Source organism: Streptomyces sp. NPDC048361, assembly GCF_040651795.1.
GTDB lineage: Bacteria > Actinomycetota > Actinomycetes > Streptomycetales > Streptomycetaceae > Streptomyces.
On the sequence record NZ_JBEZKW010000050.1, the window covers coordinates 1 to 57,208 of the forward strand.

At 70.9% G+C, this 57,208-nt stretch carries 48 protein-coding genes (1 of these 48 cut by a window edge); 24 read left to right on the plus strand and 24 right to left on the minus strand.

Going from position 1 to position 57,208, the window contains the following annotated elements; genetic code table 11:
- From AB0D31_RS25475 to AB0D31_RS25510, 8 genes are all read left to right on the plus strand, one after another.
- Positions 1-395 (plus strand): sigma-70 family RNA polymerase sigma factor (locus tag AB0D31_RS25475; RefSeq protein ID WP_362727309.1); only part of this gene is annotated, 395 nt, incomplete at its 5' end.
- A 125-nt stretch (positions 396-520) separates the two neighbouring features.
- Positions 521-940, plus strand: a complete 420-nt coding sequence (locus tag AB0D31_RS25480; protein WP_362727311.1) for an SsgA family sporulation/cell division regulator — start codon at positions 521-523, stop codon at positions 938-940.
- A gap of 256 nt (positions 941-1,196) precedes the next feature.
- Complete coding sequence (locus tag AB0D31_RS25485; protein ID WP_267057888.1) at positions 1,197-1,370, plus strand: CsbD family protein; 174 nt, start codon at positions 1,197-1,199, stop codon at positions 1,368-1,370.
- Positions 1,371-1,500: 130 nt separating this feature from the next.
- Entirely contained in the window at positions 1,501-1,857 is a 357-nt protein-coding gene (locus tag AB0D31_RS25490) for a PRC-barrel domain containing protein (protein ID WP_362727313.1), read from the plus strand.
- A 41-nt stretch (positions 1,858-1,898) separates the two neighbouring features.
- Positions 1,899-2,369 carry a DNA starvation/stationary phase protection protein gene (locus AB0D31_RS25495; RefSeq protein ID WP_362727315.1) on the plus strand — a complete coding sequence of 157 codons (471 nt, stop codon included), beginning with the start codon at positions 1,899-1,901 and terminating at the stop codon, positions 2,367-2,369.
- A gap of 169 nt (positions 2,370-2,538) precedes the next feature.
- Positions 2,539-3,765 (plus strand): PP2C family protein-serine/threonine phosphatase, encoded by a 1,227-nt coding sequence (locus AB0D31_RS25500; RefSeq protein ID WP_362727316.1) that lies wholly within the window; start codon positions 2,539-2,541, stop codon positions 3,763-3,765.
- A gap of 112 nt (positions 3,766-3,877) precedes the next feature.
- Entirely contained in the window at positions 3,878-4,522 is a 645-nt protein-coding gene (locus AB0D31_RS25505) for an NAD(P)H-dependent oxidoreductase (RefSeq protein WP_362727318.1), read from the plus strand.
- Between the two features lie 198 nt (positions 4,523-4,720).
- Positions 4,721-5,293: a DUF4142 domain-containing protein gene (locus AB0D31_RS25510; protein ID WP_362727320.1), complete on the plus strand. Its 573-nt coding sequence runs from the start codon at positions 4,721-4,723 to the stop codon at positions 5,291-5,293.
- 74 nt (positions 5,294-5,367) lie between these two features.
- Here the strand turns inward: AB0D31_RS25510 and AB0D31_RS25515 are convergent, their stop codons facing one another.
- Both AB0D31_RS25515 and AB0D31_RS25520 read right to left on the minus strand, forming a co-directional pair.
- Positions 5,368-7,104: an MFS transporter gene (locus AB0D31_RS25515; protein ID WP_362727322.1), complete on the minus strand. Its 1,737-nt coding sequence runs from the start codon at positions 7,102-7,104 to the stop codon at positions 5,368-5,370.
- Between the two features lie 238 nt (positions 7,105-7,342).
- Positions 7,343-9,361, minus strand: coding sequence for a GtrA family protein (locus AB0D31_RS25520; RefSeq protein ID WP_362727324.1), 2,019 nt, complete (start codon positions 9,359-9,361; stop codon positions 7,343-7,345).
- Positions 9,362-9,465: 104 nt separating this feature from the next.
- Here AB0D31_RS25520 and AB0D31_RS25525 point away from each other — a divergent pair, with 104 nt between their 5' ends.
- Together AB0D31_RS25525 and AB0D31_RS25530 are read left to right on the plus strand one after the other, a co-directional pair.
- Positions 9,466-10,437 (plus strand): glycosyltransferase family 2 protein, encoded by a 972-nt coding sequence (locus AB0D31_RS25525; RefSeq protein WP_362727325.1) that lies wholly within the window; start codon positions 9,466-9,468, stop codon positions 10,435-10,437.
- 102 nt (positions 10,438-10,539) lie between these two features.
- Positions 10,540-11,226, plus strand: a complete 687-nt coding sequence (locus tag AB0D31_RS25530) for a DUF402 domain-containing protein (RefSeq protein ID WP_362727327.1) — start codon at positions 10,540-10,542, stop codon at positions 11,224-11,226.
- Here AB0D31_RS25530 and AB0D31_RS25535 read toward each other — a convergent pair.
- Positions 11,140-11,976, minus strand: a complete 837-nt coding sequence (locus AB0D31_RS25535) for an NAD(P)H-binding protein (RefSeq protein WP_362727329.1) — start codon at positions 11,974-11,976, stop codon at positions 11,140-11,142. The genes AB0D31_RS25530 and AB0D31_RS25535 overlap by 87 nt on opposite strands.
- 88 nt (positions 11,977-12,064) lie before the next feature.
- Between AB0D31_RS25535 and AB0D31_RS25540 the strand changes: the two genes are divergently transcribed.
- Positions 12,065-12,481, plus strand: a complete 417-nt coding sequence (locus AB0D31_RS25540; RefSeq protein WP_362727331.1) for a helix-turn-helix domain-containing protein — start codon at positions 12,065-12,067, stop codon at positions 12,479-12,481.
- Positions 12,482-12,617: 136 nt separating this feature from the next.
- On the plus strand, positions 12,618-12,809 hold the full coding sequence (locus AB0D31_RS25545) for a hypothetical protein (protein WP_362727333.1): 192 nt from the start codon (positions 12,618-12,620) through the stop codon (positions 12,807-12,809).
- Between the two features lie 252 nt (positions 12,810-13,061).
- Here the strand turns inward: AB0D31_RS25545 and AB0D31_RS25550 are convergent, their stop codons facing one another.
- The 8 genes from AB0D31_RS25550 to AB0D31_RS25585 form a co-directional block, all read right to left on the minus strand.
- Positions 13,062-14,426, minus strand: a complete 1,365-nt coding sequence (locus tag AB0D31_RS25550) for a GH1 family beta-glucosidase (RefSeq protein WP_362727335.1) — start codon at positions 14,424-14,426, stop codon at positions 13,062-13,064.
- A 32-nt stretch (positions 14,427-14,458) separates the two neighbouring features.
- Entirely contained in the window at positions 14,459-15,352 is an 894-nt protein-coding gene (locus AB0D31_RS25555; protein ID WP_362727337.1) for a carbohydrate ABC transporter permease, read from the minus strand.
- Positions 15,345-16,337: a sugar ABC transporter permease gene (locus AB0D31_RS25560; RefSeq protein ID WP_362727339.1), complete on the minus strand. Its 993-nt coding sequence runs from the start codon at positions 16,335-16,337 to the stop codon at positions 15,345-15,347. The genes AB0D31_RS25555 and AB0D31_RS25560 overlap by 8 nt, the downstream gene beginning before the upstream one ends.
- A 14-nt stretch (positions 16,338-16,351) precedes the next feature.
- Positions 16,352-17,668: a sugar ABC transporter substrate-binding protein gene (locus AB0D31_RS25565; protein ID WP_362727341.1), complete on the minus strand. Its 1,317-nt coding sequence runs from the start codon at positions 17,666-17,668 to the stop codon at positions 16,352-16,354.
- A 330-nt stretch (positions 17,669-17,998) separates the two neighbouring features.
- A complete protein-coding gene (locus AB0D31_RS25570; RefSeq protein ID WP_362727343.1) occupies positions 17,999-19,039 on the minus strand; it encodes a LacI family DNA-binding transcriptional regulator in 1,041 nt (346 codons plus the stop codon).
- Between the two features lie 98 nt (positions 19,040-19,137).
- On the minus strand, positions 19,138-21,573 hold the full coding sequence (locus AB0D31_RS25575; RefSeq protein ID WP_362727345.1) for a glycoside hydrolase family 3 C-terminal domain-containing protein: 2,436 nt from the start codon (positions 21,571-21,573) through the stop codon (positions 19,138-19,140).
- Positions 21,574-21,663: 90 nt separating this feature from the next.
- Entirely contained in the window at positions 21,664-23,424 is a 1,761-nt protein-coding gene (locus tag AB0D31_RS25580; protein WP_362727346.1) for a discoidin domain-containing protein, read from the minus strand.
- Positions 23,425-23,658: 234 nt separating this feature from the next.
- Positions 23,659-24,765: a DUF1996 domain-containing protein gene (locus AB0D31_RS25585; protein WP_362727348.1), complete on the minus strand. Its 1,107-nt coding sequence runs from the start codon at positions 24,763-24,765 to the stop codon at positions 23,659-23,661.
- A 536-nt stretch (positions 24,766-25,301) separates the two neighbouring features.
- Between AB0D31_RS25585 and AB0D31_RS25590 the strand changes: the two genes are divergently transcribed.
- A complete protein-coding gene (locus AB0D31_RS25590; protein ID WP_362727350.1) occupies positions 25,302-27,146 on the plus strand; it encodes a coagulation factor 5/8 type domain-containing protein in 1,845 nt (614 codons plus the stop codon).
- Positions 27,147-27,249: 103 nt separating this feature from the next.
- Here the strand turns inward: AB0D31_RS25590 and AB0D31_RS25595 are convergent, their stop codons facing one another.
- The 4 genes from AB0D31_RS25595 to AB0D31_RS25610 form a co-directional block, all read right to left on the minus strand.
- On the minus strand, positions 27,250-27,513 hold the full coding sequence (locus AB0D31_RS25595; protein WP_362727352.1) for a hypothetical protein: 264 nt from the start codon (positions 27,511-27,513) through the stop codon (positions 27,250-27,252).
- 83 nt (positions 27,514-27,596) lie between these two features.
- A complete protein-coding gene (locus tag AB0D31_RS25600) occupies positions 27,597-27,818 on the minus strand; it encodes a PLDc N-terminal domain-containing protein (RefSeq protein ID WP_362727354.1) in 222 nt (73 codons plus the stop codon).
- Between the two features lie 56 nt (positions 27,819-27,874).
- Entirely contained in the window at positions 27,875-28,504 is a 630-nt protein-coding gene (locus AB0D31_RS25605) for a DUF3887 domain-containing protein (RefSeq protein WP_362727356.1), read from the minus strand.
- A gap of 221 nt (positions 28,505-28,725) precedes the next feature.
- The gene (locus AB0D31_RS25610) at positions 28,726-29,214 is read right to left on the minus strand and encodes a DUF5709 domain-containing protein (protein ID WP_362727358.1); all 489 of its coding nucleotides are present in this window, start codon (positions 29,212-29,214) and stop codon (positions 28,726-28,728) included.
- A 332-nt stretch (positions 29,215-29,546) separates the two neighbouring features.
- Here AB0D31_RS25610 and AB0D31_RS25615 point away from each other — a divergent pair, with 332 nt between their 5' ends.
- The 7 genes from AB0D31_RS25615 (at position 29,547) to AB0D31_RS25645 (ending at position 41,672) form a co-directional block, all read left to right on the plus strand.
- Positions 29,547-30,104: a PadR family transcriptional regulator gene (locus AB0D31_RS25615; protein WP_362727360.1), complete on the plus strand. Its 558-nt coding sequence runs from the start codon at positions 29,547-29,549 to the stop codon at positions 30,102-30,104.
- A gap of 210 nt (positions 30,105-30,314) precedes the next feature.
- Entirely contained in the window at positions 30,315-32,039 is a 1,725-nt protein-coding gene (locus AB0D31_RS25620) for an acyl-CoA dehydrogenase family protein (protein WP_362727393.1), read from the plus strand.
- Positions 32,040-32,770: 731 nt separating this feature from the next.
- Positions 32,771-34,210, plus strand: a complete 1,440-nt coding sequence (locus AB0D31_RS25625) for an MFS transporter (RefSeq protein ID WP_362727362.1) — start codon at positions 32,771-32,773, stop codon at positions 34,208-34,210.
- Positions 34,207-36,102 (plus strand): alpha/beta fold hydrolase, encoded by a 1,896-nt coding sequence (locus AB0D31_RS25630; protein ID WP_362727363.1) that lies wholly within the window; start codon positions 34,207-34,209, stop codon positions 36,100-36,102. Before AB0D31_RS25625 ends, AB0D31_RS25630 begins: the two co-directional genes overlap by 4 nt.
- 214 nt (positions 36,103-36,316) lie before the next feature.
- Entirely contained in the window at positions 36,317-38,254 is a 1,938-nt protein-coding gene (locus AB0D31_RS25635) for a RiPP maturation radical SAM C-methyltransferase (protein WP_362727365.1), read from the plus strand.
- Between the two features lie 99 nt (positions 38,255-38,353).
- Positions 38,354-39,103, plus strand: a complete 750-nt coding sequence (locus tag AB0D31_RS25640; protein WP_362727367.1) for a DUF5825 family protein — start codon at positions 38,354-38,356, stop codon at positions 39,101-39,103.
- A 160-nt stretch (positions 39,104-39,263) separates the two neighbouring features.
- On the plus strand, positions 39,264-41,672 hold the full coding sequence (locus AB0D31_RS25645; protein WP_362727369.1) for an Orn/Lys/Arg decarboxylase N-terminal domain-containing protein: 2,409 nt from the start codon (positions 39,264-39,266) through the stop codon (positions 41,670-41,672).
- Between the two features lie 113 nt (positions 41,673-41,785).
- Here the strand turns inward: AB0D31_RS25645 and AB0D31_RS25650 are convergent, their stop codons facing one another.
- Positions 41,786-42,520 carry an SDR family oxidoreductase gene (locus AB0D31_RS25650; RefSeq protein WP_362727371.1) on the minus strand — a complete coding sequence of 245 codons (735 nt, stop codon included), beginning with the start codon at positions 42,518-42,520 and terminating at the stop codon, positions 41,786-41,788.
- A gap of 128 nt (positions 42,521-42,648) precedes the next feature.
- Between AB0D31_RS25650 and AB0D31_RS25655 the strand changes: the two genes are divergently transcribed.
- On the plus strand, positions 42,649-43,224 hold the full coding sequence (locus AB0D31_RS25655) for a helix-turn-helix domain-containing protein (protein ID WP_362727372.1): 576 nt from the start codon (positions 42,649-42,651) through the stop codon (positions 43,222-43,224).
- A gap of 87 nt (positions 43,225-43,311) precedes the next feature.
- Here AB0D31_RS25655 and AB0D31_RS25660 read toward each other — a convergent pair whose 3' ends face one another.
- The 4 genes from AB0D31_RS25660 to AB0D31_RS25675 all read right to left on the minus strand — a co-directional run bounded on the left by AB0D31_RS25660 (position 43,312) and on the right by AB0D31_RS25675 (position 45,378).
- Positions 43,312-43,686 (minus strand): hypothetical protein, encoded by a 375-nt coding sequence (locus AB0D31_RS25660; protein ID WP_362727374.1) that lies wholly within the window; start codon positions 43,684-43,686, stop codon positions 43,312-43,314.
- A 74-nt stretch (positions 43,687-43,760) separates the two neighbouring features.
- A complete protein-coding gene (locus AB0D31_RS25665; protein WP_362727376.1) occupies positions 43,761-44,150 on the minus strand; it encodes a roadblock/LC7 domain-containing protein in 390 nt (129 codons plus the stop codon).
- A 38-nt stretch (positions 44,151-44,188) separates the two neighbouring features.
- Complete coding sequence (locus AB0D31_RS25670) at positions 44,189-44,947, minus strand: transcriptional regulator (RefSeq protein WP_362727395.1); 759 nt, start codon at positions 44,945-44,947, stop codon at positions 44,189-44,191.
- A 41-nt stretch (positions 44,948-44,988) separates the two neighbouring features.
- Positions 44,989-45,378: a hypothetical protein gene (locus tag AB0D31_RS25675; RefSeq protein ID WP_362727377.1), complete on the minus strand. Its 390-nt coding sequence runs from the start codon at positions 45,376-45,378 to the stop codon at positions 44,989-44,991.
- Between the two features lie 526 nt (positions 45,379-45,904).
- Between AB0D31_RS25675 and AB0D31_RS25680 the strand changes: the two genes are divergently transcribed.
- Entirely contained in the window at positions 45,905-46,756 is an 852-nt protein-coding gene (locus AB0D31_RS25680; protein WP_362727379.1) for a hypothetical protein, read from the plus strand.
- Positions 46,757-46,782: 26 nt separating this feature from the next.
- Here AB0D31_RS25680 and AB0D31_RS25685 read toward each other — a convergent pair whose 3' ends face one another.
- The gene (locus tag AB0D31_RS25685; protein ID WP_362727381.1) at positions 46,783-47,742 is read right to left on the minus strand and encodes an SDR family NAD(P)-dependent oxidoreductase; all 960 of its coding nucleotides are present in this window, start codon (positions 47,740-47,742) and stop codon (positions 46,783-46,785) included.
- Between the two features lie 298 nt (positions 47,743-48,040).
- Complete coding sequence (locus AB0D31_RS25690; RefSeq protein WP_362727382.1) at positions 48,041-48,850, minus strand: LysR family transcriptional regulator; 810 nt, start codon at positions 48,848-48,850, stop codon at positions 48,041-48,043.
- 68 nt (positions 48,851-48,918) lie between these two features.
- Between AB0D31_RS25690 and AB0D31_RS25695 the strand changes: the two genes are divergently transcribed.
- Both AB0D31_RS25695 and AB0D31_RS25700 read left to right on the plus strand, forming a co-directional pair.
- Positions 48,919-49,809: an NAD(P)H-binding protein gene (locus tag AB0D31_RS25695; RefSeq protein ID WP_362727384.1), complete on the plus strand. Its 891-nt coding sequence runs from the start codon at positions 48,919-48,921 to the stop codon at positions 49,807-49,809.
- A 379-nt stretch (positions 49,810-50,188) separates the two neighbouring features.
- A complete protein-coding gene (locus AB0D31_RS25700) occupies positions 50,189-52,045 on the plus strand; it encodes a serine/threonine-protein kinase (RefSeq protein ID WP_362727386.1) in 1,857 nt (618 codons plus the stop codon).
- Positions 52,046-52,113: 68 nt separating this feature from the next.
- On the opposite strand, the gene AB0D31_RS25705 is transcribed toward AB0D31_RS25700, so the two are convergent.
- Together AB0D31_RS25705 and AB0D31_RS25710 are read right to left on the minus strand one after the other, a co-directional pair.
- The gene (locus tag AB0D31_RS25705) at positions 52,114-55,104 is read right to left on the minus strand and encodes an AAA family ATPase (RefSeq protein ID WP_362727388.1); all 2,991 of its coding nucleotides are present in this window, start codon (positions 55,102-55,104) and stop codon (positions 52,114-52,116) included.
- Between the two features lie 272 nt (positions 55,105-55,376).
- On the minus strand, positions 55,377-57,208 hold the 3' portion of the coding sequence (locus AB0D31_RS25710) for a M4 family metallopeptidase (protein ID WP_362727389.1). The gene runs 340 nt beyond the window's last position; only the last 1,832 of its 2,172 coding nucleotides appear in the window; its start codon lies off the right edge, out of view — the gene reads right to left on this strand; it ends in the stop codon at positions 55,377-55,379.

Genomic DNA, 57,208 nt, shown 5'->3' on the forward strand with positions numbered 1-57,208 from the left:
GGGAACTCGCCGCGCACCTCGACATGGACGAGGAAGAGATCGTCGAGGGCCTCGTCGCCTCCAACGGCTACACCGCCGGCTCGCTCGACATGTCCGCGGACACCGAGGACGCGGGCGGCGCCGCCGGAAACCGGAGCCGCACGCTCGTCGACTTCCTCGGCGAGGACGACCCGGGCATGGAGAAGGTCGAGAACCTCCAGTCCCTCGCACCCCTGATGGGGGACCTGAGCGAGCGCGAGCGCTCCATCGTGAGCATGCGGTTCGGCCTCGAAATGACGCAGTCCGAGATCGGAGCGGAGCTCGGCGTCTCCCAGATGCAGGTCTCACGCCTGCTGTCGCGCATCCTCACCAAGCTCCGCGCCGGCATGACAGAGACCGACACCGTACGCGCCTGACGCGCCGGCGGCTTTCGACCGCCCGCGGCACATGCGGCGGGACCCCGATGCGGGCCGGGGTCCCGCCGCCGCTCGCTGCACTCCCGACGGACGACGCCTGCCCGAGCCGATGCTGGAGGCGATCCTTGGATTCCCTGCGCGAGACCGTGTTCATGAACTTGGAGGCCGGTGGGGCGGAGCGCGTCCCGGTGGTCACCCAGCTCACCTACGAGGCCGACGACCCGTTCGCGGTCGGCCTCCGCTTCGAGCTGCAGGAAGACATCGCCGTCGTGTGGACGATCGAGCGGGACCTGCTGGCGCAGGGGCTGCACCGAGCGATGGGCGACGGAGACGTCCGGGTGGCCCCCCGGACCGTCGACGGACGCCGCGAGGCACGTATCGAGCTCGCGGGCTGCGGGCTCGACGGCGCCTGGGGGTGCGCGGTCTTCTCCGCGTGGGAACCCGCCGTGCGCCATTTCCTGGAGAAGACGTACGAGATCGTCCCGCCCGGCCGGGAACAGGTCGACGTGGACGCGTTCCTCACCGAGATCCTCACCGCCGGCTGATCCGTAGCCCCTTGCCGTCCGACCGCACCGGCCCGTGCCCGGCTGATCCGTGCGCCATCCATCAGTGTCCGGCCCGCACCGGCCCGTGCCCGGCTGATCCGTACGGACCCGGCTCGTCCCGTTTGAAATCGTCCGGAGCGGCCAGGCGTATGGATGTCGACGCACTCGGCCCCTACGTATACGTGGTCGACGCGCTCGGCCCCTACGTAATCGATCCATAGGGATCCACGGGATCCACGGTGGAGGCGCATCACATATGTCTGCCGACAAGAAAGCCAAGGCGAAGACCGAGCAGGCCAAGGGCAAGGCCAAGGAAGCGCTCGGCCGTATGACCGGCAACGAGCGGCTCACCGCCGAGGGCCGCATCGACCAGGTCAAGGGTGAGACCCGCGAGGAGAAGGAGAAGGCCAACGAGGCCTTCAGGCGCTGACCGCAGGCGCACGTGGGGAGCGCGCGCCAATGCGGTTCCGGCACGGACGGCGTTCACACTGCCCACCGCGCACGGTCCGACGACGCGGCTGAAGCCCGCCGCGACAACGAACGGAAGGGACGTCCCGCACATGAACAGCGATCTCGATCTCTGGGGTTTCAAGGACACCAGCGGCCATCTCGCCGGGGTGGATCTGCGCGGCTGGAAGGTGGAGGCGGCCGACGGGTCGATCGGCAAGGTCGACACCCACTCCGACGAGGTGGGCTCGGCGCACCTCGTGGTGGACACCGGGCCGTGGATCTTCGGCAAGCGTGTCCTGCTGCCCGCCGGCACCGTCACCCGCCTCGACCCGGACGACAACAGGATCCACGTCGCGCTCACCCGGGAGCAGGTCAAGGACTCGCCGGAGTTCGAACCGGCCACCCACCTCGACGACCCCACGTACCGCGACATCATCGGCCGGTACTACGGCGGTCCCCTCCCGTAAACCCGTCTCGTCCTATCTGGAAACCGAATGGGAGTGAAGCAGTGTCTGTCGTGAAGAGTTCGCTGTCCGATGCACAGCTGAAGGTCGTCGGTTCGGCCCTTCAGGGCGCGCTGGTCGATCTGGTCGATCTGTCGCTCGCGGCCAAGCAGGTGCACTGGAACGTGGTCGGTCCGCGTTTTCGGTCGGTGCATCTTCAGCTGGACGATGTGGTGACGACGGCCCGGCAGTATTCGGACACGGTGGCGGAGCGTGCCGCGGCGCTGGGCGTGAACCCGGACGGGCGTGCGGCGACGGTGGCCGGGGACAGCGCGGTGCGTACGGTGCCGGAGGGCTGGATCAAGGACTCCGATGCGGTGGAGATCCTGGTCGTGGCGCTCGGCAAGGTCGTGGAGCGGATGCGGGAGCGTATCGCGGCGACCGACGAGCCCGACCCGGTCAGCCAGGACCTGCTGATCGCGCTGACGGCCGAGCTGGAGAAGCACGCCTGGATGTTCCAGGCCGAGAACAGCTGACACCACCCACGTCACACGGAGCGGGGCGGCCCAGGGAGGCCGCCCCGCTCCGTGCGCTCGCGACCGGCCGAACACAAGGGGCGGGACCCTGTGCGGGATGACCGGCCGAACACAGCGGGCGGGACCCTGTGCGGGATGTGAGACTGCCTCACAAAGGAGGTGGTCGGCGATGACCTCGGAGGACACGTGGGACTCCGGCTGCGGTGAGCGGCTGCTGGAGGATCTGCTCGCCCAGGCACACAGCGCGACCCCGATGGACCTCCCTGTCCTGGTCAACCGATGCGCCGAGGCGTTCGGCCTCGGCGAGGTCGTCATCTATCTGACTGACCTTCAGCAACGCCGACTGGTCCCGCTCACCGAGGGGCTGGCGACCCTGGACATCGACGCCTCCGTCGCCGGCTGGTGCTACCGGACCGTCTCCCTGCGCATCGAGGACGTGGAGACCGGCGTCCTGTGCCTCTGGCTCCCCGTGGTGGACGGGGCCGAACGCCTCGGTGTGCTCGGCGTACGGACCCGCTCCGTGGACGCCGTACGCCTGCGCCGCTGCCGCATGCTGACCGGGATCGTTGCGATGGCCATCACCTCCAAGCGCGCCTACAGCGACAGCTTCGCCCGCAAGGCGCGGACCGAGCGCATGCAACTGCCCGCCGAGATGCTCCGCGCCTTCCTCCCGCCGCGCACCATCGGCAACGCGCACGTCGTCTCCACCGCCGTCCTTGAGCCGGCGTACGAGATCGGCGGGGACGCCTTCGACCACTCCCTCACCCAGTCCACGCTGCACGCGGCGATCCTCGACGCCATGGGCCACGACCTCGCCTCGGGCCTGACCACTTCGGTCGCCCTCGCAGGCTGCCGCAACGCACGACGGGCCGGGGCAGGCCTTCTCGAACTCGTCGAGACCATCGACCAGGCGCTCGCCCAGTGGCTGCCAGACAAGTACTGCACCGGCATCCTCACCCAACTCGACCTCTCTTCGGGGCTGTTCAGCTGGTGCAACTGCGGCCATCCGCCGCCCGTCCTGATCCGCGACGGCCGCGTCGTGGCCGGCGCGCTCGAACGTGTCCCGCAGCCGCCCATGGGCCTGCCCGCCAGGTTCAGCGACGACCCGCGTGCCGTCCACGAGGTGGCGCTGGAGCCCGGCGACCGCGTCCTGCTCTACACCGACGGCGTCACGGAGGCCCGTACGTCCGGGGGCGGCGAGTTCGGCATGGACCGCTTCACGGATTCCATCATCTTGGCCATCGCCTCCGGGGAACTGGCCGCCGAGTCGTTGCGCCGCCTCATCCACGCCATCCTCGATACCGAGGACAGCGACCTGCGCGACGACGCCACCATGCTCCTCATCGAATGGTGGCCGCCCACCAAACCCGGCCAGGGCGCCGCGCGCCGGGCCTGAGCACGCCCGGCCGGTCGGACGGCTCCGTCCGGTGGGTGGCGGCCCACCCCGCAAAGGGAGTCCGATTTGTTCCGGGGTGATAGGGCGACGTGCGGCGGGGCAGTAGGGAGGCATGGATACGAATCAGACGCACGCCGATGCCTCCGCCAATGTCCCGCTGAGCGCCGTCGCGCTCGTGTGCACCTTGTCCCCCTCCCCGGCCGAGTCCAGCTCCCAGCTGCTGGCCGAGCAGACGATGAAGTCGCTCGCCGAGCACGGCGTCACCGGCAAGGTCATCCGCGTCGTGGACCACGACGTGAAGCCGGGCGTGGAGACCGACATGGGCAACGGCGACGCGTGGCCCGAGATCCGCGACAGCATCCTCGGCGCGGACATCCTCGTGATCTCCACACCGATCTGGCTGGGCCACCCCTCCAGCGTCGCCCAGAAGGTCATGGAGCGCCTCGACGCGGAGATCTCGGAGACCGACGACCAGGGCCGGCCGCTCGTCTACGGCAAGGTCGCCGCGGTGTGCGTGGTGGGCAACGAGGACGGAGCACACAAGGTCAGCGCCGACATCTTCCAGGGACTCAACGACATCGGTTTCACGCTGGCACCCGGCGCGGTCACCTACTGGGTCGGCGAAGCCATGCAGGGCACCGACTACCGTGACCTCGCGAGCACCCCCAAGACCACGGCGAGCACCACCGCCACCCTCGCCGCGAACGCGAGCCACCTGGCGCGGCGCCTCAAGGCGGCCCCGTATCCGGCCTCTTGACCCATCGGCGGCCCCCGTTCCGCCCCGCGGCCCCGCCCGGCGCCCGCCGCGTCCGTCACGCTGAGTGATCTGGACGGGCGGGCGCCCGTGCGCCGACCTACGATGATCCGCGTTGAGCAAAGTCCGGACGGACACCCCCACGCGCCGTCCGAACGCCTACGTGGCCCTCATCAGGTCCACGGACACGTGGAGGTCCCCATGCGATTCACCCACACCTGCGCAACCGCCGCCGCCGTCACCGCGCTGGCCCTCACCGGCGCCGCGCCCGCTTTCGGCGCCGCCAGCCCCTCTGCCAGCCCTTCCGACACCACGGACGTGGTGTTCCTGAAGGCGATCCACCAGTCCAACCTGGCCGAGATCGCCGCGGGCAAGGACGCGCGTACCCATGCCAACGGTGCCTGTGTGAAGCAGGTCGCCGACATCATCGTGCGTGATCACACCACGCTGGACAGCAAGGGCGCCGACCTTGCCAAGAGCAAGAGCATCACGCTGCCGAAGGAGGCGACCGCGGCCCAGCAGAAGAGCCTGTCCGCGCTGAAGCCCATGAACGGGACCAAGGCGTACGACGTCGCCTGGCTGAAGGTCCAGAGCAGTGGGCATCAGCAGGCGCTCGCACTGATCGACAAGGAGCTGAAGTCCGGCACCGACAGTCAGATCAAGGCCGCCGCCAAGGAGGCACGGCCGATCGTGGCCGGCCACCTGAAGATGGTCGAGGGCGGCGTCTGCCACACCCCGGCCTCGTCCTCGCCGAGCGCCTCGCCCCAGCGGTGACATGACGCCGCCGCCCCTCAACTCCGCCGTTTCGTACGGGAGTTGAGGGGCGGCGGCGTTGTCGCGCGGCCTCGCTACTGGACCGGGACCGGCAGCATCAGGTCCACGGTCACCGCGCCGTCACCGCCGTGGTGGGTGGCCGCCGACGCCAGCGGCGCGTGGCCCGCGGCGTTCGCGGCCAGGACGTACGGGCCACCCTGGGGGACCGGCACCGCGTAGCGTCCGCTCTCGTCGGTGTGGGCGGAGCCGGCCTGGCGGCCGTGGCGGTCGATGAGGGTGACCTTGGCACGGGCGACCGGCGCGCCGGACGCGCCGACGACCTGTCCGTGAAAGGCGGCGAGCGCCTCGGTGACCCGCTCCAGGACCGCGTCCTCCTCGCTGCTGGCCCGCAACTGCGGCAGGGCGGCCGGACGGCCCTTGGGCAGGAACGCGGCGAGCAGCAGACCGCCGGCGACGGCGCCCGTGGCGATCAGGAACGAGACGCGGAAGCCGTGCATGGTGGGCAGCGCGACCGAGCCGAAGTTCTGCGACGTGTTGGCGAGCACCATGCCGATGACGGCGCTGGACACCGATGTGCCGATGGAGCGCATCAGCGTGTTGAGGCCGTTGGCCGCGCCCGTCTCGGACGGATCGACCGCGCCGATGATCAGCGCCGGAAGCGAGGAGTAGGCGAGGCCGATACCCGCGCCGACGATCACCGAGATGACGATGGTCTGCCAGGCCGCGCTCATCAGGCCGAGGCCCGCCCCGTACCCGATGGCGATGATCAGCATGCCGAGGATGAGGGTCGTCTTCGGGCCGTACTTGGCCGAGAGGCGGGCGTAGAGCGGCGCGGTCAGCATCATCGTCAGGCCGAGCGGCGCCACGCACAGGCCGGCGACGACCATCGACTGGCCGAGGCCGTAACCGGTGGCCGAGGGGAGCTGGAGCAGCTGGGGCAGGACGAGCGAGATGGCGTAGAAGGCGACGCCGACCATCGTCGAGGCGAGGTTGGTGAGCAGGACCTCACGCCGGGCGCTGGTGCGCAGGTTCACCAGCGGCGCCTTGAGCCGCAGCTCCATCACGCCCCACAGGACGAGGACGACGACGGCCGCGCCGAGCAGGCCGAGCGTGGTGGTGGAGCCCCAGCCCCAGTCGCTGCCCTTGGTGATGGGGAGCAGCAGCAGGACCAGGCCTGCGGAGAGGCCGATGGCCCCCAGCACGTCGAAGGTCCCGGCCGCCTTGACCTCGCTCTCCGGTACGAAGACGAGGGTGAGCGCGATGGCCACCACGCCGAGGCCGGCCGAGCCGAAGAACAGCGCGTGCCAGTCGGTGTGCTGGGCGACCAGGGCGGCGAGCGGAAGCGCGAGCCCGCCGCCGACGCCTATGGAGGAACTCATCAGCGCCATCGCCGAGCCGAGCTTCTCGCGCGGCAGCTGGTCGCGCATCAGGCCGATGCCGAGCGGAATGGCGCCCATGGCGAAGCCCTGAAGGGCGCGGCCGCCGATCATCACGAGGAGCTGGCTGGTGAAGCCGGCGACGAGCGAGCCGACCACCATGATGGCGAGGCTGGCCAGGAGCATGCGGCGCTTGCCGTACAGGTCGCCGAGCCGGCCCATGATCGGGGTGGCGACGGCGCCGGCGAGCAGGGTCGAGGTCATGACCCAGGTGGCGTTCGCGGGCGAGGTGCTGAGCAGGACCGGCAGGTCCTTGATGACCGGAACGAGCAGCGTCTGCATCACGGCGACCGTGATGCCGGCGAAGGCGAGTACGGGGACGACACCGCGGGTGCCGCGTGACGCGGCCTGCTGGTGAGGTGTCGGCTGGGACATTGCGGGGCCTCCGGAGGCGTCGAGTGGTCGGCGGCGGCACCCGCTGGGGGGTACGTGCGGGATAAACCCGTTTCCCCAGGCGACTATTCCGTAGGCGTCCGATAAGTACGGTACGGGCGCCAATCTTGACCCGGATGGGGAATGCTTGACCTTCCCATTGCCTTCGGGGTGGATGTCGCGGTGGCTGGGGGCGGCGTGTGCGAGGGCGTGGCGGCTGGGGGTGAGGGTGTGTGAGGGGTCAGCCGGCCACGGTGACGTCCTCATGCGGACCCGAGTCGTCCGTGTCGCTCGACAGAACCGGCGCGGACGTGGCGAGGTGCTCGGGCGGGGCCGGCGCCGGCTCGGTGTGGGCGTCGACGGGCCCGGCGGCCCGGCCGGCCTCGGCGCGGCGGCGCGCCAGGTGGCCGATCAGCACCGCCGCCACGCCCACGGTCCCGGCGAGCGCGGGCCAGTACACGTAACGGAAGTTGGACTGCGGCGCCGTGGGCAGGTAGGCGAGGATGTACAGGGCCGAACTGGCCCCGAGCAGACGGAGTTCCCGGGAGTAGGGGCCGGCCCAGCGGCGGCGGAGCGCGAACACCAGGGAGAGGGCGAACCAGAACCAGCCCTGGAAGAGCATCGGCACGTCGTGCACGAAGCCCGTCACATAGTTGCGCAGGGTGAACTTCAGGGACTGGTTGACCGGCGCGCTCTTCAGGGCGTCCAGCTTGGTCGCGGAGCCGTCGTAGAACGGCAGGTTGCCCTGGAACAGCAGCTTCGAGAACACGCGAGCCCGGTACGCGATGTAGCCCTTCCAGTGCCCCGGCATCTGCTGGGTCCACATGTGGGTCAGAACGTCGGCGTTCTGGCCGAGTTCGGTGACGCCGCGCGACGGGTCCCGCGGGTAACAGTTGAAGTACACGTCGGCCGGGATCCGCCGCCTCGCGCAGACGGCCGCCGCGGTGACCAGGCGGCTCCGGAAGTCGGCGCTCGCGCCGGCCTGCTCGGCCGCGGGGCCGATCTCCGCCGGGGTCAGCACATGGGTGAGGTCGTCCAGCGGGATCTGCGCGTACTGGCGGGTCGCCACCGGGTCGGTGGCCTGCGACACGCCGATGCTGCACACCGCCGTGGTCACGAGAAGGATCCCCGAGGCGGCCAGCCAGCGCCGGCGGCCCGGGGCGGCCCATACCGCGAGCACCAGGAGAACGAAGACGGGGACCACGGCGGGCAGGCCGTTCTTGCGAACCAGGACGGCGTAGGCGAGGAACAGCACCCCCAGGACGAGCAGCGCCCAGCGCGGCCTGGTCCGGCCGGGCGGCAGTTCACGCGCGGTGAGCGCCACGGCGACCGCCGCGAGCAGGGCGTACGCCATGTGGACGTCCTTCCACACCACGCCGGTGAAGGTCAGGATCTGCGGCGTGAGCCCGACCGCGAGCATCACCAGGGAGAGCCCGCGGCTGCCGGTCCTCCTCCACACCAGCCGGGCGAGGACCCAGAGCGATGCCCACAGGACGGCGCTCTGCAGCGCCGCCATGGCCGAAATGGCGCCGGTCGTGTGGATGAGGATCCGCCACAGCAATGCCATCACCGGCGGATGCCAGTCGGTCACCGGCCGTTGGCCCAGGGCCTGTTGCAGCTGGTCGCTACTGTCCTGGCTCAGATACCCCGGGTGGAAGACGGTGGTGACCGCCAGAGCGCAGAGCGCGGCGATGGCGCCGAGGCACCACGGCCAGAGCGTCCCGCGGCGCCAGGCGCCCTCCAGGTCCTGGGTCCATCTGCTGACGGTTGCGGGCACGGGGGTGGGGTCCTTTCCGGCGGGTGTGAAGACCAGGGTGCGGTAGGCGACGAAACGGAGCACCGTAGCGGCCGCCCAGCCGATGAGCCGGGCCGCGTTGTCGCTCAACGGCGAGCCGAGACCGCGGAGTTCACGCGAGACGAACACGGGAACGGCGGTCACCGCCATGCCCGCGAGGTTGACGGCAACGAACCACGCGACCTCGCGACGGTCGACGGCGCCGCGCCGGGTCCGATAGGTCCAATGGCGATTGCCGAACCAACTCACCACCATCGCGAGCAGGGTGGCCACCACGGAAGCGAGAACGGGTGTCGTCCGCATGATGCCGCCGCCGGCGGAGGACGAGCCGACGATCAGCAGATTGAAACTCGCCGTCTCCACCACGAATGCGACCGCGCCGACGACACCAAAGGCCGCGACCTCTCGCCAGATCTTCCGCACCCATTCGGATACGACTCGCCTCAAATCCGTGAGTTGCAGCATGACTAGAACGTAAAGGTAAGGAAGCTCAATGAACAAGCTGAGGTACCATCTGGTCACTCAGCGCCCCGAACCACTGGATTTTTTCACATAATGAGGGTCCCCTGATGCATCCGGCGATTGTGTGTGTCATTCCCTGTTACAACGAGGAAGCCGCGATCGGAAAGGTCGTCGGCGACCTTCGGGCCACCCTTCCCGAGGCGGTCATCTTCGTATATGACAATGCGTCCACGGACAATACCGTCGCCGAGGCCCTGAAGGCCGGCGCCCTCGTGCGGCACGAGCCGCGCAAGGGAAAGGGCAATGTGATCCGCCGAGCCTTCGCCGACATCGAGGCCGACGCGCTGCTCATCATCGACGGGGACGACACCTACGACGCCTCACGCGCACGCGAGATGGTGGACCTGCTCTTCGAAGGCCCCTACGACCAAGTGGTCGGCGCCCGCCGGGAGATCGTCGAGACCGCCTACCGGGCCGGTCACGCGGTCGGCAACCGGCTGCTCACCGGCACGGTGCGCTCCCTGTTCGGCAACGACGTGAGCGACATGCTCAGCGGCTATCGCGTTTTCTCGCGCCGCTACGTCAAGTCCTTCCCCGCCCTGTCCAGGGAGTTCGAGACCGAGACCGAGATGACGGTTCACGCACTCAGTCTGCGTCTTCCCACCGCTGAGATGGAGGTCGACTTCAAGGACCGCCCGGCCGGAAGCGTCAGCAAACTGCGCACCTATCGCGACGGCTGGCGCATTCTGAAACTCATCCTCGGCCTCGCCCGCCGCCAGCGTCCCTCACAATTCCACGCCGCCATCGCCGCGTTGCTGACCCTGGTCTCCCTGATCCTGGGCCTTCCGCTGGTCACCGAATTTGTCCGGACGGGCGCCGTGCCGCGTCTTCCGACGGCCGTGCTCGCGGCCGCGATCATGATCATCGCGGTTCTTGTGCTGATGGTCGGATACATCCTGGAGTCCTTCATGCACATGCGTCAGGAGCAGGCCCGGCTTGCCCATCTGAGATATCCGGCCCCGTACCGCGGCGCGGACTTCGTACCGGAATTGCTGCGGGACTCGGCCGGAGGTTCCTGAACACGCCTGGCTGGGCGGCGCATTCGGATGCGTAGGTGCGCAGGCTGCAATGCGGCCCCCCCTTTTCGGCCGGGCGGGGCACAGCGCCTAGGGTGGTTCGGCATGGAGCCACGTTTTCGCCGCGGTGACGTCATCGCCAGAAGAGAAATCCTCGACGGACGCGAGTGGATGGTCTATCCCCTGCGTGTCGTCGCCGACGACGGGGTGCTGCTCGCCGCCTATCTCGCGACGGGCACACCGATCACCTTCGGCGGCGGCACGTTCAGGTGGGGCCTCCACCCCTGGGTCCACTTCGAGCACACCTGGCAGTCGGACGGCGTGCTCCAGTTGCAACGGGCCGGCGACGGGTACTCCGTGTGGGCCCGGTTCTCGGGCGGTGAACTCCAGGACTGGTACGTCAACTTCCAGGCACCCCTGCGCCGTACGGCCGACGGCTTCGACACGCTCGACCAGGAACTCGACCTCGTGATCACCCCCGACGGCTCCTCCTACATTTGGAAGGACGTCGACCACTTCGAGGACCGGGTACGCTCCGGCGGCTTCGGGCCGGACGAGGCGGAAGCCGTGCGAGCGGCGGCCGCCGAGGTCGTGGAGCTGATCGAGAACGGTGAGCGGTGGTGGGAACAGTGGCGTGACTGGCGCCCGGGGCCCGGATCCTTCGAGGTCCCCGGCCCCCTCGCCCTCGCCGCGGAGCCGTCCGCTTCAGCCGCACCGGCGCAGGACGGGACGTATCGCGGCCGCGGTGTCCGACGCGACGGTGAGCGGGTCGGTGAGAGGCCTGCCGAGTAGCCGGACGAGGCCGGGGCCGGTGTCACCGAGGTAGCCGTGGCGAACACCGGTCGCGATCGAGGTGAGCATCGGCGGCTGGAACGGCAGCAGGGAGTCGTCGGCGAGGAGCCGGGCCCGGTAGGCGCCGAGCGAGATCGTGTGGTGCGCGACGCCGAGGCGTTCGGCGACATCGGTGGCGGTGATCGGCTCGCCGACCAGCTCGTAGGTCCGGCCGGCGTGCGCGGTCGGGTCGCCGGCGACGACAGCCGCGGCCGCCGCCAGGTCCGCCCGCGCCACCGCGGAAAGGGCCCCGTCGCCGAACGGCGATTCCAGGGTGTCGGCGGACCCGTCGGCGCTCCAGGTCAGGAGAGCCCCGAACAGCTCGGCGTACAGCCCGTTGCGCAGGAGCGTCCAGCCCAGTCCACTTGCTTTGATCATCCGCTCCGTGGCCCGATGGGCGAGCGCGAAGCCGAGGTGGTCGCCGCCGCCGGTCAGGCTCGTATAGACCACGTGGCGCACACCGTCGCGTACCGCGGCGTCGAGAACGGCGCGGTGACGCGCGACGACGCGATCGTCCTCGGCGTAGCCGGCCGAGACGAGGACCAGCGTCGCAACACCGGTGAGGTCCAGGCTCTCGGGGTCCTCGAAGTCGAGGTGGCGCTGTCCGGTCGCCGGTGTGCGACTTCCGCCCAGGGCAGGCACTTTGCGCTCGGCCAGTTCCTGGAGTGCGAGGGAGGCGAGCTGTCCCTGAGCGCCGGTCACCATGATCATTGCGGTTCTTTCCCCTGCCGTGGTTCTCTTCGGTAACTACGGTAAGGATCTTCAACCGGCCGCTGTCGGCTCACAAGGAGGCAGTCTCATGTCAGTGACGCACACCGGGGTAACCGCCGCCGGCCTCGAACCGTGCGGACAGCCGGACCATCCCGACTGCGGAATCCGGGACGTCCTCGACCGGATCGGCGACAAGTGGTCGGTTCTCGTCATCGTCGAACTCGCGGGCGGTGCGCTGCGGTTCCGAGAGCTTCAGCGCGCCGTCCACGGGATCTCGCAACGCATGCTGACCCTCACGGTGCGCCGCCTTGAGCGGGACGGCCTGGTTCTTCGCACCGTGTACCCGACCGTGCCGGCCCAGGTCGACTACCGGCTCACCGAGACCGGCACGAGCCTGACCCACCTCGTGAAGGCTCTCGCCGACTGGTCGCTCGACCACCGGGCCGGCATCGCCGACGCCCGTCGGTCCTACGACAGCGCCCACCCCGACCACGACATCCGCTGACCGGCGCCCCGCCCGGGATCCTCCGGACCGGCTCGACCCCCTTTCGGGGGAATGTACGCGGGGGCGCGCGTCAGAGGCCGCACGCCGGGCAACCGGCGTACTGCGGGGACGTGTTGGCGGACGAAGGGGAGACCAAGTGCTCAGTGATCAGGACTGTTCCGTGTGCGCGGGGCTGCGCCGAGAGGCCGAGGCGAATCGCGCCGACGTCGGTGACCTGCTCCTGCGGGTCCAGATCCATGAACTCGGAGCCCACCGGGACCAGCACATCCGACGCCGCGCCGGGTCGGACCGCGCCCCGCTGGCGTACGACGGCTCCCTCGCGCGCTGAGCCCCACGCCCCAGGCGTCGTCGGGGGCCGGGCCGGTTAGGGCAGCAGTTCGGCCCGGGCCGTCAAGTTCCTTGCCCTGTACGTCTGTTGAGGTGTCCCAGGGTGGATCACTGGACGTACTCGCGGACCTCGTCGCTCCGCTCCTGGCGCGACCGCGTCCGGTCCCGGCCGGGCGTGCGCCACGCCCGGATGGGCCCGCGCGGTGGGCAGACGCGCCACCCGCCCGCCGCCGCGCCCCGCGAAAGCGCAGGCTCAAGCGGCCCGGCCGGCCCGTTCGCGATGTGTGCGGATGAGCTCCGCGTACCGGTGTCCGCTGCCCTTGATGGTGCGGGCCTGGGTGGCATAGTCGACGTGGACGAGACCGAAGCGCTTGTCATAGCCGTACGCCCACTCGAAGTTGTCGAGCAGGGACCACGCGAAGTAGCCGGCGAGCGGGGCACCCTTGCGGGCGGCGGAGGCGCAGGCGGCGAGGTGGCGCTCCAGATAGTCCTGCCGCTCGGGGTCGTCGACGGAACCGTCGGCACGAACCGAGTCGGGGTAGGCGGAGCCGTTCTCGGTGACGTAGATCTTCCGGGCGCCGTACTCGTCGGTGAGGCGGAGCAGCAGGCTCTCGATGCCGCTCGCGTCGATCTCCCAGTCCATGCCGGTGCGCGGCACGCCGTCGCGGCGCACCGAACGGGCGTACGGCGCGGGGCCGTTGGGGTCGTCGGTGACGTACGCGGGGAAGTAGTAGTTCAGTCCGAGCCAGTCCAGAGGCGCGGCGATCGTCGCCAAGTCGCCGGTGCGCTCGGGGAGTTCGACGTCGTACACCTCGCGCATGTCGGCGGGGAAGCCGCGGCCGTGGACGGGGTCGAGCCACCAGCGGTTGGTGTGGCCGTCCACCCGGAGGGCTGCGGCCAGGTCCTCGGGCCGGTCGGAGGCCGCGTGGACGGGGGAGAGGTTGTTGACGATGCCGATCTGGGCGCCCGGGGCCGCCGCGCGGACGGCCTGGACCGCCAGGCCGTGCGCCAGAAGCAGGTGGTAGGAGGAGCGGACCGCTGCGGTCAGATCGGTCAGCCCTGGCGCCATGCGGCCCTCCAGGTGGCCGATCCAGGCCGAGCAGAGGGGTTCGTTGAGGGTGGCCCAGTGCGCGACCCGGTCGCCGAGGCGCTCGGCCACGGCCGAGGCGTACGCGGCGAAGTGCTCGGCGGTCGCGCGCTCGGGCCAGCCACCGCGGTCCTGCAAGGTCTGCGGCAGGTCCCAGTGGTACAGCGTCACGGAAGGGGTGATGCCCGCGGCGAGCAGACCGTCGATCAGCCGGTCGTAGAAGTCGAGGCCCTTCGGGTTGACCGGGCCGTCGCCGCCGGGCATGACGCGCGGCCAGGCGATCGACAACCGGTAGGCATCCACGCCCAGTTGACGCATCAGCTCCACGTCCTGCGGCCAGCGGTGGTAGTGGTCGCAGGCGACGTCCCCGTGGTCGTCGTTGTCGGTCTTCCCGGGGGTGTGCGAGAAGGTGTCCCAGATGGACGGGGTGCGGCCGTCCTCGTCGACGGCCCCCTCGATCTGGTACGCCGAGGTGGCCGTGCCCCACAGGAAGTCGTGCGGAAGTGCGGCGAAGTCGATCGGTGCGGACACGGAAGTCCCTTTCACGGTACGGGAGTTGACGGTCACTTGACGGCGCCCGCCGTGAGACCGGTGACGAGGTAGCGCTGAAGCAGCAGGAATCCGGCGACCACGGGCACGCTGACGACGAGTGAGGCGGCCATGATCTGGTTCCAGTACACGTCGTTGAGGGTGGAGTAGCCCTGGAGACCCACGGCGAGGGTGCGGGTGGCGTCATTGGTCATGACGGACGCGAAGAGCACCTCGCCCCATGCGGTCATGAAGGCGTAGACGGCGACCGCGACGATGCCGGGGATGGCGGCCGGCACCACCACCCGGAACAGCGCGCCGAGCGGACCGCAGCCGTCCACGAGCGCCGCCTCGTCCAGATCGCGCGGCACCGAGTCGAAGTACCCGATCAGCATCCAGATGGAGAACGGCAGCGAGAAGGTGAGATACGTCAGGATCAGCCCGCCGCGCGAGCCGAACAGCGCGATGCCGGTGGCGTTCCCGATGTTGACATACAGCAGGAACAGGGGCAGCAGGAAGAGGATGCCCGGGAACATCTGCGTGGACAGCACGGTGACCGTGAAGACCCGCTTGCCGCGGAAGGAGTAGCGGCTGACGGCGTACGCCGCGAAGACCGCGATGGCGACCGAGCAGACCGTCGCGGTGCCCGCCACGACCAGCGAGTTCATGAAGTAGTGCGCCAGCGGCACGGTCGACCAGATGTCGATGTACGGGCGGATCGTGAGGCTGCTCGGCAGCCAGCGGAACTTGCCCGACACGTCCTGGAGGGGCTTGAGGGAGCTGGACACCATGACGTACACGGGCAGCAGGACGAAGCCGGTGATCAGGGTGAGGAAGATCCGCCGTGACCACAGGAACGAGCGCGGCGGTGCCATCGGCGACGGGGGAGTGCGGTGGTGCGCCCGCGGCGCCGCGACGGTGCTAGGCATCGGCCGTCTTCCTTCCTCGGGAGGTCACCAGCAGATAGACACCCGTCACGACCAGCAGGAAGAGCAGCAGCAGGACGCTCATCGCGGAGCCGGTGCCGAAGTTCCAGGTGACGAACGACGCCTGGTAGATGTGGATGGAGATGAGGTCGGCGGCCTCCGGAGCGGACTTGCCGAACAGGACGTACGGCGTGTTGAAGTCGTTGAACGTCCACAGGAAGAGGACCAGGACGAGCACCTGGTTGACCGGGCGCAGCGACGGCAGGGTGATGCGGCGGATCTGCTGCCACAGTCCCGCGCCGTCCAGGGCCGCCGCCTCGTACAGCTCCCGCGGGATGTTCTGGAGTCCGGCCATCACGATGAGGAACGCGAACGGCCAGCCCTTCCACACCGATACGGTCAGCAGGGCGTAGAAGCTGTTGTCGCCGAGCAGCCAGAACGACGGCTTGTCGGTGAGGTGCAGCTGGTCGTGCAGGACGTGGTTCACCAGGCCGTTGTCGTGCTGGAACATGAACGCCCAGGTGATGACGGCCGCGTACACCGGCAGCGCGTACGGCACGAGGAAGATCGCCCGCAGCAGGCCCCGGCCGCGAAAGGTGTCCTGCATGTAGACGGCGGCGGCGGTACCGATCAGCCAGCACAGGCCGACGGAGAGCAGGGTGAAGGAGACGGTGACGAGGAACGAGTGCAGCAGTGCCTCGCCGACCGGCCCGTTGAAGTCCATCGACAGCTTGTAGTTGCCGAGGCCGGACCAGGGGGCGGTGCCCCAGTCGCGGATGTAGAACTGGGTGAGCTCCTTGAAGCTCATGGCGATACCGATGACCATCGGCACCAGGTGGACGAGGAGTTCGAGGAGCAGAGCGGGCAGCAGGAGCAGATACGGCAGTGCGATGCGCCGGATCCGCCCGGGGCGGCGCGGGCCGCGCGCCGCCCCGGGGGAGTTCTCGGGCGCCGCGCGGGTGCCGGCTTCGGGGGCTGTGGTCGTCATGACGGTGTCCGGGCTCACTTCGCGGGCATCTGCTGCTCGGCCTTCCGCAGCCGGGCCTTCACCGAGTCGGTGGTCACCGCGCGGCCGGCCGCCGCCTCGGCGAACAGGTCCTTGACCGCGGTGCCGACGGCCGTCTCGAACTGCGACTCGTCGGGCACCTGGGGCAGCGCCTGCGCGCTGGAGGCGAGGGTCTGACGGAGCACCGCCGTGCCCTGGGCGTTGAACGCCGGGTCCGACTGGGCGGTCTTGACCGGCGGGATGGAGCCGTACGCGGTGTTGAGGATCTTCTGCTCGGCGTCGCTCGTCATGAACTTCACGAATTGGGCCGCGCCGTCGAGGTTGTGGGTGTTCTTGAAAACCGCCATGTTGATGCCGGCCACCATGGAGTTGGTCTGCGCACCGGCCCCCGGCGCCCCGGACTGTACAGGTGCGGCGGCCACGCCCCACTCGGAGTCCTTCATGCCGAGCGACTTGAAGGTGGCCGACGCGGTCTGCCAGAGCACCATGCCGGTCTTGCCCTTGGCGAAGTCGCTGAGCGACTGGTTCTGCGCGTACTCGGCGTTGCTCACGCCGACGATCTTGTCCTTCGCCATCAGGTCGACGTACTGCTTGACCGCCGCGACCGTGCCATCGCTGGTGAAGCTGGGCTTGCCGTCCGCGGTGAAGAAGTCCGCGCCGTGCTGCTTGGCGAGGACGAAGACCTGGTGGATGTTGTTGGACAGGTTCGACCCCTCGGCGCCGAGCCCGTTCTCGCCCTTGGCCTCGATCTTCTTCCCGTCGGCGACGAGTTCGTCCCAGGTGGTGGGCGGCTTGGCTATGCCGGCGTCGGCGAAGACCTGCTTGTTGTAGTAGAGCGCGTACGACATCGAGTACAGCGGCACCGCGGCCGGGTCCTTGCCCTGGGCGCCGGTCGAGCCGAGCGCCGAGTCGACGAAGCGGTCCTTGCCGCCGATCTTGGCGAAGTTCGCGGCGTCCCACGGCAGTAGGGCGCCGGTCGCCTGGAGCGAGGCGCTCCAGGTGTTGCCGATGTTCATCACGTCCGGGCCCTGGCCCGACGTGGTCGCGGTCAGGATCCGGTTCAGCAGATCCGACCAGGGCACGACCTCCAGCTTCACCTTGATGCCCGACTGCTTCTCGAACTTGTCGAGCTCGGGCTTCAGGACCTTCTCGTCGACCGAGATGCTTGCGCCCTGGTTGGAGGCCCAGTAAGTGAGCGTCTTGGGCGAGTCGTTGGACCCGCCGCCGGTGGACGAACCGCCGCCGCAGGCCGTGGCCGCGAGGGCGAGAGAGAGGGTGGCGGCGCCTGCGGCCGCGGCTCTGATGGTGCGCATGGCCTGGTGGTCCCTTTCCGGGAGTCGAAAGCCGTGGGCCCCTTGGGGAGCCGACGCTGCGTTCGACTCCTGAAGGCCCATAGGGCTTAATTTAAGACGTGAGTTAAGCGGCGTCGTGAGTGAGGCGTCAAGAGGTAAAGCAGGGTGTCTCATCCAACGAACTCGTCGGCCGGGCACCGAACAGCCGGACGGGGTGAGGGTGTTCATCCCACCCGGCACGAGCACCGCCAGGGGCGCGGGAAACTGCGCGGCCGGCCCCGCACGGTCCGCACCCGAAAGCACAGCGGCTGGGGCTTCGCCCCAGAGGGGGTCGGGGGTGCGGGAACCCCGCTAAGCCGTGGCCCGTACGACCAGTTCGGGGTCGAAGACCACGGACGTGGGATCGACCCGCTCCCCCCGGATGTGCTCGTCGAGCAGCCGCGCCATCTCCGCCGCCATCGCCTCCACCGGCTGCCGCACCGTCGTCAGCGGAGGACGGCACGTCATGGCGATGGCGGAGTCGTCGAAGCCGATCACCGCGATGTCGTCGGGCACCCGCCGCCCCCGCTCGCGCAGCAACTGGCAGGCACCCTGGGCCATGAGGTCGTTCGCCGCGAACACGCCGTCCACATCGGGGAGTTCGTCGAGCAGCCGCGCCATGGCGGAGACCCCGCTGTCCAGAGTGAAACCGCCCTCGGCGACCGGCACATAGGGATGGCCGTTGCGGGCCATGGTGTCACGGAAGCCCGCGAGCCGCTCCTGGCTCGCGGCCACGGCGAGCGGCCCCGCCACGGTGGCGGGCCGGCGGCAGCCGCGCGCCAGGAGCCGTTCCGCCGCGAGCCGCCCGCCGTCGCGGTGGTCCAGATCCACATAGCTCAGCGGAACGGGCCGCGGCGGGCGGGCGAACAGTACGGCCGGCAGCTTCGCAGCGGCCAGCAGCGTGGGCAGGGGATCGTCGGCATGGGTGGAGACGACGAGCGCGCCGTCGGCGCGGCCCTGGCGAAGGTAAGTGAGCACCTCGTGGCGGTCGTCCGCCGACTCGGCGAACATCAGCACCGGGTGCATCGAGCGCGGGCGCAGAAAGCCCACCACACCGGCGACCACCCGGCCGAAGAAGGGGTCGGCGAAGACCCGCGCGGCGAACGCCTCCTGGCTCTCGTCCGGCCCGCTGCCCGCACCGGAGACCACCAGCGCGATGGTCTCGGCGCGCCGAGTCACCAGCGACCGTGCGGCCCGGTTGGGCGCGTAGCCCGTCCGGTCGATCGCGCGCTGCACCATCTCCTGGATCGCCGGGTCCACGTTGCGGACGCCGTTCACGACACGGGAAACAGTCGCGCGGGAGACGCCGGCCTCGCGGGCGACATCCTCCAGCGTGGGGGCCTGCCTGCTCATGCCCGCACCCTAACGGCACCCCGGGGACACCGTATAGAGCGCTCTCCCCAGCGCGCTTCTCCCTCCTCGCACGCCGCGTCGCAGCGAGGGTGACCTGCTCAGTCATTCCCCCGCACCTCCAGGTCGCGCCACAGCGGCACATCCCCCGCCGAACGGCCCGCAAGCACCCGGCACGGCCCCGACTCCACACGCCACTCTCCGCCTTCCTCGTCCCAGTGCCGCAGCAGCCGGGCGGGCACCTCCACCCGTGCCGTCACCGTTTCCCCCGGGCGGGCACACACCGCGGCATGCCCCGCGAACCACCGCTCGGGGTGCTCCACCGCGGCGCCGGGCCGGGCCAGATACACCTGGACGACCTCACGGCCCGTACGCGTACCGGTGTTGCGCACCCGCACGCGCACGGTGAAGGCGTCACCCGCGCGCACCTCGTCCGGCCCCGTCAACTCCTCGTACGACCACGTCGTATAGCCAAGCCCGTGTCCGAACCAGTAGGCCGGCGTCCGTGCCGACCGGAGCCAGCCGCGGTGCCCGACGTGGACGCCCTCGGTGTAGGTGAGCCGCCCGTCGACGGGGCGCAGGTCGGTGACGGGGGCGTCCGTCAGCACCGCGGGCCATGTGGTGGGAAGGCGCCCGCCGGGCTCCGCGCGGCCGAACAGCACGTCGGCCAGCGCCGTGCCGCCCTCCTGCCCCGGGAACCAGGACAACAGCACTGCCCCCACCTCGTTCCGCCAGGGCATCTCCACCGGTCCGCCGCTGTTGACGACGACTACCGTGCGGGCGTTGGCCGCGGCCACCTCCCGTACCAGGGCGTCCTGTTCGGGCCCGAGCGTCAGGCTGGTGCGGTCGCGGCCCTCGCACTCGTCGTACTCCGTCGTGCCGACGACCACGACCGCCACATCCGCCCGGCCCGCGGCCCGGCCGGCCGCGGCGACGGCCGCCACCGCCTCCGGGGCGGGCGGCGCGGCGCTCACCACGACCGCGCGCCCGGAACCCGGCGCCAGCTCGCGGCGCGCGACGAGCACCGGAGTGCTGCCCGCCGCCAGATGCACCCCGGCCGTGTGCAGCGGAGGGGTGACGTGGACGAGGGCCGGATCGTCGGTCTCCTGGGGGAAGTCGCCGGCCAGGACGTCCCTGCCGTCCAGCCGCAGGCTCATGCGGCCGAACCCGGCGATGCCCAGCGTCCACCGGCCCGTCTCGGGCGGATGCAGCCGGGCACTGATCTCCACAGTGTGTGCACCCGGCGGCACCGGCGGCTCCAACTGCCGAGCGCTGGAGCGCAGTTCGCGATGAAGCTCGCGCCCTCCGGCGTCGAGGACGCGCAGCACGATGCCGGGAAACGCGGAGTCCGGGGCGGTGCACCACGTGCCGTCCAGCGGGGGCGGCGGCCCGGCCGGCGCGGGGCCGGGAACGTGCACGACCTTCGCACGGCCGCGCAGCCGGGCCTGGATGCCGTCCAGGAATCCGACCTCGGTATGCGGGAACACCCCGGCGCTGCCACCGCCCTGCGTGCGGGTCCGCACGGCGTGCGCGCCGATGACCGCGACGCTCACCAGTCCGTCGGGGTCCAGCGGCAGGACGCCCCCGTTGGCGAGCAGGACGGTGCCCGCGGCGACGGCACGGCGCAGCAGCGCCCGCGTCCGCCCCGGGCGCAGGCCCGCCCGCGCGCGGGGGCGGGGCGGGCCCAGCGCGCCGAGCCAGTGCGACTGTCGCAGCAGATGACGTACCTTCTCGTCCACGGCCTCCGGGGCGACCTCCCCCGCCTCGACCGCACGCACCAGCGCCTCGCCCCACACCCCCTCCGGACCCGGCATCACCAGGTCCAGGCCGCCACGTGCGGCCGGCCGTGTCGCGCGCACTGCCCCCCAGTCGGAGACGACGACGCCGTCGAAGCCCCATTCGCCCCGCAGGACTCCGTCAAGCAGCGGACTCGCCGTGGCAGTCGTCCCGTTGACCGAGTTGTAGCCGGCCATGACGAACCGGGCACCCGCCGCCACGGCCGCCTCGAACGGTGCTAGATACACCTCACGCAGGGCGCGCTCGCCGACCCGTACGTCGACGCTGAGCCGGTCGGTCTCGGAGTCGTTGGCCACGAAGTGCTTGGCCGTGGCCGCCACCCCGTGCGCCTGGATGCCGCGCACCAGGGCGGCACCGATGCGGCCGGTCAGTTCCGGGTCCTCCGAGAAGCACTCGAAATGCCGGCCGCCCAGCGGACTGCGATGCAGGTTGAGGTTGGGCGCGAGGACCACATGCACGCCCTTGCGCCGCGCCTCCAGGGCGAGGAGGGCGCCGAGCCGCTCGACCAGCGGCTCGTCCCAGGTGGCGGCGAGCGCCGTGGCCGACGGCAGCAGGACGGCGGTGTGCCGCTCGTCCCACGACGGCCCGCGCACACCGGCCGGCCCGTCCGACATCACCCACGACCGCAGCTCGACCGCAGGCTCCGCCGCGGTGCTCCACGTGTCGGCCCCGGTCAGCAGCGCGACCTTGGCCCGCAGCGTGAGCTTGTCCAGCAACCGGTCGAGCTCGTCGTCGCTCATCCCTGCCCCGCTCATCCCGGCTCCGTTCATCGCCACCCCGTTCATCCCCGCCCCTGGGCTTTCACCCTGCATCGAATTCCTGATGGCCCGTCAGTTGTAAACGCCGAACGAGTACAGCGAGTAGCCGTAACCGGTGCCGCGCGCCGTCCCGTTGACCCGTACGTAACGACCCGTACCGCTGGCGTCGAAGTCGTCCACACCGCCGTCGCCGTTACTCACCGTGCTCACCGTCCGCCAGTTCTGGCCGTCGTCCGAGGTCTGGATGGTGTACGCCTTCGCGTAGGAGGCCTCCCACACCAGTTGCACATGCCGGAACGACATCCGGGTGCCGAGGTCGACCTGGAGCCACTGCGGGTCGCTCCAGTCGCTCGCCCAGCGGGTGGTGGGGTTGCCGTCCACCGCGTTCGCCGCCGTGCACGGGCAGTCGCCGTAACTCGCCTGGAAGGAGGAGGCGGTGGCGGGCTTGCCGCGGGCGATGTCCGTCCCGTTCACCACCGGCGGAACGACCTTGATCGAGCGGGTCTCCACGCCCACGTTGCCGTGCCCGTCGGTCGCCTTGACGTAGACCTTCCAGGCGCCCGTCCGGTCGGGCGCGGTGAACTTCAGCCGGCCGCCACCCAGGTTGGTGAACGGCAGGGACACCAACTGCTTGCTTCCGTCGAGGTAGTTGCTGTTGTCGAGCACCTCGTAGGTGATCGGATCACCATTGGGGTCGGTGGCCCGTACGTCCAGGACCGTGTCACGGCCGGCCTGCACGCTCGCGGTGCCGCCCTCGACGTCCAGGGCGGAGATGACGGGCGGGGTGTTGTCGTGCGAGGTGTCCTTGCCATAGGCCCGCTTCACCGCGTAGTACGACAGCCGCTTCTGGCCGGCGGGCAGCAGGTTGAACCAGATGCCACCGAAGTCGTACTCCGTGCCGTAGTGGAACATCGTCGCGCCCAGCGCCACCCCCTTGTGCCCCGTGACGCAGCCCCACGCCTTGGTGTAACCGTCGGCCTTGGCCTGGTCGGAGGGCTCCTGGGGCACCCCGTTGGCGTCGTCGGGCACCTCCCACTCCCCGGCGGGCCCGGTCTCCGTGATGATGTAGGGCTTGGTGTAACCACCCTGCTGCCAGGCCGACTTGACGTCACAGACGGCGTTGTAGGAGTTGACCGCGTACAGGTCCAGGTCGGGGGCGTTCTTCTTGTAGTAGGGCCAGGCGCCGACCCAGGCGTCGGTCGAGGTGACCGGATGGTTCGGGTCGATGCTGTGGATCTTCTTGGTGATGTCGTTGACGAGCGTGGTGTACGCGTCGCGCTGCCGCTCCAGCTCGTCGCCGCTGTAGCAGTTCTGCAGGCCGAGCACCGACTCGTTGCCCACGTCCCACATCAGGACGCCGGGGTTGTCCTTGTAGGTCTGCACCCACTTGGGGAACTCGTCGAGCACCTGGTTCTTGTACGTCGTGTCGGTGAGGTAGTTGACACAGCCGCCCGCCCCGGGGCCGCCTCCGGGCTGGAGCCAGAATCCGGCGATGACCTTGATGCCGTGGGCCGCGGCCGAGTCGAAGAGCGGCTTGCTGGAGGCGTCGGTGCCCCAGGTGCGGATGGTGTTGACGCCCATCGACTGAAGATCGGGCATGTACTTGTCGGCATCGGCGACGGAGGGCCCCCAGGTCAGGCCCTTGACCTGGTACGGCTGCCCGTCCACGGACAGCTGCCAGTTGCCCTGGGTGCCGGTCACCTTGACGACGCTCCCTGCGGCGTGCGCCGTGGCCGCGGGCAGGGCGGCGAGAACGCCGACGGTCAGAGCGCCGGCGGCCAGCGGCGCGAGCAGGCGACGTCGGCGGGATCGGATACGCGGTGGTGGGGTCACGGTGTCCTCTTCTGCGGGGAGTTCGGTGGGGGAGTTCAGTGGGAAAGTTCGGTGGGGTCCGAGGGGGAGTTCCGAGGGTCAGTCCTGCGGGTGAGTCCCGAGGGTGAGTGCGATGGGGCGATCCGCGAGAGAGCGCGATCGCCGTTGTGCGGGGAGTACGGTCGGCCCGGCCGCGGCGGGACGGTGAGCGGCCGGGCCGACCGGAACAGGGAGGGCGGTGGTGGTGCCGCGCCCTCAGGGAAGCTCGTAGTTCGCGTCCAGTGCCGCGCCCGCCTCCGGGTGCGTCTGGTCGTAACCACGGGCGTCACACTGCAGTCCGCCGACGACACAGTGGTCGACCAGCGCCTTCAGGGTGGCGTCGTCCCAGGCGTTGAAGAAGTCGTAGTGGAAGGAGTAGCTCGGCCCACTCGCGAGCTTCGCCTGGGAGAGGTCCCCGTTGACCGGGAACGCCATCTTGAACTCGATCATCGGCACGGCCACCGGGTGGTCGGCCGGGCAGACGTTGTCGTTGGTGCCGGGCTTGACCACCGGGTACGCCATGTGTGCCTTGTGGTCGGGGGTGTCGAGGTACTTGCCGTCCCAGCAACTGGGCGCCTGGAAACGGATGTTGAGCTGGACGTCGGCCCGGTTGGGGCAGTTGGTGGGGAAGGCGACGTTGAAGTAGCTGTCACCGCACTCCCAGCCCTCGACGAAACCGGGGTGGTGGCGGAACTCGTCGGCCGTCTGCATGGGGCTGCCCACCACGAACCGCAGTCCCTTGGGGAAGGGCCGGACGCTCGTGTAGTCGGTCACGCCGGCCTTGTAGTAGATGGTCTGGGGGCCGACCGGGAGGATCTTCTGGGCGCCGTTGAACAGCGACGGCATCCAGTAACCCGACTTGTCGCCGGGCGCCTTGCAGGTGGTGCCGCCTGCGGCCAGGGAGGCCGTTGTGCTGTTGGCGTTGGTGGTGGTGTTGCCCAAGAACGTGTGGTCGTGGGACTTGCCCGGCTGCTGCGGAAAGACGATGGGGTCGTCCGGCGCGGTATGCGTCACCGAACAGTTGGCCTGGAACTCGTGGAAGTAGCGGTGGGGCGGGTCCTGGGTCGACGGCGAGACCCCGGTGACCGGCGGGTTCGCCGGGATGTAGCCGTCGCCGTCGGGGTCGTCCGCCGATGTGGCGGTGGACGCGGCCATCGCCATGTCCATCGTGTGGGCGGTGTGGCCGGTCGCGAGCGACGCCGTGGCCGCGCCACTCGACGCGGGCGTGCCGGCGCTCATGGCGACGCCGCCGAGCCCGAGCGTGGTCAGCAGCATGGCGCCTGCGACCAGGGTGCCGGAGAGGAGACTGGATCTCCGTGGCATGAAGTCCTCCTGGCGATAAAGGGGTTGGGGAGGGAGGCGGAGGTGTGAGGGGAGGGGCGGCCGGCCCACCGGTGGTGCGCGGTATACGGCCCCGGGACCGGGGCCGGACCTGTGGGCCGCGGAATCGGGATCGGGATCGGGGCCGGACCTGCGTGCCCCTGGGAGTCGAGGCCGGTTGTGCGTGCCCCGGAAGCCGGGACCGGCCGGACTCTTAACCGTGATCGGAGTCTGGGAGAGCGCTCTCCCAGTTCTGGAGTCTCGGGGCGCCGACGCGGGAGTGTCAAGGGGCGTGACGGGAGAAGCCGGGACGGCCACCGGGTCGGCACGGCGGCCACAACGGAACGTCCAGAAGCGGCAGTTGGCTCGGTGAAGCGCTTGGCACCGCGCTCACCAGGCATGTGACGACCTGTGAACGCAAACCCCGGGGATTTCTGCCGGGACCCTTGACGTTGAGTTCACCGGGATGAAGCATTCCCCGGCGAGAGAGCGCTCCCCCGCCCCCCATCGTTCACCTCTTGAACCAGGAGAGTCTCCCCATGCCCCCTGTTCCGCCCGACGCCCCGACCGGACGCCCCTCCTCCATGGCCCGCCGCACCGTGCTCGGCGCGGTCGCCGCCGCAGCGGCCTCGGCCCCCCTCGTGACGGGTCTGGCGACGCCCGCCGCGGCGTCGTCCTCCTCCGCGTCCTCCGCCTCCGGGCCTTCCGCCTCCGGGTCCGCCGCCAGTCCCCGCGTGCTCCCGGGCGGCGGTGACCTGGGCCCCAACGTCGTGGTCTTCGACCCTTCCACGCCGGGTATCCAGGGCACGCTGGATCAGATCTTCCGGCAGCAGGAGTCGGCCCAGTTCGGCACCGGCCGCTACGCGTTCCTGTTCAAGCCCGGTACGTACAGCGGCCTCAACGCGCAGATCGGCTTCTACACCTCCATCGCCGGTCTCGGCCTGTCTCCGGACGACACCACCATCAACGGCGACGTCACCGTCGACGCCGGCTGGGCCAATGGCAACGCGACGCAGAACTTCTGGCGCTCCGCGGAGAATCTGGCGCTCGTCCCGGTCAACGGCACCGACCGCTGGGCCGTCGCGCAGGCCGCGCCGTTCCGCCGCATGCATGTACGTGGCGGCCTCAACCTCGCCCCGTCCGGCTACGGTTGGGCCAGCGGCGGCTACATCGCCGACAGCCGCATCGACGGCCAGGTCGGACCGTACTCACAGCAGCAGTGGTACACGCGCGACAGCGTGATCGGCGGCTGGGTCAACGCGGTGTGGAACATGGTGTTCTCCGGCGTCCAGGGCGCTCCCGCCCAGAGCTTCCCCAACCCGCCGTACACGACGCTCGACACGACGCCGGTCTCGCGCGAGAAGCCCTTCCTGTATCTCAATGGCAGTGAATACCGCGTGTTCCTGCCCGAGAAGCGCACCAACGCACGCGGGGTCACCTGGGGGAGCGGCACCCCTCGCGGCACCTCACTCTCGCTGTCGCAGTTCTATGTGGCCAAGCCGGGTGTGAGCGCGGCCACCCTCAACCAGGCGCTCGCGCAGGGACTCCATCTGCTGCTGACGCCGGGCATCTACCACGTCGACCAGCCGATCCAGATCAACCGGGCCAACACCGTGGTCCTGGGCCTTGGTTACGCGACGCTCGTGCCGGACAACGGGGCCACCGTCATGCGGGTCGCCGACGTGGACGGCGTACGGCTCGCGGGCTTCCTCATCGACGCCGGGCCGGTCAACTCAGCGACCTTGCTGGAGGTCGGCCCGGCCGGCGCATCGCGCGACCACTCGGCCAACCCGACCACCGTTCAGGACGTATTCGTACGCATCGGAGGCGCGGGCGCCGGCAAGGCGACCACCAGCATGGTCATCAACAGCCGCAACACCATCGTCGACCACACCTGGGTCTGGCGCGCCGACCACGGCACGGGTGTCGGCTGGGACACCAACCGCGCCGACTACGGTGTCGTCGTCAACGGCGACGACGTGCTCTGCACCGGCCTGTTCGTGGAGCACTTCAACAAGTACGACGTGCAGTGGTTCGGCCAGCGGGGCCGCACCGTGTTCTTCCAGAACGAGAAGGCGTACGACGCCCCGAACCAGGCGGCTGTGCAGGACGGCAACGTCAAGGGCTACGCCGCGTACAAGGTCGGCTCCAACGTCACCACGCACGAGGCGTGGGGCCTTGGCAGCTACTGCAACTACACAGCCGATACGAGCATCGTCCAGCATCACGGCTTCGCCGCGCCGAACACCGCGGGCGTGAAGTTCCACGGCGTACTTGTGGTCTCCCTCGGCGGCAACGGCCAGTACGAACACGTCATCAACGAGACGGGCTCCCCGACATCGGGAACGTCGACAACCCCGTCCTCGGTGGTGTCCTACCCCTGACCACCACCCCACCGGCCGTCTTCCGCCTGTTGTTTGGGGGCGGGAGAGCCGGTGGGTCCGTTGGTCATGGCGGCGCACGGGTGCCTCCCCACGCACCCTCGCGTCATGAACGGCCGTCGGGCTGCTTCGGGTTGTTCCTGTGGCGAAAGCGTACGGCGGCCATGCCCGAGCCGACTGCCAGGAGGACGGGGAGCGTGGCCACCCACGCCTTGGTCGCGGAGGCGCCGGTGAGCGTCATTGTCACGCCTCCCAGGGTGTAGATGGCCAGGAACGCAAGGACGAGATTGGCGACGGGATGACCGCGGGTGCGATCTTCGAACTTCTCCAGGCGCCCCATGGCATTCCCCCTGGGAGTCGTGGGCGGCATGGGTGCCCCTTGGCGGGGCAGCCATTTCTCTTCGTCTACCCGCCGGCGACACCTGTACCGCTGGAGGTGTGCGCCGGGTCGCGTCAGTGGTCCTCGGTCCGGCCCAACCGCAGGTAGGCCACGAGGCCGAACACGTTCCCGCACGCGCAGATCGCCAGCCACACCTGGGGCGGATACCGGCGCGTGTGCGGATGGCGCGCGATGTCGATCATGCAGATCACGGCCGGGAGGACGGCGATCAGGGGGACGATGGCGGCCCACGGTGTGGGTGGTGCCGCCGGTGCAGTGAGGAAGTCGACCGACATGGTGGCCCCTTGCGGATGTCGTACGAAATGTCCCGCGGGATGTCCCACGAGATGCCCTACGGGATTTCCTTCGGGATGATCACGAGGCCGGCGACCTTCTCGTCGGTGTCGAAGGAGACCCGTGCCTTCAGGTCTCCGGCCTCGTACCGCAGCGGAATGTCGACGACCGTGTAATCGCCGATGCGGCGGACGAACGGGTCGCCGTCGCCGAAGCCCTCGAACGCTCCGACCGTCCCTGCGACGGTCGCCAGGGCGTCGACCCGCACCTCGTCGGTGAAAGCGGCAAGGACCTCCGCGTTGAACGTGGGCCGCGCCGCATCCATCCGGCCCTCCAGGACATCCGTGACGATCTGGAGAGCGCGCTCCGCCGCGTCTGGCATGCGCACTGTCTTGTCCATGGGTTCTCCGGTTCGGGGGTCGATGGGCTTGCCGAAACGCTGGAATGCCGCCTGACGGGTGACTCCGAGCAGATCTCCGAGCTCCTGCCAGGTGTGCCCCGCGTCCCGGGACTGCTGCACGCAGAGCTTCAGGACCTGCTCCGCCAGGGCGTCGGCGTCCTGGGCGCGCCGGACCAGGTCGAGATAGGACAGGGAAGCCAGTGGACTGCTCGTCGAGGCGGCCAGAGCCGCGGCCTGTTCGGCGAGCCGGGCGCTCAGGACGTTGAGGGACGGAGGGGAATCTGTCACCTGTAAAGGATGCCTTTACGTGGGCGCGACGTCAAGGATGTATTTACAGCGTCTTGCCCCGCTCCGCGGTGCTGCGGCGGGGCGGGGCAAGACAGGGCAGGGGAGGGGCGGGGGTGAAGGGAGGGGGATAACGGGGACGTTGGGGGGTCGGCGTGCTCTGGGCCCCCTACGGACTCGGCGCCTGTGCCTCCGTGCCGGCGGCTCGCGGCTCGCGACGCCGCTCAGCGCGCGGCGCCCCCCTCCGGCGGCAGCTCGTCCTCGGGCACGATGTGGACCGCCGCTTCCTCGGCTCCCGCCGCCCCCGCGTCAATGCCCTCGTCGGACGCGACGAGTTGCTTCGTGGTGTCGGCGCGGACTCCCTCGTCCGGCGCCACCAGGCGCCCGGCGCGCTCCGCGCCCGCCTCCGGGTCGAGCCGCTCGCCGTCGCCGCCAGGTAGGTCCCCGATCTCGTCGCCGACGGGGATTTCGGGCTCCGGAACCTCCTGGCTCAACCGTTCGTCGAGGGACTCGCCCTCGTGCTGCTCGGCTGCCGTGACGCCGGTCTTCGTGACACCCAAGGGCTTCTCGGGCGGTGAGTAACCCTCGTCGAGCATGTCGTCATAGGTGCGCTCGCCGACCGCGTCCTGCAGATCGAGCGGAGCGGCGTCCTGCTGCTCCTCGTTGCCGTCGGTCGGCTGATAGACGTCGTCCGCCATGCCGTCGTCGCTCATGACTCACCTCGTAGTTCGGGGATCTGTGGCTCTGTGGGATGTTCCGTATGGGTCGGCGGTTTCGTTCGGTTCGGCTTGCCAGGTTGCCCGGTCGCCGGTTGCCCCGGTCGCCGGGTTGCCCGGCCGGGCGCCCGGTCACCGAAAGGTGGCAGCCCTTTTTGGGCCGCTTTCGGATCTTTCCGCTCTGGTCCCTGCCAGTGCCCATGGCGGGCCGTCCCAAACGGCAACTGTGCGATCTTCCGGGCCGCCCTCCCGCGTCCGGCCGGGTGAGCCGTGTCTCACCTGGCCAGTGCGGCTTGTCTATGCAACTCGTTGCATAGAAGGATTCGAGCATGGCGCTTGAGCACGCGATTCTCGTCTCGCTGTTGGAGAAGCCGGGCTCCGGCTATGAGCTGGCCCGGCGGTTCGACCGATCCATCGGCTACTTCTGGGCCGCGACCCACCAGCAGATCTACCGCGTCCTCAAGCGCATGGAAGGCGACGGCTGGATCGACGCCCGCGAGGTGGCGCAGGACAACCGGCCGGACAAGAAGGAGTACTCCGTCGCCTCGGTCGGCCGCGACGCCCTGGCACGGTGGCTGCACGAACCGATCGAACCCGAGAGTGTCCGGCACGAGCTCGCCGTGAAGATCCGCGGCGCCGCCTTCGACGACCCGGCCGCCCTCCTGCGCGAGGTGGAGCGGCACCGCCGGGCGCATGCCGACCGGCTCGCATGCTATCTCGCGGGGGAGCGGCGCGACTTCATCGAGGCCGAAGCTCCCGAACCCCCGGACACAGGGCGGGAGTTGCAGCACGTCGTGCTGCGCGGCGGCATCGCGTACGAGCGGATGACGCTCACCTGGCTCGACGATGTGATCGCCACCCTGCACCGGCTCGGCACCGACCGCTGAACGGGCTGAACGGGCTGGACCAGCTGAGCCGACCCCGGCCGGCCGCGGCCGCGGCCCGCCCGCCCGCCCCGGCGCCGTACGCCTGCGAATCGCCCTGCACGCCAGGACGGCCGTACACCTCCGAACCGCCCTCCGGCGGACGCCGCCGCACCCCTCTGTTCCACCCTGCCCACCGACACCCAACTCCCCTGTCTGGAAAGGCGAATGACCGTGGCCGACCCGCTGCTGTTCAACCCGCGCACCTACGACCCGACACACTTCGACCCCGAAACCCGCAGGCTGCTGCGCGCGACCATCGACTGGTTCGAGGAGCGCGGCAAGCGCCGGCTGATCGAGGACTACCGCACTCGCGCCTGGCTCGCGGACTTCCTCGCGTTCTCGGCCAAGGAAGGTTTGTTCGCCACCTTCCTCACCCCGGCGTCGGCCGCCGGGCCGGACCAGGACGACAAGCGCTGGGACACCGCTCGCATCGCCGCGCTCAACGAGATCTTCGGGTTCTACGGACTCGACTACTGGTACGCCTGGCAGGTCACCATTCTCGGTCTCGGCCCGGTCTGGCAGAGCGACAACACCGCCGCCCGCGCCCGCGCCGCCGAACTCCTCGACCAGGGCGAGGTGTTCGCCTTCGGGCTCTCCGAGAAGAGCCACGGCGCCGACATCTACTCCACCGACATGCTCCTCGAACCCGACGGCGACGGCGGCTTCCTGGCCACCGGCTCCAAGTACTACATCGGCAACGGCAACGCCGCGGGACTCGTCTCCGTCTTCGGCCGCCGCACCGACGTCGAGGGCCCCGATGGCTACGTCTTCTTCGCCGCCGACAGCCGCCACGCGGCGTACCACCTGGTGAAGAACGTCGTGGACTCCTCGAAGTACGTCAGCGAGTTCCGGCTCGCCGACTACCCGGTGGGCCCCGGCGACATCCTGCACACCGGCCGGGCGGCCTTCGACGCCGCCCTCAACACCGTCAACGTGGGCAAGTTCAACCTCTGCACCGCCTCGATCGGCATCTGTGAACACGCGATGTACGAGGCCGTCACGCACGCCCACAACCGGGTCCTCTACGGCCGCCCCGTCACCGCTTTCCCCCATGTGCGGCGCGAGTTGACCGACGCGTATGTGCGGCTCGTCGGGATGAAGCTCTTCAGCGACCGCGCCGTGGACTACTTCCGCTCGGCCGGTCCGGACGACCGTCGCTACCTCCTCTTCAACCCGATGACGAAGATGAAGGTGACCACGGAGGGCGAGAAGGTCATCGACCTGATGTGGGACGTGATCGCCGCCAAGGGCTTCGAGAAGGACAACTACTTCGCCCAGGCGGCCGTCGAGATCCGCGGTCTGCCCAAGCTGGAGGGCACGGTCCACGTCAACCTGGCGCTCATCTTGAAGTTCATGGGCAACCACCTGCTCGGTCCGGTCGAGTACGCACCCGTACCGAGCCGCATCGACGCCGCCGACGACGCGTTCCTCTTCCGGCAGGGGCCCGCCAGGGGCCTGGGCGCGATCCGCTTCCATGACTGGCGTACCGCCTTCGACGCCTTCGCCGAAGTGCCCAACGTCGCCCGCTTCCGGGAGCAGGCGGACGCCCTGTGCGCGTTCGTCACCACCGCGGCCCCCGACGAGGAGCAGAGCCGCGACCTCGACCTGCTCCTCGCCGTCGGCCAGCTCTTCGCGCTGGTCGTGCACGGTCAACTGATTCTGGAACAGGCACAGTTGACGGGTCTTGAGCAGGACGTGCTCGACGAGCTCTTCGCCGTGCTCGTACGGGACTTCTCCGCCCATGCCGTCGAGCTCCATGGCAAGGACTCCGCCACCGACGCGCAGCAGAGCTGGGCGCTGGGCGCGGTCCGGCGCCCCGTGGTCGACGAGGAGCGCTCGGCTCGGGTGTGGCAGCGCGTCGAGGCGCTGGCGGGCGCCTACGAGATGGCGCCGTAACCCCATCATGGGCACCGGGCGGCCGTCTCTCACCGCCCCGGTCGACGCGCCACATGTGAGCCCCTGGCCGACGCGCCACATGTGAGCCCCTGGCCGACGCGCCACACGTGAGCCCCGGCGGACGCGCCACATGTGAGCCCCGGTCGACGCGTCACAGGTGGGTCCCCGGTCGTCCCGACGACCGGGGACCCACCTGTTTCCAGCCAATCACCGCGCTGGATGGAACCCTTCCGTAGGAGCGAGAGTTGGAGGGTGCCGGAAAGCGCCGCCGGTCCTCGCGTGGCCCGGCCTGCGGGCCGCCGGGCCGCGGCAAGGCCGTGTGCCGGCGGCGGGGGTGCTTCGCCGGTGGGAATGTGCATATGCCAGGCGGAGTGCACGAACAGATGTGTGGGGGGCGGGAGTTCACCCTAGCGAAGCGGCGGACGTGGGCGAGTCGGGGACGTCCGGCGCCGGGCGACGGCGCCGCCTCGTCCCCGTCCCCTCCGACGCGGACGAACCGTCGCACGGGGTGAGTTCCGGACCGTGAAATCGGTTTCTTTGCCCGACGCTTACGGAGTTCGATTCCGGCCTCGGAGACATACCTCTTGTGGCTCCGGCGAACGCCTGGTTAGGCTCCCGCTCGTTTCGATTCCTGCACATTTTCTTCGCAACCTGACCAACTGTGGGGTGGCTGTGCGTGAAACGGATTCCCCTGAGCTTCCGGGGACATCTGCGGCGCCGGCGGGGCACTGATGAGCCCCGGCATCGCCACCGAGGGGCGTGCGGCGCGCCGCCGCGTGTCACGTGACGTCCGCCTGTTCTGGTGGGCGAGCGCCTCCGACGCGCTCGGCACCCAGGCGTCCGGAGTCGTGCTGCCCTTGCTGCTCCTCGGCCTCGGCCACTCCGCCGCGGTGGTGGGGCTCGTCGCGGGGGTGTCGACCGCGGCCGGGCTGCTCCTCGCCCCCTTGGCGGCGGTCCCGGCCGACCGGGGTGCGCGCAAGCCGGTGATGTTCTGGTCCGCGACGGTTTCCGCGCTCGCCATGGCCGGCGTCGCCGCGTCGGCCGCCGCGGGCAGCCCGCCGCTCACCCTGCTGCTCGGCGCGGTCCTGGTGGAACGCTTCTCGACCGCCGTGTACGAGGCCGCCGCCGCCGGCACCGTCACCATGATCGCCCCGCCCGCCGACTGCCCCCGCGTGGTGGCCGGCCTCTCGGCGGGCGAACAGGGCGCCCTCATCCTGGGCCCCGCACTGGGCGGTGCGCTCTACCAAGTGGGCCGTGCCCTGCCCTTCCTCGCGGACGCCGTGACCTATGCCGTCGCCGCGGGATGTGTACGGGCCCTGGGGTCGGACCTGCGGCCGGACACCCGCGCCGCATCCCAGGCGAAGGGGCCGGCCCCCGACGGCGCACACCGGGGGGACGCAGCACCCGGCCCCATGCCGATCGCTCTCGACGGCCCGCCGGCCGTCGGCCAAACCGCTCCCCCGCCGATTGCTCTCGACGGTCCGCAGGCCGTCGGGGAAAGCGCCTCGGGCGTCCCGGCCGCGCGCCCCGCCGATGCCACCCGTAGCCCTCGGCCCGGCCACGTGACCCGCATCCGCGACGAACTGGGCGCCGGGCTCGCCCTGGTCCGCACCTCACCCACGCTCCGTCTCGTCGTCACCTGGACCGCCACCGTCAACGGTGTGATCGTCGCCCTCTACTACGGCGCCGTCTTCACGCTCCAGAAGAGCGGCCACGGCGGCTGGCCGATGGGCCTGGTCCTCGCGCTCTCGGGGGCGGCCGGACTCGCCGGGTCGCTGGCCGCGCCGCGCCTCGCCGGCCGGATCGACGCCGCACGGCTCCTGGTGACGGTGACCTGGCTCCTCGTCCCGCTCGCGGCCGGTCTCGCGACCGCCGACGGACCCTGGACTTACGGGGCGCTGTTCGGGGTGTTCTGCCTGCTGATGCCGCTGGTCGCCGTCGTACTCCAGTCACGCGCCCTGCAGGAGACCCCGCCGGGTCTGCAGGCCCGTACGGGCGCGGTCCTCGCCAGTGCCGTCGGGGGATCCGCGGCGCTCGCGCCGGTCCTGGCCGGTGCCGTCGTGACCCGCGCCGGCACGGCCGCGCCCGCCGTGGTCTGCGCCGGTGTCCTGGCCGCGCTCGCCTGGCGGACGACGGCCGTGCGGGCCAGGCTGACGGGGGCGACGGCATGACCGGGCGCTACGAGGTCTACCGCGCCGCCCTCCCCGAGGTGTGCGACGCCGATCCCAGCCGGATGGTGTTCACGGCCGACGCCGAGGGCCGGTGCGAGGTGTTCACGTGGGACGCCGCCGCGCTGCGGGCCCGCCAGGTCACCGACCGCCCGCACGGCACACTGCACGGCGCGATCGACCACGACGGGAACGTGTGGTGGTTCGACGAGGACGACCATGGCACCGGACGCTGGCGGTTCCAGCCGTTCGCGGGCGGACCCGACCTGCCAGGCCTCCTCGGCGTGCCCGAAGGGGAACCGCGCGGTCTCGCCGTCAGTGCCGACGCGGTGGTCGCCATGGGTCTGGGAACCGACCGGTCGACCACTGTGCACATCGGTCCGCGCGGCGCGACGGCCCGCGAAGTGACGCGCGTCGACGGCCATGCCACCCTGTCCGGGATCACCCGTGACGGACACCTGGTGGCGCTCAGCGCCGCGGCGGGCTCCGCGCGGGCCGTGACCGTACTGGCCGCCGACGGCACCCCGCACGCGGTCCTCGCCGGTGACGGCGCGGGCGGCCGCCTGTGGTCCCTGGGCTTCGCACCCGTCGCCGACCGGGTCGAACTCCTCCTCGTCCGCGAGTGCAACAACCGCTACGCGCTGGCCAGTTGGAGCCCCGTGGTCGGAACCGTCACCCACGCCTGGTGCACCTTCGACACCGAGATCACCGCACGCTGGCACCCCGAAGGACACTCGATCCTCGTCCGACAGGACCGGTACGGCCGCAGCATCCTGCACCGCGTACACCTCGCCGAGCGCACCGTCGAACCCGTACCGACACCGCGCGGAACCCTGCTCGACGCCGCTCCCCGCACCGGGGACGACGTGCACTACCTCTGGACGGACACGGCGACCCCACCCCGCATGATCTCCACCGCCGGCACCGCGTTACCGCCCGCCCCCGGCGCCGGCGCACAAGTGCCGGGCGAGCACCGGGACTTATGGACGCCGGGCCCCGACGGGCCGGTGCACTCGCTGCTCAGCCTGCCCGACGGGCAGAGCCGCCCGGTCCCCGCGGTGTTCCTCGTGCACGGCGGCCCCGCCGACCACGACCGGGACGCCTACGACGGCGTGGTCCACTCCCTCGTCGCCTCCGGCTTCGCCGTCGTCCGCGTCAACTACCGCGGCTCCACCGGCTACGGCCCGCGCTGGCGGCGCGCGTTCGGCGAAGGCGTCGGCCTCACCCAGGTGGCCGACCTCGCCGCGGTCCGCGCCGATCTCGTCGAGCGGGGGGTCGTCCGCGCCGACGCGGTCGGCCTGTGGGGCACCTCCTGGGGCGGCTATCTGGTCCTGCTCGCCCTCGGTGTGCAGCCCACGCTGTGGCAGGCGGGCGTGGCCGTCAAACCCGTGGCCGACTGCGCGGCCACCCACCGCACCACCACCCCCGCCCTGCGCGCCCTGGACGAGCGGCTGTTCGGCGGCACCCCCGACGAGGTGCCCGAACGGTACGAGCGGAGCTCACCCCTCCACTACGCCGCCGCCGTCCGGGCCCCCCTGCTGGTCGTCGCCGCGAGCCGGGACGTCAAGTGCCCGCCCGGCCAGGTGCGCGACTACCTCACCGCCCTGCACCACGCGGACGTTCGGCACGAGTCGATGTGGCTGGACACCGGCCACGACGGCTACGAGGGCGACGACCACGTGGCCGTTTTGCGCCGTGCCGTGGTCTTCCTCGACCGCGAACTGCGCCGCCGGCGGCGGCACCGCGCCGCCGCCCCCCAGACTCCCCGCTCCGACCGGGCCGGGGATACCGGACGGGTGCGCTTGCCGGCGTCCGCCGGACAAGGCACCACCCACACAGAGAGGAGTTCCTGTCATGCAGAAGGACATCATCCAGAACGACCCGCTCGCGGGTGACGAGGAGAACCGCAAGCCGGGCATCGGCATTACGGTCACGGTTCCGTTCCGCAACGCCGAGGACGGCGACGAGGACTGATCCTCGGCCGGCCCGGCGGTCCGCCGCCGGGCCGGCACAGCGTCGGCCCCTGGCCCACGATCCTTGGCCCCGCCCCTTGCCCCCGGCCCCTTGGCCCCCGTCCCGTCACGTCTCCGCACCCACCGAGGAGCCGACATGCGTGTCCTGCTGGTCAATATGCCCTGGTCCCCGATCGACCTTCCCTCGCTCGCCCTCGGAATCCTCAAACGAAGCGTGGACGAACGCGTGCCCGGCGCCCGCGCCGAAGTCCTGCACGCCAATCTCGAATTCACCGACTGGATCACCGAGCGCACCGAATTCACCGCCGAGGACTACGAGTACTACGCGCTCTCCTCCTATTTCATGGGCTGCGGCGACTGGGTGTTCTCCTCGGCGCTCTACTCCGACCCCACCTGGCGCGACGAGGAATTCGCGACCGCGATGAAGGGCAAACTGCGCAAGTCCCGGCTGCACATGTCGCAGGAACTGCACCGCCAGGCACCGGAGTTCGTCGAGATGATCGCCCGGCAGATCGTGGAGTACGCACCCGACATCGTCGGCTTCACCTCCACCTTCCAGCAGAACACCGCCGCCCTCGCCGCCGCCAAACACGTCAAACGCCTCGCCCCGCACATCGTGACCGTCATGGGCGGCGCCAACTGCGACGGCGAACAGGGCGAGGCCGTCCACCGCAACTTCCCGTTCGTGGACCACGTCATCCGCGGCGAGGGCGAGGCTGCTTTCCCGCAGCTCCTGACCGCCATCGCCGAAGGCGCCGGCGGCGACGAACTGGCCACCGTACCGGGCCTGTGCCATCGCGACGGCGACGGCAAGAGCATCGTCAACCCCATGGCGACGAACCCGCTGCCGCCCGCCACCATCCTCGCCCCCGACTACAGCGGCTACTTCGAGCGCCTCGCCGCCTCCGTCGCCCGCAACTGGGCCGAGCCCAAACTCGTCGTCGAGGGAGCGCGCGGCTGCTGGTGGGGCGAGAAGCACCATTGCACGTTCTGCGGCCTCAACGGCTCGTTCATGCAGTTCCGCTCCAAGAGCCCCGACACCTTCTTCGAAGAGATCATGGAACTGGCCCGCAAACACCGGGTGCTCGACATGTACCTCGTCGACAACATCCTCGACATGGGCTACCTCACCACCGTGCTGCCCCGCATCATGGAGAGCGGCTACGACCTCAGGATGCACATCGAGATCAAGGCCAACATGCGCCGCAGCCAGCTGCGTACGCTCGCCGAGGCCGGACTCATCTACGTACAGCCCGGCATCGAGAGCCTCAACAACCGGGTGCTCGACCTGATGGACAAGGGCGTCAGCGGCTGCCAGAACGTACGGATGCTCCGCGACGGCGCCGAGACCGGCCTCTCCGTCGCCTGGAACTACCTGCACGGCTTCCCGGGCGAGACCGCCGAGGACTACGACCCCGTCATCGCGCAGATACCCGCCCTCGAACACCTCGACCCGCCCGTCGACCTGTCCGCACGGATCGCGATCGAGCGGTTCAGCCCCTACTTCAACCGGCCCGAACTCGGCTTCGACGGCCTGCGCCCCGAAGAGCACTACCGCTTCACCTACGACCTGCCCGAGGCCGAGCTCTACGACCTCGCGTACGTCTTCGAGGCGCCGCAGCGCGGCATCACCGAGCCCACCGTCAACGCGCTCAACAAGGTGCTCGGTGCCTGGAAGAAGCACCACTCCGACGCCCGGCTCACCCATACCGACCTCGGCGACCGCATCGTCCTGGTGAGCCGGCGGCGGGCCTTCGCCTGGCGCGCGATGGAGCTGACCGACCCGTTCGAACTGGCCGTCTTCCGCCTTCTCGACCAGCCCCACGCGACGGCGGCGCTCACCCGCAAGGCGGCGGCCCGCGCCAAGGGCGCCGCGCGCGAGGAGCACGAGGTGCAGGGGCTGCTCGACACCTGGGTCGAACTCGGCCTGGTCTTCACCGACGGCGGCCAGTACGTGCACATCGCGCCGTCCGCCGTCAACGAGGACCTGCTGCGCCTGGACTTCATGCGCCACGCGCAGGCCGCGCTCGACGCCGCGGGACAGCCCGCCCGGCCCGAGCCCGTCAGTGTCTGACCCCCGAGTGTCTGACCCCCGCGTGTCTGACCCCCGCGTGTCTGATCCCCGCCTGTCTGATCCCCGCGTGTCGGACACCCGAGCAGGAGGAACAGCCCGATGAGCAGCGCCCTCACCACCGCCACCGAGGCCCTCACGGTCTCCGCCTGGCGCGACTACGACCCCGAAGCATGCGCCCTGCCCGGCATGTTCCTCGGCGACATCGAACTGACCGGCCCCATGGGCGAGGAGAGCGACCGGCTGTGGGAGATCGGGGCGCGCCACGTCCGGCTGCGCGAGCCCGTCGATCTCACCGGCCTCTGCGACATCACGGACGCCACGGGGGCCACCGAGTCCACCGGGGCCATCGAGTCCCCCGGGTCCGCCGGTCTCGCCGCCCCTGGCGCCGCCGACCGCGCCGTACGCACCCTCAGCCTGGTGCGGGACCTCACGGCGCGGGCCGTCCTCGTCGAGTGGAAGCTGCGCCTGGACCCGGCGGCGCCCGCCGACACCTGGCGCGCCCTCAGCCACCTCCAGCCGCCCGGAGCCCTGCTCGGCCCGGCCGATGCGGCCGGCGACCTGCGCCGGTGGCGCGAGGGCCACTACCTCTGCAAGTGCCTGTGGAGGCAGGGCCCCGGCTTCGTCCAGATCCGCGACCGCCGCTGGGGCGAGCTGCGCCGCTTCACCGCCGATGAGCCCGAGTACCAGCAGGTCATCGAGGCCCTGGCCTATGGCGCCCCCGCCGCATCGGTGCCGGCCGCCGTGCTCGCGGACTTCCTGGAGGAGCGCCTGGTGCTTCAGGTCGGCGACCTCGCCTGGTGGCTGCCGTACCGGGTGAACCGCTGGATCCAGGAGGCGATGGCGATCTGACGGCAGACGGCCGTCCGAGCCGGCCCTCCCGGCACCGTCACCCGGAGCGCGGCGCATGACCCGTACCGGTGGTTTGCGCCCGCTTCAGGAGCACCTCCACGCCACCCGCGGGATGCTGGCTGCCTATCGGTCGGGATCGCGGAGCGGCGTGGAGATGGTCATGGCGAACGGTACTGTCCTGCTGGCCCTGCGGGAGGACCCTCTCGGCGGCGGCGCCGACACGGAACAACTCCTCCGTATCGGCAAGGAGTTGGAGAACCGGGGACTGGACGTCCGGTGGGCGCGGACCGCCGAGGGCGCCTGCGCCGCACTGCGCACCGAAGCTGGCCTGACCGCCGCCATGGTGGCGTGGGACCTGCCGTCGGAGCGCGGCCGCCCCACCGCGGCCGGCGCCCCCACCGCGACCGGCTCCGACGCAGGTGCCGAGGGCGCGGAGGCGGATGCGGGTGCGGGTGCGGGGGGCGCTGCCGTACTGCGGCAGATCTCCCGCCGGTTCAAGGACCTGCCGGTCTTCGTCGTCATGGCCGAGGACGCCGATCAGGGCCTGGACCGGCTGCCGCTGTGGGTGGCCGAAAGCGTCGTCGGTTACGTCTGGCCGCTGGAAGACACCCCCTCGTTCATCGCAGGCCGCGTGGCCCATGCCGCGCACACGTACGGGGACGCCGTGCTGCCCCCGTTCTTCAAGGCGCTCCGGCGGTTCGACGACGCCCACGAATACTCCTGGCACACCCCCGCGCACTCGGGCGGCGTCGCGTTCTTGAAGTCACCGGTGGGACGGGCGTTCTTCGACTACTACGGGGAACGGCTCTTCCGCACCGATCTCTCCATCTCCGTAAGTGAGTTGGGCTCCCTCTTCGAGCACACGGGTCCCATCGGCGACGCGGAACGCAACGCCGCGCGGATCTTCGGCTCCGATCGTACGTACTTCGTCCTGCACGGCGACTCCACCGCCGACCGCATGGTCGGCCACTACTGCGTCACCACCGACGAGATCGCCCTGGTCGACCGCAACTGCCACAAGTCCGTCCTGCACGGCCTCGTCATCTCCGGTGCCCGCCCCGTCTACCTGGTGCCGACACGCAACGGCTACGGTCTGGCCGGCCCGCTCCCCGCCGGTCAGACCGCGCCCGACGCGGTGGCCGCCCGCATCGCAGCCCACCCCCTGACGCCGGGAGCGGTCTCGCCCCACGCCCAGTACGCGGTGATCACCAACTCCACTTACGACGGCCTGTGTTACGACACCGTGGGCACCGCACGCGCCCTCGCCCCCAGCACCCCGCGGCTCCACTTCGACGAGGCGTGGTTCGCCTACGCGCGCTTCCATCCGCTGTACGCCGGGCGCTACGCCATGGCCGTCGGCCCCGACACGTTCGAGGGCGGGGACCGGCCCACCGTCTTCTCGACGCAGTCCACGCACAAGCTCCTCGCCGCGCTGTCCCAGGCCGCCATGGTGCACGTACGGTCGTCGCCGCGCGCCCCGGTCGAACACGACCGGTTCAACGAGGCGTTCATGATGCACGGCACCACATCGGCGCTGTACCCCGCCATCGCCTCCCTCGATGTCGCCGCGGCGATGATGGACGGCCCGCAGGGAGAATGGCTGATCACCGAGGCCGTCACGGAGGCCGTCCGGTTCCGGCAGGCCGTCGTCCGCACCGGGCGCCGCATCGCCGCCGCCGGCGACCGCCCGGCGTGGTTCTTCGGCGTCTGGCAGCCGGACACCGTCACCGATCCGGCCACCGGGACGCGTACGCCGTTCGTGGACGCGTCCCCCGTGCTGCTGTCCACCGACCCGCGCTGCTGGGAGCTCGACCCCGAGGCCGACTGGCACGGCTTCTCGGGGCTGAGCCGCGGTCAGTGCATGCTCGACCCCATCAAGGTGACGCTGACCTGCCCCGGCGTCACTGCGGCGGGCGTGAGCCAACCGTGGGGCATCCCGGCCCGCGTCCTCACGTCGTACCTCGCCGAGCGGGGCATCGTAGTGGAGAAGACGGACACGTACACCACGCTCGTCCTCTTCTCCATGGGCATCACCAAGGGCAAGTGGGGCACGCTGATGGACGCGCTGATGGACTTCAAGGCGCTCTACGACGCCGAGACCCCGTTGCGGCAGGTGCTGCCGGGGCTGGTCGAGAGCCATCCCCGGCGCTACGGCGACACCACCCTGCGTGGCCTGTGCCAGGACATGCACGAGCATCTCACCCACGCCGACCTGATCGACGCCCTGGACACCGCCTTCCGTGACCTTCCCAACCCCGTTGTGCCGCCGCGGAGTTGTTACCAGCGGCTCATCCGGGGCGGCACCGAGCGCCTCCGCCTCGCCGACGCGTCGGGCCGGGTGGCCGCCGCGATGGTCACCGTCACCCCGCCCGGCATCCCCGTCCTCATGCCCGGGGAAGCCCTGGGCGCGCCCGACGGTCCGGTCCTGCGCTACCTCGGCGCCCTGGAGGCCTTCGACCGCGCCTTCCCCGGCTTCCACAGCGAGGCGCACGGCGTCGTGATCGACCCGGACACGGGCAACTACCTCATCGAGTGCGTGCGGGAAGAGGAGGCCTCGGAGCGGGGCTGAGTCCCGAGACCCCAGGCGCTCGACCGGTCCGGTGGACGCCGGTACTGCGGTGCCGCCGTACCGGGTGGTGCCGCCGTACCGGCGGGCGTGGTTCACGTCTGCGGCGGCAGCGGCTAGCTCTGGGCCGTGGGGCGTACGACGATGTCACCCACGTCGACGGTGGCCGGCTGTTCGACGGCGAAGGCGATGGCGCGGGCGATGGCCTCCGGTGGGATCGCGATCTGCGCCATGCTGTCGAGGATGTCCCTCTTCATCTCCGGTGCCATCGAGTCCGCGAACTCCGTGCGGGTCATGCCCGGCGACACGACCGTCACGCGCAGGTTGCCTCCGGCTTCCTGGCGCAGGCCCTCCGAGAGGGTGCGTACGGCGTTCTTCGTCGCCGCGTACACCGACTGGCGTGGCACGATGCGCAGTCCGGCCGTGGAGACGGTGTTCACGAAGTGGCCGAACCCCTGCCTGCGGAACACGGGCAGCGCCGCGGCGATCCCGTACAGGACACCCTTGAAATTGACGTCGATCATCTCCTCCCAGTCCTCGACGCGCAGCTCGTCCAGGGGGGAGATCGGGCCGACGCCTGCGTTGCTGATCAGGACGTCGAGCCTGCCGTACCGGTCGCAGGCCAGGTCGACCAGACCGCTCAGGTCCTCGCGACGCTTCACGTCCGTGGTCGCGTACGCGGCGTGACCGCCGGCTTTCTCGATGCGGGCGGTCAGTGTCGCGAGGCGGTCGGGGCGGCGGGCGCCCAGCACTACTTTGGCGCCGCGCTCGGCGAGCAGCAGGGCCGTGGCCTCGCCGATCCCGCTGCTGGCACCCGTGATCGCGACGACCTTGCCTTTGATTTCGGACATGGTGGATCCTCCCGGGGAAGCGTGGGCGCGGCGCATGCTCTACGGTGAAACCGGAGGCGCCGCCGGTTGACTCCACATTAAGTGGAGGGGCCTCCACTTAGCAATGGGGACGAGGAAGTGAGCCGTTGATGGCACAGGAGACGGGACGCCCGTTGAGAGCGGATGCCCAACGCAACCGGGAGAAGATCCTCGCCGCCGCGGTGCGCGTGTTCACCGAGGAGGGGCTGGACGCCCACTACGAGCGCATCGCCAAAGAGGCGGGGGTGGGCACGGGCACCCTGTACCGCAACTTCCCGACCCGGGAGACCCTGATCGAGGCGGCCTACCGCAACGAGGTGGCCCGGCTGTGCGACGCGGTGCCCGGTCTCCTGGCTGCGATGCCCCCGCGTGAGGCGCTGCGCACCTGGATGGGCCACTTCATCGACTACGCCACCGCCAAACTCGGCATGGCCGAAGCACTGCGGGCCGTTGTCGCCTCGGGGAGCGATCCTTACGATCACAGCCGGGAAATGATCCAGGCCGCCATCACCTCGCTCATGGAGGCGGGTGTCGCCGCCAAAGAGCTGCGCTCCGACATCCGTCCGTCCGACGTGTTCGCCGCGCTCGCCGGGATCGCTCTCACATCGGCGGCTCCGGACCAGCGCGACCAGGCCGAACGACTGCTCGGCCTCACCCTCGACGGGCTGACGGCCCCGCGGTCGTGAAACGTCCGCGCCCCGCGGGCGCCGCCTCCTGGAGAGGGACTCCTGGGGAGGGCGGCGCCGCGCAGGGCACTGTGACGGGGATGCGGCTCACACCTCCAGTTCGGCCTCGATCTTCTTGAGCTGGTGGCGCGCCATGGCGAGGTTGGAGCGTTCCTTGTCGAGGGCCAGATAGAGGAAGAGCCCGTTGTGGTTGCGCCCCGTCAGGAGGCGGATCAGGTGGTACTGGGAGCCCAGCGTGATCAGGATGTCCTCGATCTCGTCCTTCAGGCCCAGCAGTTCCATGGTGCGCACCTTCGCCCGCACCACGTCGGTGTTGCCCGCGGCGGCCACCGCGAGGTCGAGTTCCTTGCCGCCGCCGAGCGTGCCGAGGGCCATACCACTGCTGTAGTCGACGAGGGCCACACCGATGGTCCCCTCGATGGTGGTCATCGATTCCTTGAGCGCGGCTTCCGTGTTGGCCATGGGATTCGTGCTTCCTTTCCGCTGTTTTCCGTCCGATGTGTTCCCCGGCCGGTCGGCCCGGGGACGGGTGGGAGTCATGGGGTCTCCAGTCGGCCGAGGCTGCCGTCGACCAGGTCGCCGATCCGGGCGCCCGCCCGGCGGGCTTCGAGATGCAGCCGCCCCACGTTGATGCGGGGCTGGGCGAGGAGGGTGAGCACGGCGGACGAGCCCGCCGCGTAGGTGGCCACATAGCCGTCGTCGCCGCGTAACAGGAGTTCGCGGAAGGCGCCTTGGCCCGCGGTGTCGGTGAGACGCTGGGCGACGCCGAGCGCGGCGGCGGTGAGCGCGGCGAGCGGCTCGGCCTCGTCCGTGGAGTCCTGGGCGAGCACCAGACCGTCGACGCTGGCCGCCATCGCCCCGTTGAGCTGAGGCAACCGGACCCGAAGTCTGTGCAGTTCGGCGAGGACCTCCGCCTCTGCCGCCATCATCTGTCTCCTTTCGGCGCGCTGCCTGCGGACGCGGATCACAGCGTGGCCTCAAGACCGTCACGCAGCCTGCGCAGCAGGGCCACGTCCGCGACGGACTCCGCTTCCGTCGACGCCAGCGCCAACGCCACCGGGGGAGCCGGCATGGCGTGCTGCGGCACCCCCGCGAGCGGGGTCTCGACGGCGCCGCACGCCGCGAGACGGCGTACGTCGACCAGTGTGTGGAACGCCGGGCGCCCGAGCAGCCGCGCGATGTCCTGCGGCGTACGGACACCGTCGGCCAGCGCGAGCAGCGCCCGCTGGCGCGCGGTGACCGGCGCCCCGCCCAGCCCCGGAGCGGCCACCACGGGAGCCGTGTCCACCTCGGGGTGCGGCCAGAGCCGGAAGAGCAACTCCCGGCGCCGGGCCGCCTCGCGGGCCACCGAGCACGCCGGCACCGGCCGCACCGGACCGATCCAGTGCGCCACTCCGTAACGGAACCGGGTGGGGCCGCTGCCGGGGGAGAGCGTGAAGAACGCCGCGTCGAACAGGGCGCCCAGATGGCACAGTTCCAGCTCGCCTCCGGTGACCTGGCCGCTGTCCACCAGAAACCGGCCCACCGCGCCGCGCGCCCCCGCCTGGTCCACGGCCCACTGCCAGCCCTCGGGGCGCAGCCTGCCGCTCACCGTGAGCAGAACGTCGATGCCGGGGGCGGCCGGGCTCTCGGCGTGCACCACCTGACCGTCGACGAGATAGAGCGTGCCGCTGTCGCGCAGCAGCGCGCCGGTGGCCCGCTCGGCCACCAACCGGCTGAGCATCGGCGAGAGTTGGCGTTCGTCCGTGGTGGGCGCCGTGCGGCTCACGCCAGGACCAATCGCTCGGCGAGATCGCGCAGGCGCAGCCGGGCGAGTGCCAGGTTGCCCAGCTCACGGTCGAGCCACAAGTACAGGAAGATGCTGCTGTCGTACGCCGTCCGTACGAAGCGCAGCAGGTGGTAGCCGCCGTGCGCCGTCACGAGTACGTCCTCCAGGAGCTCCTCCGCCGCGTCCCCCGAACCGGGTGCGAAGACGGGGTGTTCGACGGCGCTCCTGGCGAACTCGGCGGCCTCCGCGGCGGCCGCCTCGTGGTCACCGCCCGGCGAATCACCGATGGTGCCGAGAGCGAGTCCGCTGGTCCAGTCGACGAGAGCTGCCCCGAGCGCGCCGGGCAGCCGCATCGTCTCCAGCAGACACTCGTCGATTCCGGGCACGCGGAGATCCCCTCCTAGGCGTCACGTGATGACAGATCGCCACGGCACTACTCCGAACTCCGATGCCGCAGTGACGGAGAAGTTACGCCCCGTGTCGCGAGAAGGAGGAAGTTCTGGCATTTTCCGGTGGGACATGCCGCGGATGGCTACGATCCGCGTCGCACGCGGTGTGGACGGCGTCCTGTCGTCGCTCAACTGCCGTGCGGGAGGACGGCATTCGGCCATGGAGCCATCGGGTCAGGATCCGGGTGCGCGGGTCTGCACGCGGCCGGGGGTGTGCGCGTACCGGTGCGCGGAATGACGCCGGCCGAACCGGCGATCGACTGCCCGGGACGGTCACGGGGCAACTGTGCCTCGACCGTGGCCGGCCCGCACGGCGCTCCTCAGCGGGGACGGCGTACCGCCTGCCGAATGGTGCGAGGTCTGTGACCATGAGGAGATCCCGCTCGCGCACGACCGAAATTGCGCACGGCTCAACTGCGGTATGCCGAGCGGCGCTTGGTGTGAGGGCTCGCACCCGTCGGCCGTGCACGACATCCATCACGCGGCCTTGCAGAATCCCGCCACACCCACCGCCGCGGTAGCCCCTTTCGCCGACCACGACTCGGCGCTGCTTCGCTGGGTCGTGGCCCGCCGCCCGGGACTGCCGAGCGCGGTGTACGAGCGGCTCGCCGCCGACCCGGTCCCCGGTGTCCGGGCCGACCTCGCGGAGAACCCCGCCGTCGGCGAGCAGGTGCTCCGAACACTCGCCGCTGATCGGGACGGCGACGTACGCCGTTGCGTCGCCCGCAATCCGTCGGTGCCGCTCCACGTGCTGAGCGACCTGGCCGGGGCCATGAGGAAGGGCGCCGTTCCGCTGCCGCGCATCGCCGCCGCGACGCCCGCCGAAACGGAGCGCCTGGCCCAATCACCGCTCCCCGCCGTCAGGTTGCTGGTGGCGCGACGGCGCGATCTGCCGGCCGAAATCCGCGACGCCTTCGCCACCGACCCCGATGCGAGCGTGGTCGCCGCCGTGGCCGCGCACCCCGGCCTGAGTGAGGGGCACCTCGCAGCGATGCTGGGCCGGCACGGTGCACGCGTAGCGGCCCAGGTGGCGGCCAACCCGGACGTGACGTCCGACCTCCTCGACGATCTGGCCCGGCACCGCCCCCCGGCACGCAAGGCACTCCGCGCGATCGCGGAGCATCGCCGTGCCAAGGCTGCCGCGCTGCTCGTCTGCCTCTCCGACGAACGGGCCCGTCGTACGGCAGCCGGACACCCTGCGCTCGTGCCCGCGGTCCTCACGCGGCTGTTGACCGACGACGACTGGCAGGTGGTGGAAGCGGCCGCCGCCAACCCGTCCCTGCCGCGCGAGGCGATGGCGGCACTCATTCCCTGAAGCGCACGCCGCGTACCGCAGGGGTCTCAGCCGCCGAAGCCGAGGTCCGGGTCGTGGACGCCTGCCAGGTCGACGCTTGCGGACCAGAGACGGGCTGCCACCGACGGGTCGGTCATGTGGGGCAGGGCGGATTCCCGGTGGGGCGTCCCGCGCAGGCCGAAGACCCTCGGACCCCACAGTTCACCGCCGCGCACCTCCGGGTCGAGGGCGGCGCGCACGATGGGCCAGGCACCGGCGTCCTTGCCCTGCAGTACGAGTCCGGCCGGGACGGCACGGAGCCGTTCGCCCGGGGTCGTCACGTGTATCGGGGGGCGTGCAGGGGTGAGGGAGTCCAGGGCGCCTCCGGGATGGGCCACGACGCTGAGCACGGTGCTGCCTGCGGCACGCAGACGGCGGTCGAGTTCGAAGGCGAACGACATCTGCGCGAGCTTGGACCGGCCGTAGGCGCGCTTGGGCCGGTAGTCGTCGGCCGACTGCAAATCGTCGAGGTCCAGCCGTTCGGACCGCGCCGCGAAGCTGCCGACCGTGACGACGCGGCCCGCGGGCGCCGCGCACAGCAACGGGGCGAGCCACTGGGTGAGCGCGAAGTGGCCGAGGTGGTTGGTGGCGAACATCAGCTCGAGCCCGTCGTCGGACTCCCGGCGCGGCGGATCGTCGAGCGCGATCCCCGCGTTGTGGACGACGGCATCGAGGTGGCCGAGATCCAGCCTGTCCACGGAATCCTTCAAGGAGATCAGATCGGCGAGGTCCAGCCGGAGGTGCCGTACGTCCGCGCCGGGCACACGCGAACGGATCGAGAACGCGGCGGCGTCCGCCTTCGCCGGGTCCCGGCTGCCGAGGACGACGACGGCGCCCGTGGCGGCGAGCTGCTCAGCGACGAAGTAGCCGATGCCGGCGTTGCCGCCGGTGATCAGGAAGGTCTTGCCGACCGCCGGAGGCAGGTGCCGGACATCCCACGGTCGCGTCGGGGAGGAGGGGTAGGACATGACGACGGAGCTCCTTGATGTCGGGCGGCGAGCGCCGGGCGGTGATCGGCGGGCGGCGGTGGGCCGCCGGGCCGGTGCTCCGGGTGACGGGTGAGGGCGAGCACGTGTTCAAGGTGCCAGCCCGTCCCGACGGGGCACCGACAACCCCTGACCGTCACCGACAGGCCACCGACATGGAGCGCCCGGGTTCGTGCACACGGGGCTCGTGGGCACCCGGCGACACGGCAGCGGCTGGAAGCGGCATGGCAACGACGTGGCAAGGGCGTGCCTGGCCGCGGCCCGCCTCCCGCGTGACCGTTCAGGCGTCCCGCAGTGTGAGCGTGGCGATCTCCAGGAAGTCGCGCACCAGCCTCGGGCGGCGGCCCGCGAGCGCGGCCAGGCACGTGTCGGCGCCGGGGACATCCGTCACCGGGATGTGCACGAGGTCGGGGCGGGAGTAGGAGCGCGCGACGCTCAAGGGGACGAGAGCGATGTCGGATCCCGCCGCGACGTGCTCGAACTTTTCCTCGAGCGACGCGGTTCGCCGCCTGGGTGTGTCGATGATGTGCTCGCCGTCGAGGTCCGCGGCGGTCAGTTCGGCACGGCCCGCCAGCCGGTGTGCCGTGGGCATGCAGGCGACCCTCGGTTCCCGGCCGATGGGAACGGTGCGCAGCCCGGTGTCGTCGAACGGCCGCCGCAGATAACCGACTTGGGCACGGCCGTCGCGCAGGGGCGTGTCCTGTTCCCACCACACTGCGGGGACGAGGTCGATCTCCACGTCCGGGTGGCGCACGGTGAACGCCCGGACCGCTTCCGAGACGCGGAGGCCGGGGGAGAAGGCGACGGCGAGCCGCTGGACGCCCCGCTCGACGTCGTGCACGCGCCGCACGGCGGTGGAGACGGCGGCGAGGATCGTCCGGGCCTCCTCGTGGAGCCGCTCACCGGCGGCGGTCAGCTCCACGCTGCGGGTGCTCCGCACGAGCAGCGTGCACTGCAGTTCCTGCTCGAACGCCTTGATCTGCCGGCTGAGAACCGGCTGGGTGATGTAGAGCGCCTGAGCCGCCCGGCCGAAGTTCCGGTGCTCGGCCACCGCGACGAAATAGCGGAGCTTGCGCAGATCCAGATCCATGCCCTCAGGGTATCAATGGGCCGAGAAGGGCATTGGACGCCGCAGCGGGGCGGCCCGAGACTCGACACATGATCGTCATCACCGCCCCTACGGGCCACATAGGCAGCCACGTCCTGGACATCCTTCTCAAGCCCGACACCGGAGCCCGTGAAGACCTGCGGGTCATCGTGCGCGACCCAGCCAAGCTCCCCGACTCCGTGCGCGGCCGCGTCGACGTCGTGACCGGATCGCACGGCGACGCCGAGACCGTGAACACGGCGTTCGCCGGCGCGGACGCCGTCTTCTGGCTGGTCCCGCCGAACCCCCGGGCCGCGAGCCTGGACGCCGCGTACAGCGGCTTCACACGTGCCGCCGCGAAGGCGTTTTCCGCCCACGGGGTGACCCATGTCGTCGGCGTCTCGGCGCTCGGGCGCGGCACACCCGTCGCGGGCCGCGCCGGACTGGTCACGGCGTCGCTCGCCATGGACGACTTCATCGCGAGCACGGGCGTCGCCTATCGCGCGCTCGCCAACGGGAGCTTCATGGACAACGTCCTGCGGCAGGTGGCGTCGATCCGCGACGAGGGTGTGTTCAGGGATGTCGTGGCCGCCGACCGCGCAGCACCCGTCGTCGCGACCCGCGACATCGCGGCGGCCGCCGCGAGCCTTCTCCTCGACCGCTCGTGGACCGGCGCGGACGAGGTCCCGGTCCTGGGCCCCGAGGACCTCTCGCCCGTCGACATGGCGCGGATCATGTCCGACGTGCTCGGCCGTCCGATCGGCTACGAGCGGCAGTCACTGGACGATTTCAGTGCCGCCCTCGCCGCGAGCGGGGTCGGGAGCGCGTTCGTCGAGGGCTACCTCGACATGATGCGCTCGAAGGACGCCGGCCTGGACGCGGGCGTCCAGCGCACCCGCCACACCACGAGCCCGACCACCTTCCGCGCCTGGTGCGAGCAGATCCTGAAGCCGGCGGTCTGATCGAGCGCCTGTGACGAGCGGTTCGCGACGCTGCTTGAGCGGGCCGAGCCATCGAGCCTCCCTCGGGGGCGCCGGCACGGATCCCGGGTCGCCCGCCGCGGCCCCCAGCTGGACCGGCTCACCCTATTCGCGGCGGAATGACCAGAGTTGGTCATACGCATCGCCTGAAGCGCCCCGGGTGCCCCCATGCGAGGTCCCGACGGGACGCGGCCCCGGGGCGAAGGGTGCCTGGCTTGCCGCCGTCCAAGCCATCCCTCCGCTTCGATAGGCTCGGCGCCGTAAGCGTTGGGTAAAGGTACACGCGGGGAGAACTGTGACGGATCATCAGCGGGAGCCAGGGCGCGCCGGGGGACCGGACGGTTCGGCGGCGGGGCCGGGAGTGTTCCAGCCCCTGGCCGACGACGACCCCCGCTCCGTGGCCGGATACCTGCTCAGCGCCCGGCTCGGCGCCGGCGGCATGGGCAAGGTGTACCTCTCCTACACACCCGGCGGCCGTCCCGTGGCGATCAAGGTGATCCGCCCGGAATTCGCCGAAGACCCCGATTTCCGCCGCCGGTTCCAGCAGGAGGTCCGCGCGGCCCAGCGCGTGCAGGGCCTCTACACCGCGCCGGTGATCGACAGCGACACCGACGGCCCGCGCCCCTGGCTGGCCACGGCCTATGTCCAGGGACCCTCGCTGCACGCCGCCGTCACCGCACACGGCGCGATGCCGGTCGCCACCGTTCTCCTTCTCGTCGCCGGGATCGCCGAGGCGCTGCAGGTCATCCACCGCGCGGACATCGTCCACCGCGACCTCAAGCCGTCCAACGTGCTGCTCGCCGTCGACGGGCCCCGCGTCATCGACTTCGGTATCGCGCGGGCCGCCGACGCCACCGCCCTCACCGGCACGGGCGTCAGCGTCGGCACCCCGTCCTTCATGTCGCCCGAGCAGGCGGCCGGCAGGAGCTGCACCGAGGCGACCGATGTCTTCGCTCTCGGCCAGATCGCCGTGTTCGCGGCCACGGGCGCCGCGGCCTTCGGCGACGGAGCCTCGCACGCGGTGCTCTACCGGATCGTGCACGAGGACCCCGATCTGTCCCGGCTTCCCGACGAACTGCGCGACATCGTCATGGGCTGCCTCAACAAGGATCCCGCGCGCCGCCCGTCCACCGCCCGGATCATCGAGATGTGCGGCCAGGCATCCCAGGACCCGGCGCTGCGCCGCCCGGACGGCTGGCTGCCGTCGTCGTACGCGGCCGACCTCACCCAGGCCGCCGCACCGACCCCGCCGCCGGGCCCCGCGCACCCGCCGACCCAAGCGGCGCCCCACACACCGCCGGTCTACCCGGCGACCCAGACGGCCGCGCCCACGCCCCCGGCCTACCCGGCGACGCAGGCCGCCGCGCCCACGCCGCCGCCGGTGCATCCGCCGACGCAGAGCGCCCCGCACACGCCGCCGCCTTCCCACGCGCCGGCACAGCACGCCGCGTACCCCAACTCCGTACCGCCGCAAGCCGTACAGCCGCCCGTGGGCGGTTACGGCTACCCGGGGGCGCCCGGCGGGCCGATGACGCCGGCCCCCGGCGCTCCCCACGGATACCCGCATCACACGGTGGGCCAGCCATCCGCCGGCTTCCCGCCGCAGGCACCCCGCAAGCGCAACCGCGCCGGCCTGATCGTCGCCGGGGTGGCGGCCGCCGCGCTCATCGGCGCCGGCGCGTACATGGTGGGGCAGTTCGCCGGCAGTGGCTCGGACGACGCCAAGGACGGCGCGAAGAACAGCGCGTCGCAGCCCGGCGGCACAGCGTCGGGCAAGGGTACGGGCACCGGGAAGAGCAAGGCGCCGGCCGCGCCCAAGGCCTCCGTCTACAACGACATCAGCATCCCCGAGGGGTATTCGGTGATGTTCGCCGACGAGCCGCTGCGTCCCCAGCACCTGGACCCGTACTACGAAGGGGACTTCGGCTACGCGGAGGACATGGTCAACGGGGACGCCCTCGCCACCAACCAGGCCAAGAACACCATGGCGCTGCTGGACGCCAGTGAGCCCGGTTCGCTGGACGGCTGCCGCGCCAACACCCGCTACACCACGTCCATCGGCAAGGACAAGGTCGGCAAGGGGTCCCGGATCTGTGTGAAGACCGGCTCGGGCCACTATGGCCTGGTCACCGTGCGCGGCTTCGCGTCGAAGGACGCGCCGAGCCAGTACGTCAGCGTGGACCTCACGGTGTGGCGCAACGCGGCCACCACATCCTGAACCGGCGTCGTCCCGGCGGGAGTTGACCGAAGGACTCCCGCCGGCGCGCGTTCATCCGCGCGCCCGCGCTACGCCGTCGGCGCTGCCATCACCATGCGGGTGATGTCCACGCGGGACTTGGCGCCCAGCTTCCGGTAGGCGCGGGTGAGGGCGGCCTCGACCGTCTTCACGCTGACGACGAGCCCGGCCGCGATCTCGCGGTTGGTGGCGCCCTGCGCCACGCGGGCCACCACACTGCGCTCCGTCGAGGTGAGGTGGTCCGACCAGGAGCCGTCCTCGGGCCCGCGGGCCGGGCCGTCGGCCGCACGGTCGCGCTCGGCCCGTGTCATGGCGGCCCAGGGCCGGGCGTCGGCCATCGTGAAGATGCGCAGCGCCGCGGCGAAGGAGGCGCGGGCGGCCTGTTCGTCGCCGAGGAGGCGCCGGACCCGGCCCAGGGCGGCCCTGGTGCGGGCCTCCTCCAAGGGGTACCCGATGGCCCGCAGGCGCCGTGCCGCGCCCTCCAACTTGACTGCCGCGCAGACGAGTTCGCCGCGCGCCACATCGATCGCGGCGCCCGCTCGGTCCAGTGTGGCGAGGACACCGGAACGGCCCAGCCGCTCGGCCTGACGGCGGCCCGTCAGGAGCACGGCCTCCGCCTCGTCCGGTGCCCCGCCGGCCGCCAGCGCCTCCGCCAGGTCGGCGTGCCAGCGCCGGGTCGCCGGGTCCTGCTGGCCCTGCGCGGTCTCCAACTGCCCGGTACGCCTGAGGAGTTCGGCAGCCTGTTCGGGCTGGCCCGCGAACAGCCTGACCCGTCCCGCGGCGTGCAGGGCGCGCGGCAGGAAGAGCCGGTCGTTGTCGTCCTCGCTGTGCCGCTCCGCCGCCTCGGCCGCCGTGAGCGCCTGGCTCAGGCTGCCACCGGCCGTCTCCGCGAGCGCCACCGCGTACCAGGCGGGCCCCTGGCTCAGGCCCGCCTCCTCGGTGATCCGCAGGCTCTGCCGGGCGAGGGTGAGCGCGGGCCGGCATCGTCCGCGTTCGATCTCGACCTGGGCGAGACCGATGAGGCACTGGCTCAGACTGTCCGCCGAACCCCGCTGCCGCAGCCGGTACACGAGGGTGCGCAGCTCGGTTCTCGCCTTGTCCAGCTCGTCGCGGACCAGGTGGAAACGATGCTTGAGATAGAGCGGCCCGTTGTGGTGTGTCATGGCGTGTACGTCGTGCGGGGCGGCGAGCGCGGTGGCCAGCGTGGCCTCGGCCTGCGGGAGTCCGAGGAAGAGTTCGAGGGCGGCCTGCTGGGTCAGCGCCATGAGTTCGGTGCGCCGGTCCCCGGTCCGTGCGGCGAGCCCGGCGGCCCGCACCGCGTGGTCGTGGGCGCGTGCGGCGGAACCGCCCACCATCCAGGCACGCCAGCTCATCCGGTAGTGCAACTGGGCCAGCAGTGCGGGGTCACCCGCGGCGTCGCGCACCGCCTCCGGAAAGACGTCCGAGATCTCGGCCATCGCCTGGCCACAGGAGTCGATCACCACGTTCCAGGCGCGGACGCGGTCGGCGGCCCGGCGGGCGTCACTCAACACCTCATGTGCCAGGTGCCGGGCGAAGGCCGGGTCGCCGGCCTCGATGGCGTCCTCCGCGGCGGTGAGCCGGCGCTCGACGTCGATCTCGCTCTGGCCCGCGGGCGTGTACTCGGCGGCCAGCCGGCCCAGTCTCGCCGCCGTCCCCGGGGCGCCCCGGCGCCGCGCCGCGGTGGCCGCCGCGGCGAGCCGGCCCGCCACGACCGGATCGGGTCCCGCGGCGAGCCGGGCAAGGTGATGGGCACGCTCGACGGCATCGTCGGAGGCGTCGGCGAGCGCCTGGTGGGCGGCGACCAGCGTCTCGTACGGGCTCTCCGCCCGCAGCACGAGCGGCGTCAGCGGATCCAGGAACCTGACGGTGCCGTGGTCCGACGCGGAAAGGGCGCCGACGAGTCCGTGCCGTACGCAGATGTCCAGGTCGGACGAGGCGTGGTGGCAGCCGGCGCGACGGAGCAACCGCACCGTGGGACGCACGGCGACGCAGGCGACGAGCAACGTGTGGCGGGAGCGGTCGGGCAGGGCGCCGATCCGGTCGAGGATCGGCCGGCGAAGACAGTGCGGCACAGGGAGCGGCTCGGCGGGATCGGGCGGATCCACACCGTCGAGCCGTACGCGTTCGTCGAGGGCCGAGCTGAGCTCCAGCGCCGTGCGGGGGTTGCCGCCGCTCGCCTCGTGCAGACGCGCGACGAGCCGGCCGGGCCACGCGGGGTGCTCGTGTCGCTCCAGGAGCTCGCCCGTCTCGTGGGCGGTCATGGGCGGGACGGAAATCCGGCGGACCGGTCGTGGACACAGCTCCAGAGCACCGTCCAGCGCACCACCGAAGCCGAGTGCGCCACCTGAGCCCGGGGCACCGCCCGGGCCGAGGGCGCCGCCAGAGCCTGGTGCACCGCCTGAGCCCAGTCCGCCATCGCAGCCGTCACCACCGCCCGGGGACGATCCGAACCCTTCGCCGGAGCGCAGGGCGGCGAGCACCGACATGCCCGGATCGGCCCTGGGCGCAAGGTACGTGAGGATTTCCGCGGTGGGCCGGTCGAGCCATTGGGTGTCGTCCACGACCAGCAGGAGCGGACCGGCCTCGCACAGCCGGGCGAGCACCTTGCGGACGGCGATCCGCAGAACGAGCGTGGCGCGCTCGCCGGCCGGGCCGGCGTCCGGGCCCCGGCCGCTCCGCCCGGGGTGTGCGCTGCGGAGCAGGGCCCCCTCCAGGATTGCTCTCTCGTGCGGGGCGAGGGCGACGAAGGCGTGGTCGTCGAGGTCGGCCAGGAGGTCGATGAGACAGAGGAACGGGGTGTGCTGTTCGGCGGGGGAGGGCGAGCAGCGCAGGATCCGGTGGCCCCGGCCGCGCAACTCCGCGACGAGGTGTGCCACCAGCGTCGTCCTGCCGATGCCGGCCGGGCCCGTGAGCAGGACGCCACCGCCGTGCGACAGGTGGGCGCGAGCCGTCTCGGTGACCGTGGTGCGTTCAACGGCGCGTGGCCGGGGGCTCGTCGGCAGGGTGGTCGGCGCGGTCATCGCAAGCCCTCCCGGACACAGCCTCGTTCACGCGGGTGACATCGGGCGTGAACCCGCCATTGGTGGTGCCGCGCCGAATGTAGGACCGTGCTCGACGAAAGGTCAAGACCAATCGAAGATCTGGTGGAGGCTTGCTCGGGGGCCGGGGACAGGCCGCGGACATGGCACAGACATCGCACAGACATGCCGGACCGGGCCGTCGGTCCTGAGACCAACGGCCCGTCCTGGCAAGCGTGTTGCTGTTGTTCAGGAGCCGGTGCGGGGCTGCCCGGTCAGCAGGCGCCAGCGTCCTTCCAGACGGCCCAGGAACCGGCCGCACCCGGCTCGGCGCCGGTCGAGTACCACTGGGAGGACCACTTGTGACCGTTGTACGCGACCTGGTCGCCCGGCACGTAGCTGGTGCTCGCGCTCCAGGCCGGGATGTTGCCGCAGCCTTGTGGCGGGTTGCCACCGCCGCTGATGCTCCAGGTGAAGGAGGCCGTGCCGGTGGCGTTGTCGGTGTTCTTCGCCGTAACGGTCACGGACGAGGTGCCGGCGGTGGTCGGTGTGCCGGTGATGAGGCCGGTGGAGGAGTTGATGGAGAGGCCGGCGGGCAGACCGGTCGCGCTGTAGGTGAGCGTCTCACCGCCGGGGTCGCTCGCCTGGATCTGGAGCGAGGCCGCGGTGCCGACCGTGCCGCTCTGACTGCCCGGGTTGGTCACCGAGGGTGCGCCGGGCTGGCTGTTGCAGCTGCCGGGAACGGGGTCGGCGCCAGTGACGCTGACCGCGGCCCAGGCCGCGTCGATGGTGTTGTACTCGGCGCAGTGCGTGCCGTACAGGTCGGCGGCGGCCTTCAGCGAGTCGGTGCGCGCCTGGTGGTAGTTCTCACTGCTGTTGGCGTAGGAGGCGAGCGCCTTGTACCAGATCTTGGCGGCCTTGTCGTTGCCGATGCCGGTGACCGTGGAACTGTTGCACGTAGGGCTGTTGCCGTACCCGTGGTCGCCGCTCCCGACGGCCGCGAGGAAGAACCAGTGGTTCAGCGGGCCCATCGAGTAGTGCGGGTCGAGGCTGCCGTTGCTGCTGTTCCAGCAGTTGGGCGACGAGCCGTCCAGGGACGGGTTGTACATGTAGCGCAGCGGCTTGTTGTCGCCGTTGATGTTGATGAGCTCGCCCATGGTGTAGTCGGGCTTGTCCACGGGATTGTTGGCGTAGAACTCGACCATCGTGCCGAAGATGTCGCTGGTGCCCTCGTTCATGCCGCCGGTCTCGCCGGTCTCGTCCCAGCCGGTGAGGGCGCCGCTCACGCCGTGGCTCATCTCGTGCCCCGCGACGTCGAGTTCGACCAGCGGGCGTGCGTTGCTCTGCCCGTCGCCGTACGTCATCTGCGTGCCGTCCCAGAACGCGTTGACGTAGGCGTTGCCGTAGTGCGTGCGGGACGGTACGCCCCGGCCGTCGCCGAAGATGCCGTTGCGGCCCTGGACGTTCTTGTAGTAGTCGAACGTCTCCGCGGCGCCGTAGTGCGCGTCGGCGCCGGCGGACGCCGGGTCGCCGGTGGAGCCGTTGCCGAAGGTGCCGCTCGCGCTGGTGAAGACCGAACCGGTGCCGCTGGTCGCGTGGTTGAGGTTGGTGGTGTAGCCGTTGCCGTGTGAGGGGTCCTGCATCGAGTAGCCGCTGCCGCTCTGGGTGACGTCGAGCGAGACACGGCCGCTGTAGATCGACTGCCCGGCGCCGGCGACCGTCGGTGCGACGGCCTGCGCCGCCGCACCGACCTTCGAGGTGCCGGCGTTCGCGGCCCCCTCGGCCGCGAACGTGCTCACCTCGTCACTGGTCCGTACGACCTTGCCGGTACGGGCGTCCACCAGGACATGCAGGCGGCTGGGTGTCCGGTCCGGGCGCACACCGCTGACGACGGTCTCCCAGACCAGGGTGGCGTCGGTGCCCGCCATCTGCACCGCGAGGTGCGAGGCGGAGACGGAGCCGACGCTGCCCTTGAACGCGGCCCTGGACGTCTTCGCCGCGGTGGACGCGGCGAGTCGGGGCTCGGTGGACACCGTGGCCGTCGTCTGTGAACCGGTGTCAAGGGACCGGTACGCGCCGTCCTTCTTCAGGTGCACGATGACGTCGC

What these genes read in the sequence shown, in the direction of transcription:
- AB0D31_RS25610 (WP_362727358.1), bottom strand. Translation starts at nt 29,214, where the DNA reads ATGAGCGACGACGGCATGGCGGACGACGTCTATCAGCCGACCGACGGC.
- AB0D31_RS25650 (WP_362727371.1), bottom strand. Translation starts at nt 42,520, where the DNA reads ATGTCCGAAATCAAAGGCAAGGTCGTCGCGATCACGGGTGCCAGCAGC.
- AB0D31_RS25685 (WP_362727381.1), bottom strand. Translation starts at nt 47,742, where the DNA reads ATGTCCTACCCCTCCTCCCCGACGCGACCGTGGGATGTCCGGCACCTG.
- AB0D31_RS25705 (WP_362727388.1), bottom strand. Translation starts at nt 55,104, where the DNA reads ATGACCGCGCCGACCACCCTGCCGACGAGCCCCCGGCCACGCGCCGTT.
- AB0D31_RS25630 (WP_362727363.1), top strand. Translation starts at nt 34,207, where the DNA reads ATGACCGGGCGCTACGAGGTCTACCGCGCCGCCCTCCCCGAGGTGTGC.
- AB0D31_RS25585 (WP_362727348.1), bottom strand. Translation starts at nt 24,765, where the DNA reads ATGCCACGGAGATCCAGTCTCCTCTCCGGCACCCTGGTCGCAGGCGCC.
- AB0D31_RS25530 (WP_362727327.1), top strand. Translation starts at nt 10,540, where the DNA reads ATGGAGCCACGTTTTCGCCGCGGTGACGTCATCGCCAGAAGAGAAATC.
- AB0D31_RS25645 (WP_362727369.1), top strand. Translation starts at nt 39,264, where the DNA reads ATGGCGAACGGTACTGTCCTGCTGGCCCTGCGGGAGGACCCTCTCGGC.
- AB0D31_RS25615 (WP_362727360.1), top strand. Translation starts at nt 29,547, where the DNA reads ATGGCGCTTGAGCACGCGATTCTCGTCTCGCTGTTGGAGAAGCCGGGC.
- AB0D31_RS25635 (WP_362727365.1), top strand. Translation starts at nt 36,317, where the DNA reads ATGCGTGTCCTGCTGGTCAATATGCCCTGGTCCCCGATCGACCTTCCC.
- AB0D31_RS25690 (WP_362727382.1), bottom strand. Translation starts at nt 48,850, where the DNA reads ATGGATCTGGATCTGCGCAAGCTCCGCTATTTCGTCGCGGTGGCCGAG.
- AB0D31_RS25570 (WP_362727343.1), bottom strand. Translation starts at nt 19,039, where the DNA reads ATGAGCAGGCAGGCCCCCACGCTGGAGGATGTCGCCCGCGAGGCCGGC.
- AB0D31_RS25535 (WP_362727329.1), bottom strand. Translation starts at nt 11,976, where the DNA reads ATGATCATGGTGACCGGCGCTCAGGGACAGCTCGCCTCCCTCGCACTC.
- AB0D31_RS25540 (WP_362727331.1), top strand. Translation starts at nt 12,065, where the DNA reads ATGTCAGTGACGCACACCGGGGTAACCGCCGCCGGCCTCGAACCGTGC.
- AB0D31_RS25560 (WP_362727339.1), bottom strand. Translation starts at nt 16,337, where the DNA reads ATGACGACCACAGCCCCCGAAGCCGGCACCCGCGCGGCGCCCGAGAAC.
- AB0D31_RS25515 (WP_362727322.1), bottom strand. Translation starts at nt 7,104, where the DNA reads ATGTCCCAGCCGACACCTCACCAGCAGGCCGCGTCACGCGGCACCCGC.
- AB0D31_RS25670 (WP_362727395.1), bottom strand. Translation starts at nt 44,947, where the DNA reads ATGCTCAGCCGGTTGGTGGCCGAGCGGGCCACCGGCGCGCTGCTGCGC.
- AB0D31_RS25490 (WP_362727313.1), top strand. Translation starts at nt 1,501, where the DNA reads ATGAACAGCGATCTCGATCTCTGGGGTTTCAAGGACACCAGCGGCCAT.
- AB0D31_RS25695 (WP_362727384.1), top strand. Translation starts at nt 48,919, where the DNA reads ATGATCGTCATCACCGCCCCTACGGGCCACATAGGCAGCCACGTCCTG.
- AB0D31_RS25565 (WP_362727341.1), bottom strand. Translation starts at nt 17,668, where the DNA reads ATGCGCACCATCAGAGCCGCGGCCGCAGGCGCCGCCACCCTCTCTCTC.
- AB0D31_RS25625 (WP_362727362.1), top strand. Translation starts at nt 32,771, where the DNA reads ATGAGCCCCGGCATCGCCACCGAGGGGCGTGCGGCGCGCCGCCGCGTG.
- AB0D31_RS25485 (WP_267057888.1), top strand. Translation starts at nt 1,197, where the DNA reads ATGTCTGCCGACAAGAAAGCCAAGGCGAAGACCGAGCAGGCCAAGGGC.
- AB0D31_RS25575 (WP_362727345.1), bottom strand. Translation starts at nt 21,573, where the DNA reads ATGAGCGACGACGAGCTCGACCGGTTGCTGGACAAGCTCACGCTGCGG.
- AB0D31_RS25595 (WP_362727352.1), bottom strand. Translation starts at nt 27,513, where the DNA reads ATGCCGCCCACGACTCCCAGGGGGAATGCCATGGGGCGCCTGGAGAAG.
- AB0D31_RS25555 (WP_362727337.1), bottom strand. Translation starts at nt 15,352, where the DNA reads ATGCCTAGCACCGTCGCGGCGCCGCGGGCGCACCACCGCACTCCCCCG.
- AB0D31_RS25510 (WP_362727320.1), top strand. Translation starts at nt 4,721, where the DNA reads ATGCGATTCACCCACACCTGCGCAACCGCCGCCGCCGTCACCGCGCTG.
- AB0D31_RS25640 (WP_362727367.1), top strand. Translation starts at nt 38,354, where the DNA reads ATGAGCAGCGCCCTCACCACCGCCACCGAGGCCCTCACGGTCTCCGCC.
- AB0D31_RS25660 (WP_362727374.1), bottom strand. Translation starts at nt 43,686, where the DNA reads ATGGCCAACACGGAAGCCGCGCTCAAGGAATCGATGACCACCATCGAG.
- AB0D31_RS25665 (WP_362727376.1), bottom strand. Translation starts at nt 44,150, where the DNA reads ATGGCGGCAGAGGCGGAGGTCCTCGCCGAACTGCACAGACTTCGGGTC.
- AB0D31_RS25655 (WP_362727372.1), top strand. Translation starts at nt 42,649, where the DNA reads ATGGCACAGGAGACGGGACGCCCGTTGAGAGCGGATGCCCAACGCAAC.
- AB0D31_RS25590 (WP_362727350.1), top strand. Translation starts at nt 25,302, where the DNA reads ATGCCCCCTGTTCCGCCCGACGCCCCGACCGGACGCCCCTCCTCCATG.
- AB0D31_RS25600 (WP_362727354.1), bottom strand. Translation starts at nt 27,818, where the DNA reads ATGTCGGTCGACTTCCTCACTGCACCGGCGGCACCACCCACACCGTGG.
- AB0D31_RS25505 (WP_362727318.1), top strand. Translation starts at nt 3,878, where the DNA reads ATGGATACGAATCAGACGCACGCCGATGCCTCCGCCAATGTCCCGCTG.
- AB0D31_RS25500 (WP_362727316.1), top strand. Translation starts at nt 2,539, where the DNA reads ATGACCTCGGAGGACACGTGGGACTCCGGCTGCGGTGAGCGGCTGCTG.
- AB0D31_RS25520 (WP_362727324.1), bottom strand. Translation starts at nt 9,361, where the DNA reads ATGCTGCAACTCACGGATTTGAGGCGAGTCGTATCCGAATGGGTGCGG.
- AB0D31_RS25525 (WP_362727325.1), top strand. Translation starts at nt 9,466, where the DNA reads ATGCATCCGGCGATTGTGTGTGTCATTCCCTGTTACAACGAGGAAGCC.